The organism is Metapseudomonas otitidis, from assembly GCF_900111835.1.
GTDB lineage: Bacteria > Pseudomonadota > Gammaproteobacteria > Pseudomonadales > Pseudomonadaceae > Metapseudomonas > Metapseudomonas otitidis.
In genome coordinates this window covers 56,324-112,743 of the sequence record NZ_FOJP01000006.1, presented here as the reverse complement: position 1 = coordinate 112,743, position 56,420 = coordinate 56,324, and the positions used below count along the sequence as shown (strand labels likewise).

The window sequence follows — 56,420 nt, the reverse complement described above, 5'->3', positions numbered from 1 at the left end:
GAAGGTCGTCGAAGCCGTGAAGAAGGAGCTGGCCCTGCCGGACCTGAAGGTCCGCTACAACCTGGTCACCTCCCAGACCCGCATCCCGCTGGTGCAGAACGGCACCGTGGACATCGAGTGCGGCTCCACCACCAACAACCTCGAGCGCCAGAAGCAGGTCGACTTCTCCGTCGGCATCTTCGAAGTCGGCACCCGCCTGCTGTCGAAGAAGACCGCCGGCATCAACGACTTCGCCGACCTCAAGGGCAAGAACGTGGTGACCACCGCCGGCACCACCTCCGAGCGCCTGCTCAAGTCCATGAATGCCGAGAAGCAGATGGGCATGAACATCATCTCCGCCAAGGACCACGGCGAGTCCTTCCTGATGCTCGAGTCCGGCCGCGCCGTCGCCTTCATGATGGACGACGCCCTGCTCTACGGTGAGATGGCCAAGGCCAAGAAGCCCGACGACTGGGTCGTCACCGGCCAGCCGCAGTCCTACGAGATATACGGCTGCATGGTTCGCAAGGGCGACGAAGCCTTCAAGAAGGTGGTCGACAAGGCCATCGCCGACGTCTTCGCCTCCGGCGAGATCAACGGCATCTACGACAAGTGGTTCACCCAGCCCATCCCGCCGAAGAACCTGAACCTGAACTTCCCCATGAGCGACGAGCTGAAGAAGCTGATCGCCACCCCCACCGACAAGTCGGCCGAAGAAATCTGACCTGTTGCGCCCGCCTCCCACAAGGAGGCGGGCCGGGCGTGAGGGCGAACGGGCGTACCACGCCGCCTTCGTCCCGTCCCCCTGCCAGCGGCAGGGGGCGCCCCCTTCCGCTGCCGTCAACCGCAGACCGACAAAGACCCTGAGGGGACCACCCTGATGAATTACAACTGGGACTGGGGCGTATTCTTCAAGTCCACCGGCATCGGCGATGAAATCTACCTGGACTGGTTCGTCACCGGCCTGGGCTGGACCATCGCCATCGCCCTGGTGGCCTGGATCGTCGCCTTGCTGCTGGGCTCGCTGCTCGGCGTGATGCGCACCGTGCCGAACCGCCTGGTGTCCGGCATTGCCACCACCTACGTGGAGATCTTCCGCAACGTACCGCTGCTGGTGCAGCTGTTCCTCTGGTACTTCCTGGTACCGGACCTTCTGCCCGAACCGCTGGAAATCTGGTTCAAGCAGGACCTCAACCCGGCCACCTCCGCCTACCTCAGCGTGGTCGTGTGCCTCGGCCTGTTCACCGCTGCCCGCGTCTGCGAGCAGGTGCGCACCGGTATCCAGGCCCTGCCCAAGGGCCAGCTCGGCGCCGCCCGTGCCCTGGGCTTCGGCCTGCCGGCCATCTACCGCTACGTGCTGCTGCCGCAGGCCTTCCGCATCATCATTCCGCCGCTGACCAGCGAGTTCCTCAACATCTTCAAGAACTCCTCGGTGGCCTCGCTGATCGGCCTGATGGAGCTGCTGGCGCAGACCAAGCAGACCGCCGAGTTCTCCGCCAACCTGTTCGAAGCCTTCACCCTGGCCACCCTCATCTACTTCACCCTGAACATGAGCCTGATGCTGCTCATGCGTCTGGTGGAGCGGAAGGTCGCCGTGCCCGGCCTGATCGCCGTATGGGGTAAATGATGGATTTCTCCGCGATCATCCCCGCCCTTCCCGGCCTCGCCGACGGACTGCTGATGACCCTGCAGCTGATGGTGCTGGGCGTGCTGGGCGGCGTCGCCCTGGGCACCCTGCTGGCCCTGATGCGCCTGTCCCACAACCCGCTGCTGTCGAAGATCGCCGGGCTGTACGTGAACTACTTCCGCTCGATCCCGCTGCTGCTGGTGATCACCTGGTTCTACTTCGCGGTGCCCTTCATCCTGCGCTGGATCACCGGCGAGGACACCCCGGTCGGCGCGTTCACCTCGTGCCTGGTGGCCTTCATGATGTTCGAGGCCGCCTACTTCTGCGAGATCGTCCGTGCCGGCATCCAGGCCATCCCCAAGGGCCAGATGGGCGCGGCACAGGCCCTGGGCATGACCTACGGCCAGTGCATGCGGCTGATCATCCTGCCCCAGGCCTTCCGCAAGATGACCCCGCTGCTGCTGCAGCAGAGCATCATCCTGTTCCAGGACACCTCGCTGGTGTACACCGTCGGCCTGATGGACTTCCTCAATGCCGCCCGTTCCCGTGGCGACATCATCGGCCAGCCCCATGAGTTCCTCATCTTCGCCGGCCTGGTCTACTTCAGCATCAGCTTCATCGCCTCCCAGCTGGTCAAACTCCTGCAGAAAAGGTTAGCCGTATGATTTCCATCAAGAACGTCAACAAGTGGTACGGGGACTTCCAGGTGCTGACCGACTGCAGCACCGAGGTGAAGAAGGGCGAAGTGGTCGTGGTCTGCGGCCCGTCCGGCTCCGGCAAGTCCACCCTGATCAAGTGCGTCAACGCCCTGGAACCCTTCCAGAAGGGCGACATCATCGTCGACGGCACCTCCATCGCCGACAAGAACACCGACCTGCCCAAGCTGCGCTCCCGCGTCGGCATGGTGTTCCAGCACTTCGAGCTGTTCCCGCACCTGTCCATCACCGAGAACCTCACCATCGCCCAGGTCAAGGTCCTCGGCCGGGGCAAGGCCGAAGCGCTGGACAAGGGCCTCAAGCTGCTCGACCGCGTCGGCCTCAAGGCCCACGCCCACAAGCACCCCGGCCAGCTCTCCGGCGGCCAGCAGCAGCGCGTCGCCATCGCCCGCGCCCTGGCCATGGACCCGGTGGTGATGCTGTTCGACGAACCCACCTCCGCGCTGGACCCGGAGATGGTCAACGAAGTGCTCGACGTGATGGTCGAGCTGGCCCAAGAAGGCATGACCATGATGTGCGTGACCCACGAGATGGGCTTCGCCCGCAAGGTCGCCGACCGGGTCATCTTCATGGACCGCGGGCAGATCGTCGAAGACTGCGCCAAGGACGAGTTCTTCGGCGACGTCAGCCAGCGCTCCGACCGCGCCCAGCAGTTCCTCGCCAAGATCCTGCAACACTGACGCCTCACCGCCCCCGGCCTGCCGGGGGCCTTTCCCCTCTTCACAACAACAACAGGGAACCCGTCATGCACTCGAAGCGCCTCAGCCCCCTCGCCCTCGGCCTGCTCCTGGCCGCCGCCCACGGCAGCGTCCTCGCCGCGCCCCTTGAAGGCGGCGCCGTCGCCGCACCGGACAGCTACGGCGCCCAGGTCGCCGCCGACGTCCTCAAGGCCGGCGGCAACGCCGTGGACGCTGCCGTCGCCACCGCCTTCACCCTCGCCGTCACCTACCCCGAGGCCGGCAACATCGGCGGCGGCGGCTTCATGACGCTGTACATGGACGGCAAGCCCTACTTCCTCGACTACCGCGAGATCGCCCCCAAGGCCGCCAGCAAGACCATGTACCTGGACGACAAGGGCGAAGTGATCGAGAACCTCAGCCTGGTCGGCGCCCGTGCCGCCGGCGTACCCGGCACCGTGATGGGCCTGTGGGAGGCCCACCAGCGCTTCGGCAGCAAGCCCTGGAGCGAGCTGATCACCCCCGCCATCGGCTACGCCCGCAACGGCTTCAAGGTCGCCCAGCAGCAGTACCAGTATCGCGAGGACGCCCTCGCCCTGTTCAACGGCAAGACCAACTTCAACGACTACTTCGGCACCCTCAAGCCCGGCCAGACCTTCAAGCAGCCGGAGCTGGCCAGCACCCTCGAACGCATCGCCGCCAACGGCCCGGACGAGTTCTACAAGGGCAAGACCGCCCAGCTGCTGGTCGCCCAGATGAAACAGGACAACGGCCTGATCAGCGCCGAAGACCTGGCCGGCTACCGCGCCAAGTGGCGCGAGCCCATGCGCATCGACTGGCAGGGCAACACCCTCTACACCGCCCCGCTGCCCAGCTCCGGCGGCATCGCCCTGGCCCAGCTGATCGGCATCAAGGAAGCCCGCGCCGCCGACTTCAAAGGCGTCGAGCTGAACTCCGCGCGCTACATCCACCTGCTCGCCGAGATCGAGAAGCGCGTGTTCGCCGACCGCGCCGACTACCTGGGCGACCCGGACTTCTCCAAGGTGCCGGTGCAGCAGCTGACCGACCCGGCCTACATCGCCCAGCGCGCCCGCGAGGTGAACCCCGGCGCCATCTCCGCCACCGAGAAGGTCCGCCCCGGCCTGGAACCGCACCAGACCACCCACTTCTCCATCGTCGATGCCCAGGGCAACGCCGTCAGCAACACCTACACCCTCAACTGGGACTTCGGCAGCGGCGTGGTGGTCAAGGGCGCCGGCTTCCTGCTCAACGACGAGATGGACGACTTCAGCGCCAAGCCCGGCGTGGCCAACGCCTTTGGCGTGGTCGGCAGCGACGCCAACGCCATCGAACCCGGCAAGCGCATGCTCTCCTCCATGAGCCCGAGCATCGTCACCCGCGACGGCAAGGTCAGCCTGGTGCTCGGCACCCCCGGCGGCTCGCGCATCTTCACCTCGATCTTCCAGGTGCTGAACAACGTCTACGACTTCAAGCTGCCCCTGGAGAAGGCCGTGGCCGCCCAGCGCGTGCATCACCAGCTGCTGCCCAAGGACACGATCTACTACGACGCCCACGCCCCGCTCACCGGGCCGGTGGCCGAGCAGCTCAAGGCCATGGGCTACACCCTGGAGGACCAGGGCTGGAACATGGGCGACATCCAGGCCATCCGCGTCGATGGCAGCACCCTGGAAACCGCTTCCGACCCTCGCGGCCGTGGTGTCGGCCGGGTGGTGAAACACTGACCCAGGCGGCCCGCCGCCGACCGGGCGGCGGGCTGGCACGGCCCGGATGACTATGATGCAATGCCCCACCACCAGCCTCCGTGCCGTCCCGCCCGCCCTCACCGTGAAGCCGCGCCTGCTCCGCCACCTCTCGCTGACCCTCCTGCTGCTCCTGGCCATGCTGGGCGCCGGCTGGGTGGTCTATCACCTCAGCGAACAGGCCGGCATCCGCGCCCTGGCCAGCAACGGCGAACGCCAGCTGGAACTCCACGCCCGCGCCGTTGAGAGCGAGATCAACCGCTACACCTACCTGCCCAGCCTGCTGGAGCTGGAGTCCAGCGTCAGCCACCTGCTGCTCAACCCCACGCCCTACCGGCGCAACCTCGTCAACGACTACCTCGAAGGGCTCAACCGCCGCAGCGGCAGCCGCGCCACCTTCCTGCTCGACACCGAAGGCCGTGTGCTGGCCACCAGCAACTGGCGCGATGCCGACAGCTTCCTCGGTGAAGACCTGGCCTTCCGCGCCTACTACCAGGACGCCATGAAAGGCCTGCCGGGCCGCTTCTACGGCATCGGCAGCACCACCGGCGAAGCCGGCTACTACCTGGCCCACGGCCTGCGCTACCAGCAGCGGATCATCGGCGTCGCCGTGGTCAAGGTGAAGCTGGAGGCCCTGCAGGAGCGCTGGGAAAAGGCCCGCCTGCACGCCTTCGTCAGCGACGAGAACGGCATCATCATCCTCTCCAGCGACCCGGCCCTGCGCATGAAGGCGGTCCGCCCGCTGTCCGCCGACGACCGGGAGCGCCTGGCCCGCAGCCTGCAATACCACTGGTCGGCCCTCGACGAATGGCAGCCCAGCGCCCGCCAGGACCTGGGCGAAGGCCTGGAGATCATCAGCTTCCCCAACGGCGAAGGTACCGGCAGCGTCGCCTACCTCTCGCAGGCGCGCCTCCTCAACGACACCCGCTGGCACTTCACCCTGCTCTCGCCCCTGGCCGACCTGCGCCGCGAAGCGGTGATCCACGGCCTGCTCGCCGCCGCCGGGCTGGCCCTGCTGGCCTTCCTCGGCATCGCCTGGAACGAACGGCGCAAGGTCCTCGCCACCCGCCTCGCCGCCCGCGAAGCCCTGCTGGCCGCCAACAACGAACTGGAACGCAAGATCGGCGAGCGCACCCAGGACCTCATCGCCAGCAACCAGCGCCTGATGGACGAGATCCGCGAGCGCAAGCAGACCGAGGAAAATCTGCGCAAGGCCCAGGACGGCCTGGTGCAGGCCGGCAAGCTGGCGGTCATCGGGCAGATGTCCACCAGCATCGCCCACGAACTCAACCAGCCCCTCGCCGCCCTGCGCACCCTCTCCGGCAACACCGTGCGCTTCCTCGCCCGGGGCGCCCTCGACGTGGCCAGCACCAACCTCACCGCCATCAACGAACTGGTGGACCGCATGGGCCGCATCACCGCCAGCCTGCGCGCCTTCGCCCGCCGCGCCGACGACCATGGCCAGGCCTCCCTCGGCAAGGCCGTGGACGCCGCGCTGTTCATCCTCCACACCCGACTGGAGAAGAGCCCCATCACCCTGCACCGCACCTGCGCCGAAGCCGAACTGGCCATCGACCAGACGCGCCTGGAGCAGATCCTGGTCAACCTCATCGCCAACGCCCTGGACGCCCTTGCCGGCCACGACGACGGCCAGATCTGGCTGGAAGGCCGCGACGAACAGGGCCGCTACCGCCTGGAAGTACGCGACAACGGCCCCGGCATCGCCCCCGACGCCCGCGTGCACCTGTTCGAGCCCTTCTTCACCACCAAGCCCGGCGAGCACGGCCTCGGCCTGGGGCTGACCCTCTCCGCCAGCCTGGCCACCGCTGCCGGCGGCAGCCTCGGCGTGCGCCACCCGGAAGCCGGCGGCACCGCCTTCGAACTGCTCCTGCCCTACGCCGCTCACCGCGAGCCCGCGCCGAGGACCCCGACATGACCGAGCCCCTCACCGTCCTCATCGTCGAAGACGATCCCCACGTGCTGCTGGGCTGCCAGCAGGCGCTGATCCTCGAGGACATCCCCTGCATCGGCGTCGGCAGTGCCGAGGACGCGCTGGCCCAGGTCGGCGCCGACTTCGCCGGCATCGTCATCACCGACATCCGCCTGCCGGGCATCGACGGCCTGGAGCTGCTCAGCCGCCTCAAGGCGCGCGACCGCAGCCTGCCGGTGGTGCTGATCACCGGCCACGGCGACATCAGCATGGCGGTCAACGCCATGCGCGACGGCGCCTACGACTTCATGGAGAAACCCTTTTCCCCCGAGCGCCTGGTGGAGGTCGCCCGCCGTGCCCTGGAAAAACGCAGCCTCGACCGCGAGGTCAGCGCCCTGCGCCGCCAACTGGCCGGGCGCCAGTCCCTGGAGCAGCGCATCATCGGCCGCTCCCCGGCAATCCAGGCCCTGCGCGAGCTGATCGCCAACGTCGCCGACACCGCCGCCAACGTACTGATCGAAGGCGAGACCGGCACCGGCAAGGAGCTGGTCGCCCGCTGCCTGCACGACTACAGCCGCCGCCGCGACCACGAGTTCGTCGCCCTCAACTGCGGCGGCCTGCCGGAAAACCTGTTCGACAGCGAGATCTTCGGCCACGAGGCCCACGCCTTCACCGGCGCCGGCAAGCGCCGCATCGGCAAGATCGAGCACGCCAACAAGGGCACCCTGTTCCTCGACGAGATCGAGAGCATGCCCATCAACCTGCAGATCAAGTTCCTCCGCGTGCTGCAGGAGCAGACCCTGGAGCGCCTCGGCTCGAACCAGCCGATCCCGGTGGACTGCCGGGTGATCGCCGCCACCAAGACCGACCTGGACGACGCAGGCAAGGCCGGCACCTTCCGCAGCGACCTGTACTACCGCCTCAACGTGGTGACCCTGGAACTGCCGCCCCTGCGCGAGCGGCGCGAAGACATCCTCATGCTCTTCGAGCATTTCCTGCAGCTCGCCTCCCTGCGCTTCGACCGCCCCGCGCCCACCCTGGACAACGCCACCGCCTCCAGCCTCATGGCCCACGACTGGCCGGGCAACGTGCGCGAGCTGCGCAACGTCGCCGAGCGCTACGCCCTCGGCCTGCCGGCGCTGAAAAAGAGCGGCCAGGCGCCCGACGGCAATGCCCCGTCCTTCGCCGAAGCGGTGGAAGTCTTCGAGCGCAACCTCATCGGCCAGGCCCTGGAGCGCCACGCCGGCAACATCAGCCAGGCCGCCCTCAGCCTCGGCATGGCCAAGACCACCCTGTTCGACAAGGTCAAGAAGTACGGCCTCTGAATCCGCCGGGCGGATCGGGTGTGAACCCGATGGCGGCAGGGCCGAACCGTTTTGTGGTCCAATGCCGCCCCTCGTCAGACAAGGACGCACGATGACCACACGGATACTCGCCCTGCCCCTGCTCGCCACCACGCTCCTGCTGGGGGGCTGCGACAGTGATTTCGCCACCCTCACCTTCGAGCGCTCGGTGCGCAAGGCACCGTTCGGCGACGAGCTCCTGCCGGTCTACCGCGAGCAGCTGGAGGCGCTGATGCAGGCACAAGGCATCGACCCGACCCGCATCACCCCACGCATCAAGAACAGCCTGGGCACGGAGCTGGTGCTCAGCGAACCGATCTTCGGCGGCCTGGAACCGGCCCAGAAGAGCGCCCTGCAGGCCGCCCTCAAGGCCATCGTCGATGCCCGCCAAGCACCGCTGGACATGCACCTGACCCTGCACCCCGACGACATGCCCCCGAGCCTCCCCCGCGCACGGGAAAAAGCCCTCGAACTGCCCCGCGAGTACGACGCCCACTTCACCCTCGACGCGGTGTCCCTCAGCGTGGCGTTCGGCATGACCGACCTGGTCAACGCAGCCCTGAAGGGCTCGCTGAACATGCAGAGCGAGGTGATGTGCAACGTCACCGCGCAGTTCGAACCCGCCCTGCCCTTCATCGGCATGAAGGTGCCGGAAGAGGAAGGCCCCTACCGCACCCTGATGGTGAAGGACCTCGCCAGCGCTTACTCCTACGACGAGATCCCGGTGGAAGTGCGTTTCGCCGACCCGGACCTGCAGGCCCTGGTGAGCCAGCAGAAGGTGCAGGTCACCTCGGCCATTACCGACCGCTCGACCCCCTTCCGCAACAAACGCGGCCTGAAGCAGTTCGAGTTCATCATCGGCCCCGTCGGCACCGTCAATCACGAGAACGCCAAGGTGGATTTCTATTCCCACACCGACCTGGCGGTGAAATGCGAGCACCTGGCCGGCGCCCTTGGCCGCCCCTTCAGCTACAAGCTGGGCGACTCGCTGGATCGGCTGGCCTCGGTGGTCTTCTACTGAGGCACGGCGGGGTGGCGGCACGGGCCACCCCACTGATCGAAATCCGGTTGGGCGCCGGCGCGGATAGCTGTATAAATAGCCAGCCATCCGCCCACCCTGTTCCGCCATGCCCAGCGCCCTCGACGACCCGTTCTATTACCTGAACAACTTCCGCACCGTGCTCGACTGGATCGGCTCGCGCTACGACGACCTGCTGCTGGACGAGGAACGCGCCTTCCTCGCCGCCTTCGCCGGGCTGCCGCGCGAAGCCCAGGCGCTGCTGGTGCGCATGGTGATGCGCAAGGGCGAGCGCTTTCGCGAGAGCAAGCTGGTGTACGCCGAGATCGGCCCCACCCGCGAAGCGGTGCGCCCGCTGCTGGCGCTGGGCTGGGTGGATGCAGCGCCCGCGCTGGACCTGGAGCAGCTGTTCGCCCTGCTGCGCAAACCGGAGATCGCCGCCTGCTTCGGCGCCCAGCTGGGCCGGGGTGACGCACGCAAGGCCGAGCAACTGGCGCGGCTGCAGCCCCTGTACCCCGAACCGCGCCCCTTCGATGCCTGGTGCCCGACGCTGGACGACCGCGTCTACGCGCTGCGCCTGATGCCCCTGTGCGACCGGCTGCGGCTGATGTTCTTCGGCAACCTGACCCAGGACTGGTCCGAGTTCGTGCTCGCCGACCTGGGCATCCACCAGTACGAGCAGGTGGCGCTGGAAGCCGATGCCCGCGGCTTCCGCCACCGCGACGACGTGGACCTGTACCTGCACCTGCACCAGTGCCGCGAGCGGCTGGAAGCCGGCGACGCCTGCCCGGCCACGCTGCTGGCGGACATCCCCCCGGCCAACGACAACCCCTGGCTGCAAGGCCGGCGCGCGCGGCTGCTGTTCCAGCTCGGCCAGCACTGCGAACGCCTTGGCGAGCTGGACCTGGCCCTGGCCGTCTACCGCGACTGCCCCTGGCCCGGCGCACGCATCCGCCAGCTGCGGGTACTGGAGCGCCTGGAAGCCTTCGAGCAGGCCCACGCGCTCGCCCTGGCCCTGGCCGAAGCCCCCGGCGACGAGGAAGAGCGCCAGCACCTGGCGCGCATCCTCCCACGCCTGCAGCGCAAGCTCGGCCTGCCCCGCGCCGGCGCCCGCAAGCCGGCACCGGTAGAGCGGCTGGACCTTCACCTGCCGCGCCCCGAGCCGTTCGTCTCGGTGGAGCACAGCGTGCTGGCTCACCTCAGCGACGACGACGGGCCGGTGCACTACGTCGAGAACACGCTGATCAACTCGCTGTTCGGCCTGCTGTGCTGGGAGGCCATCTTCCACCCGCTGCCCGGGGCCTTCTTCCACCCCTTCCATGCCGGCCCGGCCGACCTGCTGGCCCCGGACTTCCATGCCCGGCGCGCCGAGCGCTTCGCCGCCTGCCTGGCCCGGCTGGACGACGGCAGCTGGCGCGACGCCATGCGCCACACCTACCGCACCAAGCACGGCCTGCAATCGCCCTTCGTCTACTGGGGCGTGTTGGACGAGCCCTTGCTGGAGCAGGCCCTGCATTGCCTGCCGGCCGACCACCTGAAGCACTGGTTCCGCCGCCTGCTGCAGAACATCAAGGCCAACCGTGCCGGGCTGCCGGACCTGATCCGCTTCTGGCCCGGCCAGGGGCGCTACCAGATGATCGAAGTGAAGGGCCCCGGCGACCGCCTGCAGGACAACCAGCTGCGCTGGCTGGACTTCTGCGTCGAGCACGGCATGCCGGTGAGCGTGTGCTACGTGCAATGGGCCGACACCGAGGCCCTCACGGCATGACCTACCGCGTGGCGGTGCGGGCCCTGTGCGAGTTCACCGCCAAGCGCGGCGACCTCGACCTGCGCTTCACCCCCTCCCCCACAGCCCAGGAGGGCATCGCCGGCCACGCCCTGGTGGCGGCCCGGCGGGGCGACGGCTACCAGCGCGAAGTCCCCCTGGCCGGCGCGTTCGGACCGCTGCAGGTGCGCGGCCGCGCCGACGGCTACGACCCGGCAGGCAACCGCCTGGAAGAGGTGAAGACCCACCGCGGCGACCTGGCCCGCCAGCCCGACAACCACCGTCACCTGCACTGGGCTCAGGTGCGCGTCTACGGCTGGCTGCTGTGCGCCGAACGCGGGCTGGACGAGGTGGAGCTGGCCTTGGTCTACCTCGATGTCGCCAGCCAGAAGGAAACCACCTTCACCACCCGCGCCAGCGCCGCCGAACTGCGGGCCTTCTTCGAGGCCCAGTGCCAGGCCTTCCTCGCCTGGGCCGAACAGGAGCTGGCCCACCAGGCCCGGCGCGACGGTGCCCTGCAGGCCCTGCGCTTTCCCCATGCCAGCTTCCGCCTCGGCCAGCGGGAACTGGCCGAGGCGGTGTACAAGGCCGCCAGCACCGGCTGCTGCCTGATGGCCCAGGCGCCTACCGGCATCGGCAAGACCCTGGCCACCCTGTTCCCCCAGCTAAAGGCCCTGGGCGGCGGGCGCCTGGAGCGCCTGTTCTTCCTCGCCGCCAAGACCCCCGGCCGGCAACTGGCCCTGCACAGCCTGGCGACCCTGCGCGACAGCGTGGACGCGTTGCCCGTGCGGGTGCTGGAGCTGAGCGCCCGCGACAAGGCCTGCGAACACCCCGGCAGCGCCTGCCACGGCGACGCCTGCCCCCTGGCACGGGGCTTCTACGACCGCCTGCCGGCTGCCCGCGAGGCAGCTGCGGAACGGCGCTGGCTGGACCGCGCCGCCCTGCGCGAGGTGGCCCTGGCCCACAACGTCTGTCCCTATTACCTGGGCCAGGAGATGGCGCGCTGGAGCGACGTCGTGGTGGGGGACTACAACTACTACTTCGACCTCGGCGCCCTGCTCTTCGGCCTTGCCCAGCTCAACCAGTGGCAGGTGGGCGTGCTGGTGGACGAAGCCCACAACCTGGTGGAGCGCGCCCGCGCCATGTACAGCGCCGAGTTGCGCCAGGGCGCGCTGAAGGCCCTGGTCCGCAGCGTGCCCGGCCCGCTGAGGAAGCCCCTGGAGCGGGTGCAGCGCAGCTGGAGCGAGCTGAACAAGGCCCAGTTGACGGATTACCAGGCCTACGACGAACCCCCGCAGAAGCTGCTGAGCGCGCTGCAGAACGCGGTCACCGCCATCACCGACCACCTGGCGGAACAACCCGGCGCGCCGCTGGACCCGGCGCTGATGACGTTCTACTTCGACGCCCTGCACTTCACCCGCATGGCCGAACTCTTCGACACCCATTCGCTGTTCGACCTGAACGCCTACGGCAGCGGCCGCAACCGCCAGTCCACCCTGTGCCTGCGCAACCTGGTGCCGGCCCCCTTCATCGGCCCGCGCCTGGAAGCCAGTCGCTCCACCGTGCTGTTCTCCGCCACCCTCAACCCGCGCCGCTACTACAGCGACCTGCTGGGGGTGCCAGGCAACACGCCGTGGCTGGAGGTGCAATCCCCCTTCACCGCCGAGCAGCTGCAGGTGCGGGTGGCCCAGCGCCTCTCCACCCGCTACCAGCACCGGACGCAATCACTGGAGCCCATCGTCGAACTGATGGCCGACCAGTTCTACCAGCGCCCCGGCCATTACCTGGCGTTCTTCAGCAGCTACCAGTACCTGGAACAGGTGGCCACGCTGTTCGCCGAGCGCCACCCCTTCATCCCGGCCTGGAGCCAGTCGCGGAGCATGGGCGAGGCCGAGCGCCTGGCCTTTCTCGAACGCTTCACCGAGGGCGGGCGCGGCATCGGCTTCGCCGTGCTCGGCGGGGCCTTCGGCGAAGGCATCGACCTGCCCGGCGAGCGCCTCATCGGTGCCTTCATCGCCACCCTCGGCCTGCCCCAGGTGAACCCGGTGAACGAGCAGTTGAAGCAGCGCATGGGCGCAATCTTCCAGGCCGGCTACGACTACACCTACCTCTACCCGGGCCTGCAGAAAGTGGTGCAGGCCGCCGGCCGGGTGATCCGCACCCAGGGTGACCGGGGCGTGGTGCACCTGATGGACGAGCGCTTCGCCCAACCCGAGATCCGCCGGCTGCTCCCCAGCTGGTGGCGGGTGGAGATGGGTTGAGACCGCACAGGCTATGAGGCTTCGCCCTCGGCGAGTAGCCAGCGGCTGAAGGTCACGAGTGCAGGCGGTGACTCGGCCAGGGGACGGGTCACCAGCACATAACGCTCGCAGAGTTGCGCCAGAGTCGGCCAGGGCGCACTCAGCCTCCCTTCATCCAGGTCACCCTCGACGTAGCGTCTCGGCACCAGCGCCATGCCGAAACCCACCTTGGCAGCCTCGATGAGCAAGGCGTAGCGGTCATAGACCGGCCCCGTAGTCGCGCTGGACAGGGCCATGCCGGTCAACTCGGCATAGCGCGGCCAGCCATTGGGGCTCCCATGTTTGTGCAAGAGGGGCATGCGGGCGGGCGCCTCGCCCGCCAAGTGCGGGTGGCAGACCGCGACCATTGGCTCCTCGAACAACGGCTGCACCTGCATGGAGCGCCAGATGGGATGGTCGTAGTTGATCGCCGCATGCAGGTCGCTGTCCTCCAGAGTGAAGGGCTGCGTACGCTCGCGCAGGTTGATCTCGATATCGGGATGGCGTTGACGGAAGCGCGCGAGCCGAGGAATCAACCAGCGGCTGGCCAAGGTGGGGATGACCCCGATCTCCAAGGCAACGCCAGTGGTTGTCTCACTCATCGCCTGGCGGGTATGCCGCTCCATATCCGCTAACACCGTGCGCATCTGCGCCGCGTAGCGAACACCGGCGCTCGAGAGCTCGACTCGGTTGCCCGCACGGAGGAACAGGTGCACCCCGAGGAACTGCTCCAGCTTGGCGATCTGCCGGCTGATAGCCCCCTCGCTCAATGAGAGTTCATGTGCGGCCCTGGCGAAGCTCTGGTGGCGCGCGGCGGCTTCCAGGGCGAGCAAGGCAGAGGTGCTGGGCAGGCGTCTGGTCATCGGTGGCCATCCGTGGATCGATGGGGCGACAGGATGACGCATGCGCAAGCTGCCTTGCAAAAAAAACGGTAACCCATTGCATGGGGGTCCCCTAGCATGGGGCCGCGATTCTGCAAGAGCCGGAACGCAATCCATGATGATTGGGAGTGCTGCCGTGAAGACGATTGACCGGGCCCTGCTGGGGCTGGGCGTGCTGATTCCGTTCTGGCTGTTCGCGGGTGTCGCACTGACCGCGCTCGCCTATCCGGGCTATAGCCATCTCGACCAGGCGATGAGCCAGTTGGGGGCCACAGGCGCCCCAACACAAGGCTTCTCCGCCTGGGTGAACAACCTTCCGTTGGGGGTGCTGTTCGTGCTCTTCGCGGTGGGTGTGGCGAGGCGCTTTCAGGCATCGCGTCTCGCGCTGGTGAGTGCCTCCCTGATCCTCCTCCACGGTCTGGCCAGTTTCGCCACGGGTTACTTTGCCTGCGACCAGGGTTGCGCGCCGACGCAGCCGTCCGTATCGCAGCAGGTGCACAACCTGGCGGGGCTGTTGATGTTCGCCTCGCTGACCCTGGCCAGCGCCCTGTGGGTGTTCCTCGGCAGACGTCTACTCGATGCCCCCGGCTTCGGGGTATTTTCAGCGCTCTGCGTGGTGCTGGCCCTGGTGACGGTAGTGCTGATGGGCAGGGCCCTCGCCGATGGCCAGCTGTTCGGCCTCTACCAGCGGCTCAACTACGGAGTCTCGGTCACCTGGGTAGCATCCTTGGCGCTACTCGCCTTACGGCGCCAGGCGAAGACCGATGGCGTTGGCAACCTCGGTACTACCAGCTGTTGATGCCCTGGGCGGGCGGCAAGTCCACCTGGCTCGGCGGACCTTCCCTCAACGAATCGCCTCGACTACGATCCGCCGAGGCTGATGCAGCCTGCCGCTCGCATCCTTCGGGAATGGTGAATGCATCGCTCCACCGTCTCCCGTTCAGCACCCTCTTGAATGTCGAAGACCGGCAACGCGAGCCCCATAAGCTTCGACATCTGGAGGCAACATGCAAACCATCCAAAACGCCAAAGTCATGGCCAAGCGGCTGCGGGCCCTGCTAGCCACAAGCAGTCACGACATCAGCCACTCCGCCGCCCTCGAACTGGTCGCCCAACAGCTCGGCTACCGCGACTGGAACACCGCCTCGGCCCAGCTTCGCGACGACACCCAGGGCATCGTGTTCGAGCGCAGCATTCCCATCCTGCGGATGTTCGATGAAGGCAAGGCGCGCGAGTTCTACTGCGACTTCCTCGGCTTCTCGGTCGAATTCGAGCATCGCTTCGAGGCGAATCTACCGCTGTACCTGGGTCTGGACCGCGCCGGGCTCAAGCTGCACCTGTCCGAACACCATGGCGACGCCAGCCCAGGCGCCACGATCTTCGTGCCCATGCGCAACATCGCTGCCCTGCATGACGAACTGATCGGCAAGCACTACAGCTACGGCCGGCCAAACATTGTCGAGCAGGACTGGGGGCAGGAGATGCAGGTCCACGACCCGTTCGGCAATCGCATCCGCTTCTGCCAGTACTGAATCGCACTTCGGTCGGGTGGTGGATCCGCCCGGCCATCTGTGTCCGGCCTCAACCGGCGGCTATCGCCTCGTCACGGCTGGCCGAGGGGCTCTGTCCGGTCCAGCGTTTGAAGGCCCGGCGAAAGCCACGCACGTCGCTGTAGCCGAGCGCTTCGGCGATGCGCTCGATGGGCATATCCGGGTTACTTAACAAGCTCATGGCCCGCGCCCGGCGCACCTGTTCCAGCAGGGTTTCGAAGGTGATGCCGTGCTCGCTCAGGCGCCGGCGCAGGGTCCGGCTGCTCATGTTCAGCCCGTGGGCCACGGCGTCTATGGGGCTGCCCTGGGGCAGGTCGCGGGCGATGGCGCGCTCCACGGTCTGCAGGAGGCTGGCCTTCTGCTGCACCTGGGCGCTTTCCAGCTCCAGCAATTGCAGGGCCTGCCGCAGGGCCACCGGCTGGTGGCCGGGCAGCGTCCTGTCCAGCCAGTGGCTGGCGAACACCATGCGGTTGTGCAGGCAACCGAAGTGCAGGTTCGGCCCCAGCAGACGCTGGTACTGCTCGACGTAGGGCGGCGCGCCATGGGTGAACTCGAAGCTCAGGGGCTGGAATTCGGCGCTGGCCAGGGCGCGGTTGTAGACCATCAGGCTGGCGAAGAACTCTTCCACCGCAAACACCTGCACATCGGCGTAGGGCAGCCGGCACACCACCTCCACGAAGCTCTCGGCGGCCCCCTCGTGCAGGCTGTAGACGGCCATGCTGCCAGCGGTGTGCTGGAAACGCAGGCCCACCTCGAAGGCGTCGCGCAGGGTCTTGCACAGCGACAGCACGTGGCCGAGCAGGCCGAGAGTACCGAGCACGTTGCGGTGCCCCACCCACAGCCCCAGCCCCCCTTCCGGGAAGGCCGCGAGGGCGCGCTGGATCAGGGTCGCCGCCTGGCGGTAGGAGATGCGCTGGGCCGGGTCCTGGAGGTCATCGGGGGTGAAGCCCAGGCCACGGCACAGGCGTTCGCTGCTGATGCCCCGGTCGCTCACCACCTCCGCCAGGGTCTGCAGCAGGAAGGGTGAAACCTGGGCCAGATCGTACTGGGCGTCGAGGGGCGTGAGGGTCATGGCAGGCACATCCGAATCCGGCGCCTGAGGGTTCTTGTTGTGGGGCCAGGCGCGCAGGGTGGCCATCATAACGCGTTCGGGATCGACCCAAGAGGGGTTGTAACAGCGTATTGCAGCCTGGCCTTCAATGCCCCCTGCCTGTCCGGCAATGCCCTGCTCCGCCAGGCCGCCAGCGCTTATTCCTATGGCGCCGCCCGAGGGGCCCTCCGGCGGCGTCCACACACAATAACAATGAGCCCCCCCATGAACCCGAACCGTGCCACTTGGCTGCTTCCCTCTGCAGCCGCCCTCGCCATCGCCCTGCCACTGGCCGCCCAGGCCACCGAGAACGGTGTCGACAACATCGGCCCCGGCACCGATGGCTTCTTCGTCCTGCCGCTGGACGTGAACAGCCTTCCGGACCACATGTTCGCCTTCAACCTCTACTACAACCACTACGAGTCTAAGAAGCTGGACATCAGCTCCCTGGGCGGCAAGGTGCCGGAGGTGAAGATCACCTCCGACGCGATCATCCCGCGCCTGGACTACCTCAGTCCGCTGCGGCTGCTGGGCGGCCGGGTCGGTGGCTACGTGGCGCAGCCGTACATGCGCCAGCAGGTGGCGCTGTTCGGCCAGCAGAGCCGCCGCGAAGCCCAGGGCGACACCACCATCGCGCCGCTGATTCTCTGGGACATGGGCAAGGACCTGACCCTGGGCGCCGCCCTGGAGATCACCCTGCCCACCGGCAGCTACGATGCCGCGCGGCCGGCCAACACCGGCAACAACTTCGTCACCTACAAGCCGCTGCTCTCGGCCACCTGGCAGCCCAGCGAGCGCACCGAGCTGTCGGTCAAGGCCACCTACAGCTTCAACAAGGAGAACCCGGACACCGACTACCAGTCCGGCCAGCTGTTCCACTTCGACTACTCCACCAGCTACCGGGTGACCGACAACCTGCGCCTGGGCCTGAACGGCTACTACGTGAAACAGACCACCGACGACAAGCAGTTCGGCCGCACGGTGACCTTCATGGGCGAGGACGTGGACGACGGCGTGCGCGGGCAGGTCTTCGCCATCGGCCCGGCGGTGCACCTGACCTTCCTCAAGTACGCCAGCGTGGAGATGCGCTGGGCCAAGGAGTTCGCCGTGGAGAACCGCCCGGAAGGCGAGATGCTCTGGGCCAAGCTGAACCTGCCGTTCAGCCTCTGAACCTTCCCGGAACGCAGAACCCCAGGCAATGGCCTGGGGTTCTCTCAGTCAGTTGGCGTCGACCGCAGGAGCGAGCGCTGCTCGCAAAGCGCTTCACCCAGGGGTGGCTGACCCTGCGCTCAGCTGTACACCGGCCACTGCTCGACGATGCGCCCGTCACGCACCGCCAGCAGGTCGCCGAACTGCAGGAGGATGGATTCGGACTGGGTCGGCCGCAGGAACACCTGGTCATCCACGGACAGGCCGACAGCGTGGGAGCCATTGATCATTTCCTGGTTGGAACTGCGCCCGTAGAGGCCGTTGAACTGCAGGCCCTTGGGCGACTCCGGCTCGGCCATCCAGTTGCCGCCGTAGATGAAGAAGGTCTCGCGCTGGTTCGGGTCCCACCAGGAGAACAGCGCCGACTTGCCGTCCAGCGCCGGAATGCGCACCGCGCCGGTGCTCTTGAGCACCGGGGTGGCGATGTAGGCCGCCGGCTGGTGCTCCTCCAGGGAGGGCAGGTCGTAGTGGGTGGGCTTGAGCAGTGCCGAGCCCACCGAGACCTCGCTGCTGGTGCGCTCGCGCTCGTGCATGCGGTAGCTGGGGCTGCCGGCGGTGTTCAGGGTCAGGTCCGGGCGCCACAGCGTTGGGTGCCGGGTGCGGGCGTAGTCGACGAAGCCGTCGTACAGCGTCATCACCTTGGCGAAGAGCGCCTCGGGTGAGCCGAGGATGCCGGGCACGCCCATGCCGACGAAGGGGTCGTAGCCCATGAAGCCCGCGAACTCCAGGTGCTGCGGGTTGGCACCGATCAGCTCGAGCATCCGCCCGAGGCCGGCCGTGTCCTGCACGCCGCCCCGGTGCAGCCCCACGTCCAGTTCGATGTTGATGCGCATGCGGATGTTCAGGGCCTTGGCCAGCGCCAGGTACTGCGCCAGTCGCTCGGGGGTGTCGAGCAGCCACTGCAGCTGCCGGGCCGGGTCGAACGGGCCGCGATGAGCCTCGTAGAACAGCTGCGCCGCACGCACCGGCAGGGGCTTGCCGAGCAGGATGTCCGACTCGGGGAAGCGCTCGGCGTCGTGGTTGAGGAAGGGCTGGTGGAACGACATCAGCCGCTGGGTGCCGGCACGCTTGGCGATGTAGTCCAGCAGTTGCGGCGACGGCAGGGACTTCTCCACCAGGCGAAGCGACTTGCCGGCACGACGCACCGACTGCATCACCACGTCGATGTTGTGGTCCAGCCGGTCGAGGTCGATCAGCATCACCGGGTGCATCGGCCCCTGGGCCTTCAGCTCGCGGTTCAGGCGGGCGAAGTAATCGCTGTACGGGGCGCCCTTGTCGGCCGGCCGCAGCCAGGCGCCGACACCGGCGAGCAATACGCCGGCACCGGCCGTGCCGACGAGGAATTTGCGACGGTTCATGGCTTCTCCTTGTTATCCGGCCACGCCGAGGATCGAGGACAGGTGCGCATTGAGGAACTTGCCGCTCGGGTCCAGCGCCTGGCGCACCTCGGTGAATTCCTTCCAGCGCGGGTAGAGCGCCTGCAGGGTGCGCGCGTTGAGCGTGTGCAGCTTGCCCCAGTGCGGCCGGCCGGCGTACTTCCAGAAGATCGGTTCGACGGCGGCGAAGAAGTTGTGGTGGTCCATGCTGTAGTGCTGGTGCACGGAGATGGAGCAGCTGTCGCGGCCCTCGAACATGCTCAGGGGGATGTCGTCGGCCTTCACGTAGCGGTACTCGATGGGGAACCAGGTGCGCAGGTCCTTGTCGCGGATCAGCGCGAGGATCTCCCGCAGGCAGGCTGGGCCATGCTCGGCGGGCACCGAGTACTCCATCTCGTTGAAGCGCACGTTGCGCACGTTGGCGTAGATCTCGTGGGAGTCGCCGACCCGGTCGTCGAAGCTGGCGATGTGGCGCAGGCTGTTGAGCAGCGCGCGGCGTGCGGCGGGGAAGTCGCTGCCGTACTTGTCGAGGTTCTCGATGATCTTCACGAAGCCGTTGCCGCCCTCCTCCTCCGGGTCCAGCGGTGGCGTGGCCGGGTCGGTGGTCTCGTTGAGGGCGACGGACAGCGCGTAGTCGGAATGGGTGATCACCAGCATCTCCCAGTGCTGGTTGTCGCGGGTGAGGTTGCCCACGTCCTCCAGCAGTTCCTCGGTGCTGGCGATCCACTGCTTCTCGCGCAGGCGATAGGCCTCGCGGTTCTGCAGGCGCACCCGCGTCGCCACGCCCAGGGCCCCCAGGGACACCCGCGCGGCGTTGAACACCTCGGGGTGGCGCTGGGCGTCGCAGTCCAGCACCTCGCCGCTGGCGGTCACCAGTTGCAGGCCGGTGACCTGTGAGGAATAGGAGCCGAAGCCGACGCCGGTGCCGTGGGTCGAGGTGGCGATCGCCCCGGCCAGGGTCTGGTAGTCGATGTCGGCCATGTTCGGCAGCGCCTGGCCGACCGTCTGCAGCGCCGGCCCCATCAGGGACATCGGCGTGCCGGCGGCGAACTCCGCCTGCAGGGTGGCCGGGTCATGGGCGAGCAGGCCGTTGAAGTAGGCCAGCGACACCAGGGTGCCGTCGGTGGGCACCAGGGCGCTGAAGGAGTGGGCCGAGCCCACCGGGCGGACCTTGCCTTCGGCCTGGCGGATGACCTGGACCAGCTCGTCCAGGCTCTGCGGGGCGAGGCGTGCCTGGGGCAGGCAGCTCTGCCCACCGGACCAGTTGCGCCAGGGGATCAGCCGGGGCGCGCGGGCCAGTTCCGCCAGCGCCGGGGTGCAGGCCAGCGCGGTGAAGGCGCCGGCGACGCCGGCCCGTTGCAGCAGCTGGCGTCGGGTGAGGTTCATAGCCATGGGGGACGCCTTATTCGAGGTGCTGACCGGACATGAAGGAAATCAGCGCCAGGAACTGTTCTTCCGAGCACTGCATGCACATGCCCATCGGTGGCATGCCCTTGAAGCCGTTGATGCTGTGGTCCAGCAGGCTGTCGGTGCCTTGGGCGACACGCGGCGCCCAGGCGGCGGCGTCACCGCTCTGCGGCGCCCCGGAGGCGGGGTTGGCGTGGCACAGCTTGCAGCTGGTGTCATAGACCTTGGCCAGGGCCGGGTCGGCCGGTGCCAGGGTGGCGGCGTTCTGCGGCGCGGCCGGCTTGGCCTCTTCGCCACAGCCGCCGAGCAGCCCGGCCAGGGCCAGCAGGGCGGGAATCAGCAGGTTCGCGGGTTTCGGCATCGCACTCCCCTCTTCTACCGTGCCAGGCGGCACGGCGCTTGTTGTGGTGGGTAGCGCGCCACGTTACGCCAGGTGCCTCCGGGCGCTGAGGGCATTGGCGGACAGCGAGGGGGCTTGGCAGGACAGCGCGATGATCGCGCCGGAAACCACAGGGTGCGGAAGTGCCTCAGCCGAGGGTCTTGGTCATCTCGCGGGTGGCTGCCCAGCCGAGGGCCTGGTACACCGGGCGGCCGACCTCGGTGGCGTGCAGCACGGCGAAGCCCAGGCCGCGCCGGGCGAACTCGGCTTCCGCCAGCTTCATCAGCGCCGTCGCCAGCCCCCGACGCCGGTAGGCCGGCTCGACGTAAACGTTGAGCACGTAGCCGCGCTGCTCCTGGGTCGGGTGGGCCGGGTGCGGTGGCCAGTCGATGCTCATCAGGCCGATGCCAGCCGCCGGGCTGCCCTCGTCCATCACCATGAAGCCGTAGTAGCGGCCGTCCTCCAGGCGCACCCGCAGCCAGGGGCGGAAGTGCTCGGTCATCACCCGCAGCGCAGCCGGATCACCTCCGGCTTCGAGGAACATCGCCTCGCGGTGCCTGCAGATCAGTTCCAGGTCGTCCGGTACCAGCTGCCGTACCTGCAGCCCACCGAAATCGCTTGCCTCGATACCCTCTTCCATCGCCCTATCCTCCCTGGTTGAGCGCCGATCCTAGGGGCATCGCGTGCCATGGCATAGGCACAGATCGAGGTGGGAAAGGCCATACACCCGACGGGATGGAACCTGCCGGGGACAAGGACGGGTCGAACCCAGGTGGACTGATGAAACAGGAGGGTAGGAGATGGAACGATTCACCGGAGGCTGCCTGTGTGGCGACCTGCGCCTGGTGGCGGAGGGTCGGCCGTACCGGGTCGGGCTGTGCCACTGCCTGGACTGCCGCAAGCATCACGGGGCGCTGTTCCATGCCTCGGCGATCTTCCCCGAGGCGGCGGTGACCCTCGAAGGGACCGCCCACGCCTACGCAGGCCGGCATTTCTGCCCCCGGTGCGGGTCATCGGTGTTCAACCGTTCGGGCGATGAGGTGGAGGTCAACCTGGGGGCGCTGGACGCGCCCGACCAATTGATGCCGACCTACGAGAGCTGGGTGATCCGACGCGAGTCCTGGCTGCCGGCCTTCCCACTGGCCAGGCACTACTCCCAGGATCGCGACCCGACCAGCCGCTACGAGGACTGACGGCACGCACCGCCACATCTCCGCACGGCTGGCGTACGGCAGCGGCTAGAAGGTGTAGGCGATGCCGGCCTGTACGGTGCGCGGCGCGCCGGGGTAGGCATAGAGGTTGAAGGCGCCCTCCTCGTACTCCTCGTTGAGCAGGTTCTTCACGTCCAGGTTCAGACGTACCTGCGGCGTCAGTTGGTAGAAGCTGAGCAGGTCGACGACGGTATAGCCCTTCATCACATAGGTGCTGGAGGAGGTCTGCCCGGCGCGGTCGTCCACGTAGCGCACGCCGGCACCCAGGCCCAGGCCCTTGGCGGCGCCGTCCTGGAACTCGTAGACGTTGAGCAGGCTGAAGCTGTTGCGCGGGATATTGGCCAGGCGGGTACCCTTCTTCAGGCTGTTGTCGCGGGTCACCTCGGCATCGACAAAGGCGTAGCCGCCGGTCATGCGCCACTCAGGGGTGAGGTTGCCGGCGATGTTGAGGTCGAAGCCACGGCTGCGTACTTCGCCGGCGGCAACGCTGAAGGCAGAATCCAGGGGATCGAGGGTGAGCACGTTCTGCTTGACGATGTGGTAGATGGCCGCGTCGACGCTGAGCTGCTGGTCCGGCGACTCCCACTTCAGGCCCACCTCGTAGGCCTTGCCTTCCTCAGGATTGAAGCCATCGCCCTGGCGACTCGCACCGGTGTTGGGCTTGAAGGACTTCGACGCGTTGGCATACAGCGCCAGGCTATCGGTGAGGTCGTAGATCACCCCCAGGCGCGGGGTGGTGGCGGTGTCCGCCGTGCTCCAGTCGCGGCTGCCTGGCAGACGGTTGTCGTAATCGTGCTCGTAGCGCTCCACACGTACGCCCGCCAGCACCTTGAAGCGTTCGGTGAGGGCGACCTGGTCCTGGACGAACGCCGCCCAGGTGGTGAGGTTTTCCTTGTCGTGGGTGGTCACGCGGGTCAGTGCCGGACGTGCCTGGCCGGTGGCGGGGTTGAAGATGTCCACGGTGTAGTCGCCGGTCGAACCGCCGGAGCGGCGGATGATGGACCTGTAGTGGTAGTCCTCGTATTCCACGCCAGTCAGCAGGGTGTGTGCCAGGCCGAAGGTGTCGAAGTGGCCAGTGAGGTTGAGCTGGTAGTCGCGGTCGCTCCAGTCCAGCTTGCGGTAGTTGAAGTTGCGCCCCAGGGTGCGCCCGTCAGCCTGCAGCCCGTTGGCTTCGATGGCGTTGCCCTGCAGGGTGCCGTTGAGGTCCTGCACGCCGCCAGCGAGGGTCCAGTCGGCGTTGAGGGCATGCTCGAAGCGCAGTTGCAGCATGTCGTTGTCGTTGTGCAGCCGGTTGTCACTGCCCGAGCCCCAGGCATTGGTGTCGCGAGAGGGGTTACCGGCCTGGTTGGGGTAGCGGGTCAGGCCCCGGTCGAGGGGATGGTTGTTGCGCATCAGGTCGGCTTCGAGGGTGATGCGCGTGTCGTCGGTGGCCTGCCAGCTGATGACCGGCGCCACGTCGTAGCGCTCGCTCTCGACGTTGTCGCGGAAGCTGTCGCCCCCCTCCCCCAGCAGGTTCAGGCGGTAGGTCACGCGGCCTTCCTCGTCGAATGCGCCAGTGGTGTCCAGGGTGCTGCGGTACAGGCCCTGGTCGGTAACCTGCGCGCCGAGCGTGGTCTTGCGCTCGGCCTGGGGCTGCTTGGTCACCACGTTGAAGGTGCCGCCCGGATCGCCACGGCCATAGAGGCTCGACGCCGGCCCGCGCAGGACTTCAAGGCGCTCGATGGTGTTGGCGTCCGGCGCATTGGGATAACCCCGGTTGATGGGGAAGCCATTGCGATAGAACTCGCCGGTGGTGAAGCCGCGCACGGTAAAGGTGGTCAGCCCCTGGCCCCCGAAGTTATTGGCGCGACCGACGCCACCGGCGTAGTCCAGCGCCTCCTGCAGGCGCGTTGCCCCGGTGTCCTCGACCACGTCGCGGGGGACCACGGTCACCGACTGCGGGGTTTCATGCAAGGCCGTATCGGTGCGCGTGGCGCTGGCTGACCGGGTCGCCTTGTAGCCCTTCACCGGCCCATCCGCGCGCTCCCATGCTTCAGCCTGGGCATCGATGTTCAGGGCATTGAGTTCCAGCGAACCGGTGCCGTCGGCGGAGAGTGGTGGTTCGGCACTGAAAGCGGGGGCGGCAGCCTGGAGCAGGCAGAGGGACAGAAGGGTACGGCGCATCGAAAGGCGGTTCCTTGCAAGACGAGGTGAAGGTAGTTGTAGGAATGCGCCGCACGCTATCACAAATGACAAGCTTTATCATTCGCAAACAATACCTTGTCCTACAAAATCTTCTTGCCCGGGCGCTACCAGCGAGCCGCCCAACCCTTCAAGGGTGGCTCGCTGACAAAGACCAGCGCGCCCTCACTTGCACGCCTTCAAATTCACCGCCCCCACGAAGTGGTTGCCGTGTCCCATCACACAGGCCACGCGCTGGTTGCGGTTCCGCTCCCAGGCTTCCACCGGGTACTGCTTGTTCCAGGCGGTGTAGAGCTGGCGGTCCTGCTTGGACAGGCGCAGGCCGTAGCGTTCGCTCATGTAGAAGTAGGTGCGCGCGATCATCCCGCGGATCTGCTGGCGCGGCATGGCCTTGCGTGCCTTGAAGTCCACCACCATCGGGCAGGCGCCGTACTGGCTGGGCGCCTGGGGCAGCCAGCCGAAACCGTAGTTGCTGCGGTCGCCGTTCACCTCGCCGATGCTCGGCACCAGGTTGTGCAGGTCGGCTTCGGCCCGGCGGTAGGCGTCATCGTGACGGGCGCAGTTCTCGCGGCCGCCGTTCTGCCAGCACTTGCGCTGGTGGCCGATGACCCAGGCCGGGACGATGTGCTCCCACTCGATGCGGCTGGCGCGTTTGGCATTGGTCCGCGGGACGTAGCCACAGCTCTTGAGGTCCACCTTGTTGCCGCTGTAGCGGCAGCCGCAATAGAACTCGACAGGGTGGGAAGCGTAGAGCTTCCAGGCGGCTTTCTTGGCTTCCTGGAAGGTGCGCGGCGCGGTGGCCTGGGCGGTACCGGCCAGCAGGAGGGAGAGCAGCAGGACGAAACGGATCATGGATCAGGGGATTCCCGTACAGCGTGGAGAGGCACTCACTGACAGCGGTTCTTCATCGGAGTTTTGTTGCCAGGGGATGAGTTCAACGAGTATATGTATATTCATACAGTATTCAATGAGAATCGTCCGATGATGCCTTCAGCCCCCATGCCCTTGCCAAAACCGCTGTCACAAATCCCTGGGATGATCCGTTCCCGGAAACACCCGCTGCCGCTGCGCGTTGCCGGCGGTCCGGACAACCCTGCACCACGCCGGCCGGCTGGAAGCCGCCATGGGGCGCGGTGCCTGCACTGATGAGGAGAACAGGGATGGTCGACGTGATGCAGTTGAAGTACACGGTCAACCGCATGGCGGTGTCCGAAGTACGCGAAGCGGTGGACGAACTGCTGCTGGAGGGGCTGGTGACCGACGGCAAGACGCCCTTCACCCGGGTGCACTTCAACACCTGCCTGGCGGAGATCGAGGCGCTGTTCCAGCGGGCGGGCTACCACCGGCCGCTGGACGTGGTGGGCTACCAGGGGCTGGTGTATGCGCTGTTCGACCCGACCCGCTGGGAGCCGGTGGAGGTGCTGCGCTGGCTGAAGGACTACGTGGAGAACGCCCAGGCCTGCCGCTCCCTGGCACGCACCGCCGACGAGCTCAGCGCCGCTGGGCGTACGCCGTGAACAGGCCGCTGCCGACGATGATGGCGATGCCAACCACGCCGATGGCATCCGGCGCGTGGTCGAAGAGCAGGTAGCCGAGCAACCCGGCGAAGACGATCTGCCCGTAGCTGAACGGTGCCAGCAAGGCCGGCGAGGCATACCGGAACGCCTGGGTCAGCAGCATGTGCCCGCCCATGCCGCAGGCGCCCAGGGCCAGCATCAGCAGGCCGTGGCCGGTGGTGGTGGGCAGGCTCCAGAAGAACGGCACCAGGGTGCTCATGATCAGGGTGTTGGTGAGGCCGGTTATGAAGTTGGTGGTGGCCGGGCTGTCGTAGCGCGAGAGGATGCGCGTCAGCAACTGGTAGAAGGCGAAGCACACCGCAGCCGAAACCGGCAGGAGCACCGCCGGGGTGAACAGCGCGCCCCCGGGCCGCACGATCAGCAGCACCCCACCCAGCCCCAGCAGGACCGCCACCCATTGCCCGCGGGTGACGCGCTCCTTCAGCAGTGGCACCGACAACGCCGTGACCAGCAGCGGCGCCAGGAAGATCACCGAGGTCGCCTCCGCCAGGGGGATGTAGCGCAACCCGGTGGTGAACAGCAGGCTCACCCCGATCAGGCACAACGCCCGCGCCACCTGCAGCCCGGGGCGCTTCGCCCGCAGCACCCGCAAGCCCTGCTGCGGCAGCAGGTAGCCGGCCAACAGCAGCGTGTGCACCAGGTAGCGCACCCACACCACCATGATGATCGGGTAGAAGGCCGACAGGTATTTGGAGATGGCGTCGTGGCTGGAGAACAGGAAGATCGCCACGCAGATCAGCAGGATGCCCTTCAAGGGCTCCTCGCGGCGCAGCGATGGGGTACTGGGGCTCATGCGGGGTTCCGGGCAGTCTGCGGCCGATATGTTTAGCAGACTAATGATGAGGCGGCTCAGAAAATAGCGACTTGAGCGACCGACCTCAACTCAGCGCGACCGGTCTGGGGTTATCCTAGCCGCCCCTCCCCGACCCCGCCCGGCCCGATGAACCCCGAAGACCTCCTGCTGCTGGTGACCCGCGAGATGCCCTACGGCAAGTACAAGGGCCGCCTGATCGCCGACCTGCCCGGCCACTACCTCAACTGGTTCGCCCGCGAGGGCTTCCCCAAGGGCGAGATCGGCCGCCTGCTGGCCCTGATGCAGGAGATCGACCACAACGGCCTCAAGCCGCTGCTGGAGCCCCTGCGCCAGAAACGGCGCCGACCCCAGGCAGGTGCAACCAACTCGGACTAGTATGGAAACGCGCCCCTCGCCGCGTTTTCCCGACGACCGGTTGCACCTCCACAGGCATCGCGCAACCCCGCGCGCACCGAGGCGGTGCGGGGTTTCCCAGGCTTGCTGGAGACAGCGAAATATCAAGGTTGCACCTGGTTGCACCCCGACTTCGGCACAGCTACTCTTGGCGCCGCAATCCGCCGTGCCGACCACGGCAGCTGACGAGGACAAGAAATGGCCACCACCACTACCCTTGGCGTGAAACTCGATGAGGCGACCCGCGAGCGTCTCAAGGAAGCCGCCCGCCGCATCGACCGCACGCCCCACTGGCTGATCAAGCAAGCGATCTACAGCTACCTCGAGACCCTCGAGAGCGGCACCACCCTGCCGGAGCTGCAAAGCATCGCCGCGCGCCTGGCCGAGGGCGACAGTGAAGCGGTGGAGGCCCTCCTCGACCCGGTCTACCAGCCCTTCCTCGAATTCGCCGAGAGCATCCTCCCGCAGTCGGTCCTGCGCGCCGCGATCACCGCCGCCTACCGCCGCCCCGAGGAAGAAGTGGTGCCCATGCTGCTGGAGCAGGCCCGCCTGCCCGCCGAGATGGCCGAAGCCACCTACAAGCTCGCCTACGGCATCGCCGAGAAGCTGCGCAACCAGAAGAGCGCCGGCGGCCGTGCCGGCCTGGTGCAGGGCCTGCTGCAGGAGTTCTCCCTGTCCTCCCAGGAAGGCGTGGCGCTGATGTGCCTGGCCGAAGCCCTGCTGCGCATCCCGGACAAGGGCACCCGTGATGCCCTGATCCGCGACAAGATCAGCAACGGCAACTGGCAGCAGCACCTGGGCCAGAGCCCGTCGATGTTCGTCAACGCCGCCTCCTGGGGCCTGCTGATCACCGGCAAGCTGGTGTCCACCCACAACGAAGCCGGCCTCTCCAGCTCGCTGAACCGCATCATCGGCAAGAGCGGCGAACCGCTGATCCGCAAGGGCGTGGACATGGCCATGCGCCTGATGGGCGAGCAGTTCGTCACCGGCGAAACCATCGCCGAGGCCCTGGCCAACGCCAACAAGTTCGAATCCAAGGGCTTCCGCTACTCCTACGACATGCTCGGCGAAGCCGCGCTGACCGAAGAGGACGCCCAGCGCTACTACGCCTCCTACGAGCAGGCCATCCACTCCATCGGCAAGGCCTCCCACGGTCGCGGCATCTACGAAGGCCCGGGCATCTCCATCAAGCTCTCCGCCCTGCACCCGCGCTACAGCCGCGCCCAGTACGAGCGCGTGATGGACGAGCTGTACCCGCGCGTGCTGGCCCTGACCCTGCTGGCCAAGCAGTACGACATCGGCCTGAACATCGACGCCGAGGAAGCCGACCGCCTGGAAATCTCCCTCGACCTGCTGGAGCGCATGTGCTTCGAGCCGGGCCTGAAGGGCTGGAACGGCATCGGTTTCGTCATCCAGGCGTACCAGAAGCGCTGCCCGTACGTGATCGACTACGTCATCGACCTGGCCCGCCGCAGCCGTCACCGCCTGATGATTCGCCTGGTCAAGGGCGCCTACTGGGACAGCGAGATCAAGCGCGCCCAGGTCGACGGCCTGGAAGGCTTCCCGGTCTACACCCGCAAGGTCTACACCGACGTGTCCTACGTGGCCTGCGCGCGCAAGCTGCTGGCCGTGCCGGACGCCATCTACCCGCAGTTCGCCACCCACAACGCCCACACCCTCTCGGCCATCTACCACATCGCCGGGCAGAACTATTACCCGGGCCAGTACGAGTTCCAGTGCCTGCACGGCATGGGCGAACCGCTGTACGAGCAAGTGGTGGGCAAGATCGCCGACGGCAAGCTGAACCGCCCCTGCCGCATCTACGCCCCGGTGGGCACCCATGAAACGCTGCTGGCCTACCTGGTGCGTCGCCTGCTGGAAAACGGCGCCAACACCTCGTTCGTCAACCGCATCGCCGACAGCTCCATCTCCATCAAACAACTGGTGGAAGACCCGGTTGCCAGTATCGAAGCCATGGCCGCTGCCGAAGGCACCCTCGGCAAACCGCACCCGCGCATCCCCCTGCCCCGTGACCTGTACGGCGCCGGCCGGGTGAACTCCAGCGGCATCGACCTGGCCAACGAGCACCGCCTGGGCTCCCTCTCCAGCGCCCTGCTCGGCAGTGGCCATGCCGACTGGCGCGCCCGCCCGATGCTGGGCTGCCCGGTCTCCGAAGGCGAGAGCCTGCCGGTGCTCAACCCGGCCGACCGCCGCGACGTCGTCGGCCACGTGCAGAACGCCAGCCTCGAAGACGTCGGCAACGCCGTGCTCGCCTCGCTGACCGCCGCCCCCATCTGGCAGGCCACCCCGCCGGTGGAGCGCGCCGCCGCCCTGGACCGCGCCGCCGACCTGATGGAGGCCGAGATCCAGCCGCTGATGGGCCTGCTGTGCCGCGAGGCCGGCAAGACCTTCGCCAACGCCATCGCCGAAGTGCGCGAGGCCGTGGACTTCCTGCGCTACTACGCCGCCCAGGCCCGCCACGACTTCGCCAACGACAGCCACCGCCCGCTGGGCCCGGTGGTCTGCATCAGCCCGTGGAACTTCCCCCTGGCGATCTTCACCGGCCAGGTGGTCGCCGCGCTGGCTGCCGGCAACACCGTGCTGGCCAAGCCCGCCGAGCAGACCCCGCTGGTGGCCGCCCAGGCCGTGCGCATCCTGCTGCAGGCCGGCATCCCCGAAGGCGCCGTGCAGCTGCTGCCGGGTGAAGGCCACACCGTGGGCGCCGCCCTGGTGAACGACGAGCGCGTCAAAGGCGTGATGTTCACCGGCTCCACCGAAGTCGCCGGCATCCTCGCCCGCAACGTCGCCGGCCGCCTGGACGCCCAGGGTCGCCCGATCCCGCTGATCGCCGAGACCGGCGGCCAGAACGCCATGATCGTCGACTCCTCCGCCCTGCTGGAGCAGGTGGTCAACGACGTGGTCGCCTCCGCCTTCGACAGCGCCGGCCAGCGCTGCTCCGCCCTGCGCGTGCTGTGCCTGCAGGAAGACGTGGCCGACCGCGCACTGGAGATGCTCAAGGGCGCCATGGCCGAATGCCGCCTGGGCAACCCGGACAACATCATCGTCGACATCGGCCCGGTGATCGACGCCGAAGCCAAGGCCGGTATCGACCGCCACATCGAAGCCATGCGCAAGAAAGGCCGCCACGTCTACCAGGTCGCCCGCACCGAAGGCGACGTGATGAGCCGCGGCACCTTCGTCATGCCGACCCTGATCGAACTGGAAGGCCTGGATGAGCTGGAGCGCGAAGTGTTCGGCCCGGTGCTGCACGTGCTGCGCTACAAGCGCGAGAACCTGGACCAGCTGCTGGACCAGATCAACGCCACCGGCTACGGCCTGACCCTGGGCGTGCACACCCGCATCGACGAAACCATCGCCAAGGTGGTGGACAAGGCCCACGCCGGCAACCTCTACGTCAACCGCAACATGGTCGGCGCCGTGGTCGGCGTGCAGCCCTTCGGCGGTGAAGGCCTCTCCGGCACCGGCCCGAAAGCCGGCGGCCCGCTGTACATGTACCGCCTGCTCGCCACCCGCCCGGACGATGCGGTCACCCGCACCTTCCAGCGCCTCGACGAGCAACAGGCCGACGCCGGTCTGCGCACGCTCCAGGAAGAGCGCCAGGGCAAACCGCTGGCCGCCCTCAAGGAGTGGGCCGCGAAGGAAGGCCGTGGCGAGCTGGCCAGCCTCTGCGACCGCTTCGCCGAGCTGTCCCAGAGCGGCCTGAGCCGCACCCTCCCCGGCCCGACCGGCGAGCGCAACACTTACCTGCTGCTGCCCCGCGAGAACGTGCTGGGCCTGGCCGACGACGAAGCCGACCTGCTGGTCCAGCTGGCGGGCGCGCTGTCGGTGGGCAACCGCGTGGTCTGGCAGGACGGCGAAGTGACCAAGGCCCTGCGCGCGAAACTGCCGAAGGCGGTTCAGTCGCGCATCCAGCTGGTCGCCGATTGGAAGAGCGAGGACGTGGCGTTCGACGCCGTGCTGCACCACGGTGATTCCGATCAGCTGCGCGAGATCTGCCAGCAGGTCGCCGCCCGCAAGGGCGCGATCATCGGCGTCCAGGGCCTGTCCCGTGGGGAAACCGCCGTACCGCTGGAGCGCCTGCTGATCGAACGCTCCCTCAGCGTCAACACCGCCGCCGCCGGCGGCAACGCCAGCCTGATGACCATCGGCTGACGCCCCGGGCCGCCTCGCGGCCCAACGGCCCGCGCTTCCACAAGAAGCCGGGCCGTCCGGTTCCCGGCCTTGCGCCGGGCACCTTCCCAGCCGGCGGCCCGTCCCGCCACCCGCCCCCAGGGCACGAGAGCGACGCCACAAGCGTCGCTCTTTTTTTGCCTGGGATTCTTGGCGTGCTACCGAGTTCCGAAGCAATGATGGCCCGTCAGGATCGACGCACGGTGCGTGATCAGACGTTGTAGTCCGCCGGCGGCGGTGGCAGTTGGCTGAGGAGTTCGTGCAGGCCGGCGGCCCAGTCGCGGCGGATGCCCTGGTAGTACTCGTCGTCTTCGGTGACGCGGTAGCCCACCGGGTGGATGAGGCTGTCGGTGTGGTAGACCAAGAGGTCCAGTGGCATGCCGACGGAGAGGTTGCTTCGGATGGTGGAGTCGAACGACACCAGGGCGCAGCGCAGGGCCTCTTCCAGGCCGGTGCGGTAGGTGAGGTTGCGGTCGAGGATGGGCTTGCCGTACTTGCTCTCGCCCAGTTGCAGGAAGGGGGTGTCTTCGGTGGCCTGAATGAAGTTGCCCTGGGGGTAGATGCTGTACAGCGCCGGCGGCTGGCCGGCGATCTGCCCGCCGACGAGAAAGGAGCAGGTCAGGTCGGTGTTGCCCGCCAGCGGTGCGCCGTCCCGGGCCACCACCTCGCGGATGGTCTCGGCGACCAAGGCGGTGGCGTCGTACAGGGTCGGCACGCTGTCGAGGTTCACCAGGGTGCTGCCCAGGCGCTGCTTGAGCAGGTTGACCACCGACTGCGAGGTGGCCAGGTTGCCGGCGCTCTGCAGCACGATCAGCCGCTCGCCCGGCACGCCGAAGGTGAACAGCTTGCGGAAGGTGGCGATGTGGTCGATGCCCGCGTTGGTGCGGGAATCGGAGACGAACACCAGGCCATCGGCGAGGTGCATGGCGACGCAGTAGGTCATGTCAGGCTCCTGTTGTTGTAGGCGCCCCGCCCTGCCCATGTTCGGGCGGCATTCCCGGCTGGTGGCCTGCCGGGTGGCAGGCGGGCAGTCAAACGCCGGGGTGCGGCGGAGCGTCGGGGGACCGCGTTACTGCTGTTCCTGGACCATCAGCAGCGGCGGCGGGTCGAGGTCGACCCGCGCGTGCATCTGCTCCCCGCCGCCCCGGCGCATCCCGCGCACGGGGCAGGCGTCGAGGTAGTCCAGCCCCACCGCCAGCTTCAGGTGGCGTTCGGGGCGGGACAACCGGTTGGTGACGTCGAAGCTGTACCAAGCCCCCTCCAGCCAGGCCTCCGCCCAGGCATGGCTGACCAGTTGGCTGTCGCCGTCGCGGTACAGGTAGCCGGAGACGAAGCGCGCCGGCACACCGAGGGTGCGGGCGCAGGCGAGGAAGGCGTGGGTGTGGTCCTGGCAGACGCCGGCACGCCCGGCGAAGGCTTCGGCAGCGGTGCTGTCGACGGCGGTGACGCCGGCCTTGTAGGGCATGTGTTCGTGCAGGGCCTCCATCAGGGTGATGAGCCCGTCGCGCCCGGTGTTGGCCGGGCAGCACTGGTGGGCGAAGGCACGCAGGGCCTCGTCCGCTGCGGTCAGCCGGGTGCTGCGCAGGAACGGCAGCGCGGACTGGGGGTCGTGCTCGGCTTCGCGGCTCTCGTCGATCTCCACCTGGCCACGGGCACCGATGACGATGGCTTCATGGGGCTCGTCCAGGGTCAGCACGTGGAGGATGTTGCCGTACGGGTCCAGCTGCGCGCGCACCGGGCGCGGCAGGTCCAGCTCCCAGCTCAGCACGTGCTGTCGCTCGCTGTCGTGGGGGGTCAGGCGCAGGTACTGGATGCTCGCGCGAACCTGGTCGTCGTAGCGATAGGTGGTTTCGTGGCGGATGGACAGTTTCATACGGCCTCCAGGTAGGAACTGTGGATGGCTCTGGCCAGCTGGCGAACCAGCAGGATGAAGTCGGTGAGCCAGCCGTGCAGGCCCTCACCGAGGATTTCGTCGATGCTCGTGTAGCGCAGGCGGGCGTCCAGCTCGGCGGCGAGCCGCTGGGCCGGGCGGCCGTTCTCGCCGGGCAGCCCGGAGAGGATCAGGTTCAGCTCCTCCATGCAGGCCCGCAGCGAGCGCGGCACGTCGGGGCGCAGCAGCAGCAGCTCGGAGACCTGGCGGGTGCCCGGGGAGCCCCGGTAGACCTCGTTGTAGGCCTCGAAGGAGGACAGCGCCCGCAGCAGCGCACTCCACTGGTAGTAGCCGCGGGCGGAGGTGTCGCTGACCTGTTCGGCGTCCTCGCCGAGCATTTCGTAGCGGGCATCGAGCAGGCGCAGGGTGTTGTCGGCCCGTTCGATGAAGGTGCCCAGGCGAATGAAGCGGTAGGCGTCGTGACGCATGATGGTGCCGAAGGTGGCCCCCCGGAACAGGTGGGAACGCTCCTTCACCCAGTCGCAGAAACGCTTGATGCCGTAGCGGCCGAGGCCTTCGGCGGCGATGCCGCGCATCTCCAGCCAGGTGGCGTTGATGTTCTCCCACATGTCGGCGGTGATGCGCCCGCGCACGGCGTGGGCGTTGGTCCGCGCGGCACGCAGGCAGCTGTAGATGCTGGCCGGGTTGTCGGCATCGAGGGCGAAGAAGTGCAGCATGCGCTCGGCGTGCAGCTGCCCGTGGCGGGTCAGGTAGGCGTCCAGCGTGCCGGTGATCAGCAGCGGCATGGCCAGTTCTTCCAGCCCGTCGCCACGGCCATCCTGGGGCATCAGCGACAGCGAGTAGCTGACGTCCAGCATGCGGGCGAGGTTCTCGGCGCGCTCCAGGTAGCGCGACATCCAGTACAGGTCGGAGGCAGTACGGCTCAGCACGGTCAGTCCTCCACGATCCAGGTGTCCTTGGTACCACCGCCCTGTGACGAGTTGACGACCAGGGAGCCCTCGCGCAGCGCCACCCGGGTCAGCCCGCCGGGCACCAGCCGGGTTTCACGGCCGGAGAGCACGAAGGGGCGCAGGTCGATGTGGCGCGGGGCGATGCCCTTCTCGACGAAGGTCGGGCAGGTGGACAGGCACAGAGTGGGCTGGGCGATGTAGGCGTCGGGACGGGCCTTGAGGCGCTCGCGGAACGCCTCGATCTCGGCCGCCGTGGCGGCCGGCCCGACGAGCATGCCGTAGCCGCCGGAGCCCTGGGTTTCCTTGATCACCAGTTCGGGGAGGTGGGCGAGGACGTGGGACAGTTCCTCCGGCTTGCGGCATTGCCAGGTGGGCACGTTGCGCAGGATGGGCTCCTCGTCGAGGTAGAAGCGGATCATGTCGCCGACATAGGGGTACACCGACTTGTCGTCGGCGACGCCGGTGCCGATGGCGTTGGCCAGCACCACGTTGCCCGAACGGTACGCCGCCAGCAGGCCGGGCACGCCGAGCATGGACTCGGGGTTGAAGGCCAGGGGATCGAGGAAGGCGTCGTCCAGGCGGCGGTAGATCACGTCCACCGGCTGCGGGCCGGAGGTGGTGCGCATGAACACGCGGTCGTCACGCACGAACAGGTCGGCGCCTTCCACCAGCTCGACGCCCATCTCGCGCGCCAGGAAGGCGTGCTCGAAGTAGGCGCTGTTGAAGCGACCGGGGGTCAGCACCACCACGCTGGGGTTGTCCAGCGGGCTGGAGCTCTTGAGCGTTTCCAGCAGCAGGTTCGGGTAGTGGTCGATGGGGGCGACGCGCTGGGCGGCGAACAGCTCGGGGAACAGCCGCATCATCATCTTGCGGTCTTCGAGCATGTAGCTGACGCCGCTGGGGGTGCGCAGGTTGTCCTCCAGCACGTAGTAGGTGCCGTCGCCGTCGCGCACCAGGTCGACCCCGGCGATGTGGGCGTAGATGTCGCGGTGCAGGTCCAGGCCCTGCATGGCGATCTGGTAGCCCTCGTTGGCCAGCACCTGCTCGGCGGGGATGATCCCGGCCTTGATGATGCGTTGCTCGTGGTAGAGGTCGGCGAGGAACAGGTTCAGCGCCTTGACGCGCTGGATGCAACCCCGCTCGACCACACGCCATTCGCTCATGGGGATGGCGCGGGGGATGGTGTCGAAGGGAATCAGGCGCTCGGTGCCCTGCTCGTCCCCGTAGAGGGTGAAGGTGATACCGGCCCGGTGGAACAGCAGGTCGGCTTCGCGCCGCCGCTGGGCAAGCAGTTCTTCGGGGGTTTCGGCCAACCAGCGGGCGAACTCCCGGTAGTGCGGACGGCAATTGCCGCTCGCGTCGTACATCTCGTCATAAAAGGTGCGGGCCATGCCGGACTCCTTGTCGCTACCGACCACCGAGCCGTCGCAAGCGCCGTGCCAGCGACGAAAATCCTTCCCGATCAAGCAGTTGCAACCAGGCCAGAAATTCCCTGCACCACAGCGGTGCAGCCCTGGGAGCGGATCGGGACGCCGCGCCCCGTTTGGCGGCGGCTTGAAGCTAGGACGGTGGGGATCGCCGCTGCGTTCCGTCTTTTTGCGCGGCAGAAAGGAGTCTAGGTCACGCACGCCGGGCTGCCCGGGGAGAGGACGGAAGGTGGCTGCGCCACCCTGTCGCAGGGAGCGGGGCGGCGAGCCGCCCCGTGGGCATCAGGCGCGTTCGGGGAAGGCCAGGTCGAGCCAGTGGCGGTAGAAGCCCTCGGCCACCTGGTTCAGCTCGGCGACGCGCCGGGGCAGGTCATCCAGCATCACCTGGCGGGGTTGCTGGCTGGGCTGGGTCTCGTCCAGCAGGTGGGCCCAGTCGGTGAGCCAGAGGCGTACCAGCTCCTCGGTCATCTCCGGGTGCCCCTGCAGGGCGAGGATCTTGTCCCCCCAGGAGAACCCCTGGTTGGGGCACCAGGGGCTGTCGAACAGCCAGCGCGCGCCTTCGGGCAGGTCGAAGGTGTCGCTGTGCCACTGGTAGACCGGGAACTCCGCCGGCAGGTGCGCCGTCCAGGGGCTGCCCTGGGCATCGGCGCGTTGCTCCAACGGCTGCCAGCCGATCTCGGTGTAGGGCATGCGGTGCACGGCGGCGCCCAGGGCACGGGCCAGCAACTGGCCGCCCAGGCAGTGGCCGATGATGGGGATGTCGCGGGCGATGAAATGGCGCAGGGCGGCCAGCTCGGTGTCGATCCAGGGCAGCGGGTCGTTGACGCTCATCGGGCCGCCCATCACCGCGACGGCCCGGGGCCGGTCGAGGTCGATGCCGTCCAGCTCGCCATGGTCGGCACGCAGGACGCTGTAGGCGATGCCTTCGCGCTCCAGCACGGTGGCCAGGTGGCCGGGGGAACAGAAATCAGCGTGGGTGAGGATCAGGATATCGGTCATGGGGTTGCCTCCGTCGGCGGAGTCTGAGGCAAAGCCCCCGGCCCGGTCGAGGGGACGGAGGGCGTCACGGCCCTCCGCCCTGCCCGCTCACTCCCGGCTCAACACCTTCATGACCCAGCGGTTGACCCAGGCCGGCGAGAGCTGCCCGGCCAGGTACAGCAGGCGGAAGGCGACGCTGATGGGACGGTGCACGGCCGCGCCCTGGGCCTGTTGCCAGCAGGCTTCGGCCACGTCCTCGGCCTGGAGGTTGACGCCGAGGCGACGCAGGGCCGGCGGCTCGAAGGTCTGCCGGCTGACCATGGGCGTGCGCACGAACGGTGGCATCAGGTCGCCGACGCGGATGCCATGGCGCCGCCACTCCAGTTCCAGCGCCTCGGTGAAGCCGCGCACGGCGAACTTGGAGGCGGAGTAGCTGGCCATGTGCGGCGTGCCGTAGACCCCCGACGCCGACCCCATGTTGATGACCTGCGCGCCCGGCGTGGCCTTGAGATAGGGAAAGGCGGCGTGGGTCATCTGCACCACGCCCTGCACGTTGATGGCGAGGATGCGCGCGTGCTCGGCCACGTCGATCTGCTCGAAATAGCCGAAGCGCAGGATGCCGGCGCAGTTGAACAGCAGGCGCAGCTGCCCGCCGTGCTGCCCGCAGAAGTCGGCCAGGGCCTGCTGCACGGCGCCCAGGTCGGTCACGTCCAGCGCGCGGTGCCAGACATTGCCAAGGGCCGCGGCCTGGGTGGCGAGGGCCTCGGCATCGCGGTCCAGCAGGCCCACCTGCCAGCCGCGCTCGTGGAACAGCCGGGCGGTGGCGGCGCCGATGCCGGAGGCTGCGCCGGTGATGAGGAGGGTGGTCATCTCAGCCCTCCTGCGGGTGGTCGAGCCAGTGGCGGATGAACCCGGCGGTGCTCGCCAGGGCCTCATCGGCGCTGCGCAGCAGGCCGGCGTGGGCCTGGAACACGTGCCAGAGCCCGGGGTAGCGCTCCAGGCGGACCCAGCCACCCGCCTCGCGGAGCCTGGCCACCAGGCGCAGGCTGTCGTCGCGCAGCAGTTCATCCTCTGCCACCTGCACCAGCAGCGGCGGCAGGTGCCCGAGATCATCGAACAGCGGCGACAGGGCCGGGTCCCGGCGCTCCATGCCCGGTGGGCAATAGAGGTCGGCGGCCAGCTCCATCCACTTCGGGTGGATCAGCGGGTCGCCGGCCGGTGGCTGGTGCAGGGCGTTGCCGCTGAGGTCGGTGACCGGCGAGTAGCACACCAGGGCGGCCGGTGCCGGCAGGCCGAGCTGGCGCAGGCGCAGGGCGGTGACCAGGGTGAGGTTGCCGCCGGCGGAGTCGCCGCCGATGACGATGCGCGAGGCGGCATGGCCGCTCTCCAGCAGGGCCTGGTAGGCCGCCACGGCGTCATCCCGGCCGGCGGGGAACGGGTGTTCCGGTGCCAGGCGGTAGTCCAGCGCGCAGACGTCGATACCGGCGCGCTTGGCCAGGTTGCCGGCGATGGCACGGTGGGTGGCGGGCGAGCCGGTGATGAAGGCGCCGCCGTGCAGGTACAGCAGCACGGCATCGCCACCGCCCGGTGGGCGGTGCCATTCGCAGGGTCGGCCGGCGAGCTGCGCCGCCTCGCGGGTGACGCCGCGGGGCGCCAGGGTGCTGGCGGTGAGCCCGCGCAGAATGGCGCGCTGCAGCGGGACCGGCAGCGGCGGGCGCATCAACCCGCGGAACAGCAGCGTCAGGGCACCCCGCAGGATGCCGCGCAGGGCCGCCTGACCGGGCGCGGGGGCGGTGAAGTCAACGGACGCAGTCATAGTGTTCCAGCTCCAGGCGGCGGGTTTGCCGGCGGTAGGTGAAGGTGAAACCGGGCCAGTTGTTGGTGTTGCGCCCGTCGGCGGTCTTGTACCAACTCTGGCAACCCTGCTCCCACACGGTGTGGCGCACGGCCTGCTGCAGGCGCTGGTTGAAGCGGTGCTGCACGTCGGGCTTGAGGTCCAGGTAGCGCAGGCCATCGAGGGCGCGGATGCCGTCGAGCACATAGCGGAACTGGCTTTCCAGCATGTAGAGGATGGAGTTGTGCCCGAGGTTGGTGTTCGGCCCGTAGAGCATGAAGAGGTTGGGGAAGCCGCTGACGCTGATGCCGAGGAAGGCCTCGGCGCCGTCGCGCCAGGCTTCGTTAAGGTCGCGTCCGCCACGCCCACGCAGGGTCATCGGGGCGAGGAAGTCGGTGGCGGTGAAGCCGGTGCCGAGGATGATGGCGTCCACCTCGATGCGCCGGCCGTCACGGGCGATCACGGCTTCCTCGGTGACTTCGCTGATGCCACAATCCACCACCTCGACGTTGTCGCGATCCAGCGCCGGGTAGAAGTCGTTGGAGATGAGGATGCGTTTGCAGCCCAGGGGGTAGTCCGGCACCAGGCGCTGGCGCAGCACGGGGTCGGCGATGCCGCGCGCGAGGTGCCGGTGGAAGCGCGCCCGCATCAGTTTCATCAGCGGCGGGAACACCGAGAAGGCCAGCACCCGTGACTCGTGCTGCACGTACTTGAGCAGCCGGTCGACCTTCTGCAACGCCGGCAGGCGACGCATCAGCGCCAGCTCCCAGGGCCGGTAGGCGCGGTCGGGCTTGTGGATCACATAGGCCGCCGAGCGCTGGAACAGGCTCAGCCGGGCGACCTTGGGGGCGATCTGCGGGACGAACTGGATGGCACTGGCGCCGGTGCCGATCACCGCTACCCGCTTGCCTTCCAGGGAGTAGCCGTGGTCCCAGCGGGCGGAGTGGAATAACGCACCCCGGAAGCGTTCCAGCCCCGGCACCTTGGGCCAGGCCGGACGATTCAGCTGGCCGCAGGCACTCACCAGGGCGCGGGCACGGAAGGTCTCGCCAGCGGTGCTGCGTACCTGCCAGGTGCCGTCGCCTTCGTCGAACGTCGCCTCGGCTACTTCACAGCCGAAGCGGATGTGGGGTCGCAGGCCGTACTTGTCGGCGCAGTGGCGCTGGTAGGCGAAGATCTCGGCCTGGGGCGCGAACTTGCGCGACCAGTCGGCCTTGGGCTCGAAGGAGTAGGAATACAGGTGCGAAGGCACGTCGCAGGCGGCGCCGGGGTAGCTGTTGTCGCGCCAGGTGCCGCCGACGTCATCGCCTTTTTCCAGGATCTGGAAATCGCGGATGCCCGCCTTCAACAGCTGGATCGCCAGGCCGATGCCACCGAAACCGGCGCCAATGATGAGCACGCGCAGGGGCGCGCCACTCGGGGAAGTGTTGGTCATTGTTATCTCCCGTTGGCTGGAACCGCGCGGCAGGTCCTGTCCGCGAGGCTGCATGCATCCTAGTTCCGCCACCGGGTTCGGGTTATGGCATAGTCGGACACCTGATTGTGAGTTCCGGACAACCTGCTCAAGCCACCATGACCTGCCCTGCTCCCACATCCCACCGTCGCAGCGCCACCAGCGTGCAGCTGATGATCCAGTTCGGCCTCGACCACGGCCTGAGCCTGGAGCACTGCCTGGCCGGTACCGGGCTCGACTGGCAGCTGCTGGGCGACCCCGGCTCGGAGGTGAACGCGGCCCAGGAACTGAGCCTGCTGCGCAACATCGCCCGGGGGCTGGGGGATCGTCCGGGCATCGGCCTCGAAGCCGGCCGGCGCTACCGCCTGAACACCTACGGCATCTGGGGCTATGCGCTGCTCAGCAGCAGCACCTACCGCAGCGCGGTGGAGCTGGGCCTGCGCTACCAGGACCTGACCTATGCCTTCCACGGCCTGCGTCTCGATGAGGTGGGGGACGCGGCGCAGCTGCACCTGATCCCCTCGTCGCTTCCCGAGGACCTGCGCGGCTTCGTACTGGAACGCGACGTATCCGGCGCGCTCAGCGTGCACCGTGACCTGGCCGGCGGCGGCCTGCCGGTGCGCCGGGCCTGCTTCGCCCTCCCCGCTCCGGCCGATACCACGCCCTGGCGTGCGCTGCTGGGCGTAGAGCCGACCTTCGGCGCGGCGCACAACTGCATCACCTTCGACCGCACCCTGCTGGACCTGCCCCTGCCCGGTGCCAACCCCCAGGCGGCCGCCTACTGCGAGGCCCAGTGCCGCGCCCTGCTGGACCGCCGTCGCCAACGCGACGGTTTTGCCAGCCGCATCCGCGACCTGCTGCTGGGCCGACCGGGCCAGCGGGTGGACATGGAAAGCCTGGCCGCCCAGCTGCACATGACTTCGCGCACCCTCAGGCGCCGCCTGGACGCCGAAGGCACCAGCTTCCGCCAGTTGCAGGACGAAGTGCTGGGCACTCTGGCCGAGGAGCTGCTGCACTCCACCGCCCTGCGCCTGGAGGAGATCGCCGAGCGCCTGGGCTACGGCGAGGTGTCCAACTTCATCCACGCCTTCAAGCGCTGGAAGGGCGTCTCGCCCGGGCAGTTCCGCCGCGACGAACGCTGACCCGCCGCCTCCCAGAACGAAACCGGCCAACCCGAAGGTTGGCCGGCATGGGCAAGGAAACAGGGCTCAGCGCGGCTGCGCCGGCACCTCCTGGGTGACCCCCCAGCCATCGAGTACACCGCCCAGGGGAACCACCAGCTCCTCCAGGTCATGCTCGAAGTCGCCGATGCCGGCGTGGGTGGCGTACATCACCTTGCTCACTTGCAGGTGCCAGGCCCCGTCATCCCGTGGGGAGACCTGGGCGTTGAGCGATTCACCACGGAAATTGCGTGCGGCCATCCGGGCCCGGTCCTCATCGGGGAAGATGGCGTAGAACTCGATGGGGTGAACGCGGGCGAAATCGAAACCGCCCTCTTTCATACGGCGCAAGACATTGCTGCTGACGTCATCGTGGAAGGTGGTGCTCATGTTCAAGACCTCCTCTCTGGCGATGGATGAGTGTGACGCTGGGGTCGAGGGACTCGACCTGCGGCGCCTGGCGGCGCCGCCCCACCCGTGCCCACGGACGCGGGCTCCGGGTGTGACCGGGCCCGAGGGGCCGGCCACGGCTTGGCTTGTACACAACGATCGACTGCATCGGTTTTCAGGGTAGCGCGCAGCGCGCAGCTCTGCCGGGGAGTATGGATGGAAGCCACCGGTCGGACGACGGGCGGCATCCCTGCAGCACTGAATGGGGGGCGGCTCAGCGTACGCTCGACGCCGATATGCTGACCATCCGGAGCCTATAACAAAGTGCGCCCAAAAACGCTGAAACCCCAACAAGCTGGACAGGATCACCATCCTCCACCCGGCGGATAACACCCAGAAGGACTACCCGATCAACTCGACCGAGTACTCGATCCTCTCCGTCAGCGACCAGGACGGCCAGCCGGGCGCCGAGATCATCCTGATCGACAAGAGCAACCGCACCTACGTCATCAACGACCGCCTCGGCACCATCAAACCGCTCTGACCCCCTCAGCTCCCGGCTCCTGCAGGGAGCACCCTTCCCTAGTACGGATGTACTAGCCCACCGCCAAGCGTGAGCCGGTTGGCGTACCGTGACGGGCACCGTCGCTATGCTCGGCGACCTCGATCCCTGCCCGCCCAGCCCGGCGGGCTTCCAGGCCCGCCTCCCGAAGGAACGCCCATGAAGAACGGACTCCCCTGCCTCAGTCTCCTTGCCCTCTCGCTCGCCCTGCTCGGCGGCTGCGTGGCGCCGCCGTCGCTGATGGACCAGCAGCGCCAGTACGAGCAGGAAGTGGTCAGCCAGGCCCGCCAGCTGCACGCCGCCACCGACGACCTGTTCGAGGCGGCGCTGGCCTCCGGCATGGCGGTGGTGGTGACCACCACCATCAACCTCGACAGCCAGCAGTACGACTTCGAGAACAATGACGACACGGTGCGCTTCGAGAAGCTGCGCACCGGCACCGCCGTATGGCGCAACCGCGCCAACCCCAAGCGGGTGCTCCATGTTGGCAACAACATGAAGGCCGAGAAGATCGGCGTGCACGGCTCTCACTACCAGACCGTGTTCGGCCGCACCCTGTACCAGGTCTACATCGTCGAACCCGGCCAGTACGACCTGATGGGCAGCGTCTACAACTCTCCGCGCACCACCGCGCCCAACCCCCAGGCCAATCGCGACATCACCCCCTCCCCCCTGGGCCTGGTGACGCTGGTGGAGAAGGCGTTCAGCGAGTTCGACCGGGGCCAACGCTGGCAGGACCCGCAGTACCAGACCGAGACGGTGAACCAGAGCTATTGCGCAGCCGTACGAGTGGTCAGCGGCGAATGCGTGAGCTGGGGCAACAACGCCTACGACGTCACCCGGCAGACCTCGGCGGGTGGCTGGGTGGCGGACATCAAGGAACGCAAGGTGGCCAGCATCGAGGCCTACAGCGACCTGAAGAAGCCCTTCGCCACCTTCGAGGTGGCCCCAGGCGAGGCGGTGCTGGTGGACGGCTTCTACCCGGAGGCCCCCAACGTCGGCTTCGAGCAGAGCGACTGCCGGCGCGTGGCCAATGACAAGCTCGACTGCCAGCTCTCGGCGCTCTACATGGTGCGCATCCCCACCGGCCTGCAGGAGTTCCGCAGCGCCAGCGATCCGTCCAAGTACGGCTACATGAAGATGAGCAAGGCCCTGGCGAACCTGCAGTACCGCCCGGTCAAGCTCAACGCCAAGCCGGTCAAGGACGACTCCATCTGGGGCGAAACCTACGTGCTCGAGCGCTGAGCCGCTCCCGCGCCAGACAACACCCCCTGGAGTCCACGACTCCAGGGGGTGTTGCGTTCAGGGCCCCGGCCCATCGCATTGCGCACTGGCGCACAGTCCGCCAACAAGCACCCTGCCACTAGTCCATGCGCCCTATTCATGCCGCCCAGGGGGCTCGCTACCGTTCGCCCAGCGCCGCAGACCGGCATACCAGGGAAGACCGCATGAACACTAGGAACAGACTGATCGGGGCCGCCACGCTGGCCCTGCTGGCCCAGACCCCGCAATCGGCCCTCGCCGCGGACTGGTGGGTGATATTCGGCACGGGCGATTCACCGGAGCGCGACATGTTCTACGCCGACGCCCTGTCGGTGGCCGAGCAGCGCCGGGTCTCAGGCGAAACGGAGGCCCCGCGCAGCGTCGGGGTCGTGCAGGTGCTCGAATCCGCCGAGGCGCCGAACTTCGTGCACTACAGCATGCAGTTCCAGTGCCGCCAGCGCCTGGTGAAGTTCGACGGCATCACCGCCTACATGCGCTCCAACACCCCCTCCAACCTGGCCTCGCCGCAGGGCTGGAAACCGGTGCCACAGAGCTGGGTCGACCGCGCCTACACCTTCGCCTGCGACGCGCAGAACCGCGAAGGCAACGCCATGCTGCGGATCGGCAACACCACGGCGGACGTGCTGGCCCAGGTCACCCGTACGCAGATCTGGGGCCTCACGACCCCAGCAGCCTATGACCAGGCACCCGGCGCGGTGCGCAACGGCACCGACGGGGTGATGCGCGACCTCGACATCCTGCTCGGCAACCCGCCCAAGCGCTGAGGAGACGGCCCCCATGACCCTACGCGCCCTGCTCGCCCTGTTCGCCCTGCCCGCCGCCCTGTCCGGCTGCATCCAGATGGACACGCTCCCCGAGATACTGGCCCGCAACCAATGGATGGGGCGCCCTGCCGAAGACGCCATCAGCTACTTCGGCCGCCCCGACGAGATGACGCCCCTCGCCGATGGCCAGGTGGTGATGCGCTGGACCACCGACACCTCCTACTACCGCAGCGAAGTGGTGGGCAGCTCGACGGAGCAGCAGGGCAATGCCCTGGTCACCACCCACTACTGGGACAACGTGCACCACCCCAACCGCTGCATCATCTCCGTGACCGTCGACAAGACCCGGACCATCACCGCGTTCGAGGCCGATGACGGCGAATTACTGCTGTCCAGCGGGTGCGCCAGCATCCAATACGGGCCACCCTGATCCCCCGGATCGTCACTCCTGGGCCATGCGCGCGCGGTAGCGGGCAATGGCCTCGTCGCTGACGTCCTCGCGAAAGCACAAGGGCGCCTCGCCGCCCGGCCGGTCATGGGCACTGCGCCGCCCGCAGCGGCTGCCGTTGCGGGCGGTGCTGTAGGGACAGGGGCAGCTCCCCGCATAGCGGGCGATGGACGCCTCGATCAGCCGGCGAGCGATCTCGTCGTCATCGGGAGAGGGAGTGGTGGGTTGTGCCAGGGCCAGCGTGGCCAGGAAGGCCAGCGGCGCCAGCAAAAGGGAAGACTTCATGTCGGCAGCACTCATCATCCAGGTGATGAGGCAGATTTACCCAAAGGCAACATGCCATCAAGGAATTTTCTTACAAAGAAAATAGGGTTATATCTATTGCCACAGAAGACAGGACACGAATGCAAACCCATTCGACGATCCGTCCGGCAGCGGCATGGGGCATCGGGTACAGCGACCGGGGCATCGCGCTGGCATCCGGAACCTTCATGACCGCGGGCCACTGGTGTGCCCGCCATACGACCACCTGAACAGGGACGTCACCATGCGGCTGACCACCACCGCCTTTCCGCTCCGTCGCCTTGCCCAACACATCGCCCAGGCTTCGCTTCTGCTCGGCGCCTCTTCCGCCTTCGCCCTGCCAACGCCGCTGACCGGCTGTACCACGTCCGGCAACGTGGCCTCGCTGCAATGCGGCCCGACCGACATCCAGATGCAGGGCAACGCGGGAGCCTCCTCGCTGACCGTCACCGACGTGACGGCCAACTCGGTGGCGGTGCTGAGCAACCCCTCGGCCACCGGCCACTTCACCCAGACCCTGACCATCGACGGCACCACCGTGCTGAACCGCAGCGACTACCCGGCGGTGTACATGTACTCCAGCCAGGCGGACTGGAACGCCAACCTGCTGATCGGCTCCGGCGTCAGCATCACCTCGGCCGGCCCGTTCGGCGCGGTCTGGCTGCGCTCGGAGAGCAACGACACGTCCACCCGCAATGAAATCCGCGTGGACAGCGCCGCCACCGTCACCAGCTACGGCACCAACTCGGACGGCATCACTGCCACCTCCAACAATGGCCCGGTATCGGTGATCAACCGTGGGCAGGTGACGGTCGCCAACGGCCGCGGCCTGTACGCCGATGGCGGCTCGGCCAGCCTTGCACCGGTGGATGTGGGCATCACCAACCTGGGCACGGTCCATGCGTTCCAGGCCGGCGCCCGGGCCATCAACTACCAGGGCACCGCACGCATCGACAACCAGGGCAGCGTGCGCTCCACCACCCGGCAGGGCCTGATCGCCTGGTCCGCCAACGGCGGTGCGGAAATCACCAACAGCGGCACCGTGGTAGCCGACCACTACGACGCGGTGGTGGCAGCCGGCACCGACGGCAATGTGAGGGTGACCAACAGCGGCAGCATCACCGCCAACCGCAACCCCAACCTGGCCCAGGTCAGCCCGGACTTCCACGGCATCAGCGCCTACACCAACGGCACCGGCACCGTGACCCTCACCAACACCGCCAGCGGCCTCATCAATGCCGCCCATGACGCGGGCATGGCGGCCGCCAGCGCCCAGGGCACGATCAGCCTGTTCAACGCCGGGCGCATCAACGCCCTCACCGGCCTGCTGGCCGAATCCAACAGCGGGCCGGTGGACATCAGCAACAGCGGCATCCTCACCACCACCGGCGCGGGCATCCGCGTGACCTCGGCCAGCGGCGGCAGCGTGATGAACACCGGCACCGTCGCCAGCGCCGCCACGGCCGTGCAGGTGGACAACGGCGTTGCGCTGAACGTGGACAACCGGGCCGGGGGCACCCTCCTGGGGGGCGTTTCCCTCGGCAGCCTGGCCAACCTGAACAACGCCGGCAGCCTGTACCTGAAACAAGGCGCGACGGTCGCCAACCCGCTCGCCACCGGTTCGGCCGTTGCCAGCAGCGTGGGCGGCAACTTCACCCAGACCGCCAGCGGCACCCTGGGGCTGGCCGCGGCCGGCGGCAGCTACAGCACCCTGGCAGTGGGCGGCAGCGCCAACCTCGGCGGCACCTTCGCGGTGGACGTGAAGCCCACCTTCGCCGGCGGCGACCTGACCAACGTGCTGACGGCCAACGGCGGCGTCACCAACAACGGCCTGCAGGTCACCGACAACTCGTTGCGCTATGCCTTCTCCGCGTTGTTCCGCAACAACGCGGTGGACCTGGTGGTGCGCGACACGGGCATGACCAGCATCAGCGCGGCCGTCTCCCCCAGCCAGCCCGGCGCACGGGGTGCCGCTTCGATCTGGGACGCCCTGCTGGCCAGTGGCACCGACTCGCCCGATCTGGCCCAGGCGCTGAACAGCATCCTCGGCAGCGGCGATGCCGGTGAGGTGAATGACCGGGTCGAGCAAACCCTGCCACTGCTGACCGGCAACTCCCTGTCCCTGGCCCGCGACACCCTCGGCAGCGTCAACGCCGTGGTGCAGTCGCGCATCGACACCGCTCGCGGCCTGTCGTCAGGCGATGCCTTCCTGGGCGACCGCCACCTCTGGCTGAAGCCCTTCGCCACCCATTCCCGCCAGGACAGCCGCAACGGGGTGAACGGCTACAGCGCCGACACCCAGGGGCTGGTGGCCGGCCTCGACGGCAGCCTCTCGACGGACACCGACCTGGGCGTGGCCTTCGCCTACGCCAAGACCGACGTCTCCAGCCACTCCGGCGGCCCCAAGCAGAGCGCCGATGTGGATAGCTACCAGCTCATCCTCTACGGCCGCCACGCGCTGGATGCCCAGAGCGATCTGTCGTTCCAGCTCGACGGGGGTCGCATGAACAATGACGGGCGCCGGCAGATCGACCTGGCAGGCCTCAGCGCGAAGTCCGACTACACCAGCAAGACCGCTCACGCCGGAGTGGCAGTGGACCGCCGCTTCGCCCTGGCGCCGAGCACCACCTTCGCCCCGTCCATCCGCCTGGATTACACCTGGATCGAGGACGAGGCCTATCGCGAGAAAGGTGCCGGCGGCCTGGACCTGCAGGTGAAGTCCCGCAGCACCGACGCCCTGGTGCTCGGCGTGGACGGCACCCTGACCCACGCCCTGAGCGACCAGCTCAAGGTGAGCGCCAACCTCGGCGCCGGCTACGACCTGTACAACCGCGACGCCAGCATCACCTCGACCTATGCCGGCGCACCGGACGCGGCGTTCGTCACCTACGGCACCCATCAGCCGGCCTGGAGCCAGCGGGCCGGCGCCGGACTGACCTACACCACCGCCTCTGGTACCGAGATCACCGGCCGCTACGACGCCACCCACAAGGAAGGCTTCCTCGGGCAGACCGCCTCGGTGCAACTGCGCTGGATGTTCTGACCAGGCCTGCGCCATGAACGCCCGGGCGCACCTGGCCCTGATGGTGCTGCTGGCCACCCTCGCCGGCTGCGCCACGGTGCCCTCCCCGGCCGAGCGCACCCAGCACGCCGATGCGCTGGCGCAGGCGCACGGCTGGGTGGCCGAGGACCTGGACGCAGGGCGCTTCGTGCTGCGCAGCTACCACCCACGGCAAAGCAGCGCTGGCGGGGTGCTGACCGTTTACCTGGAAGGCGACGGGCTGGCCTGGCTCGCCCCTGCCCTGCCCTCGCCCAACCCGACTCCGCTCACCCCGCTCGCCCTGCAACTGGCCCTGGCGCAGCCGGACGGCAGCGCCGCCTACCTGGCCCGCCCCTGCCAGTTCGTGGGCACCCGCCACTGCACGACCCAGGACTGGACGGGGGCACGCTTCGCCCCGGACGTGGTGACCGGCACCAGCCACGCCGTGGACCGCCTCAAGGCACGCCTGGGGGCCAGGGAACTGGTGCTGGTGGGCTACTCCGGCGGGGCCGCCATCGCCCTGCTGGTGGCGGCGCGACGCAAGGATGTGCGCCAGGTCATCACCGTCGCCGGCAACCTCGACCCGGACGCCTGGGCAGATTGGCACCGCGTCCCGCGCCTCACCGCCTCGGACAACCCGGCCCAGCACCACGACGAACTGCGGGCGCTGCCCCAGGTCCACCTGGTCGGCGACCGCGACCCGGTCACGCCCGCCGAACTGGCGCAACGCTTCCAGGCGGCCACCCCCACCGGGACGCCGTCACAGGTGATCGAGATGCCCGGCTTCGACCATGGCTGCTGCTGGGCGCAGGACTGGGTAGCCCTATGGAAACGCCATGCCTATAAAGGCAGCCCAACGCGCCGCTGAGGGTCAGTCGCCGCGCGATGAAGCCAGCAACGCTCGCCCTGCCGGATCGGTGGCCAGCAGGCTGTACTGGTGCAGGCTGAGGAAGCGGCCATCCTTGCACTCCACGTCCCGCAGGGTGCCCTCGAGCACGAAGCCGAGACGCTCCAGCAAACGGGCGCTGGCGGGGTTCTCGGGCTCCACATCGGCGTGAATGCGGTGCACGCCAAGGGTGGCCAGGGCGAAGCGGAGGATGCTAGGCAGGCAGGCCTGCATCAGGCCCTGGCCCCAGTGCTCCGGCATCAGCCAGTAGCCGATGTCGAGGCTGCGGTCGGCGTGGGACCAGTCGTTGAAACCGCAGGCGCCCACCAACTCGTCCTGCCCCGGCAAGGCGATGCCCCACCAGATACCTCGGCGCTCCTCAAGGAGCGAGTCGTACCAGCGCATCTGCTCGTCCGTCGCCTCCAGGCTGTCGTAGGACACGCCGTAGTGGGCGATCACCTGGGGGTGGGACAACCCGGCGAAGATCGCCCCGACGTCACGGGGATGGATCCGTCGCAGCGTGCAGCGGGGCAGCAGGAATTCGGGAAACTGGGCAGGCAAGTCCGCCATGGTCCAACTCTCAGGGCTTGATCAGGGCACGCATGCTCGCAACAAAGGACCAGGGAGCACAGGGACAGTAAGGGCCGGGATGAGCGGAACAGCAGAGCGCCGATCTGGAATGGACAAGAGCGCAGGGCAATACGGGCGGCGCCAGGTACGTATAGGTGCGGACGCTGAAAAGCAAAAACCCCTGACTTCACTAGGAATATCAGGGGTTTGCTTGTATCGGAAAGTGGCGGTGAGGGAGGGATTCGAACCCTCGATACGGTTTCCCGTATACACACTTTCCAGGCGTGCTCCTTCAACCGCTCGGACACCTCACCGGAATCTCTCTGAGGCGTTGGCCCCGTCGAGGTGCGCTAATTTAGTGGAGTGTTTTCCGGAATGCAAATATTTTTTTGAGAATTTTCATGCGCTTATGGCCGACGCCCGGATTCGGCATCGGCACGGTGCGGGGCGTCGTCGAATTTGAGGCTGCCGAAGAACACGAAGCCGAACGAGACCACGACGCCGAGCACGAACAGCAGCAGCACGCCCATTGGGCTTTTCAGGGTGGCGCTCTGGGCGAGCAGCACGGAACCACCGAGCAGGATGAGCGCGAGGATGATGGCAGCGCGATTGATCCACTTGTCCATAAGACCTCCTGGAATGGGGAACGCTGCCACCCTAGGGAGCGGTCGCGCCAGGGGCCAATTGGTCTTGGGTATCGGCCTGATAGAAAACCTCGCGGATGCGCTGAAGCCCGCATGGTGGCTGACTTGCCAGTCAGCCAAAGCGCTTTACCTGCCCACCGCCCGTGGGTAACGTCTGCCGCATTCCACAACAAGGACTCCCGCCATGAGTGAGCTGATCTCCTACCAACTCGAAGACGGCATCGCCACCCTGACCCTGTCCAACGGCAAGGTGAACGCCATCTCCCCGGATGTGATCGCCGCCTTCAATGCCGCGCTGGACCGCGCCGAGCAGGACCGCGCCATCGTCATCCTCACCGGCCAGCCGGGCATCCTCTCCGGCGGCTATGACCTGAAGGTGATGACCTCCGGCCCGCAGAACGCGGTGAACCTGGTCGCCGCCGGCTCCACCCTGGCCCGCCGCATGCTGGCCCACCCCTACCCCATCATCGTTGCCTGCCCTGGTCATGCCGTGGCCAAGGGTGCCTTCCTGCTGCTGTCGGCCGACTACCGGATCGGCGTCGAAGGGCCGTTCAACATCGGCCTGAACGAGGTGCAGATCGGCATGACCATGCACCACGTGGGCATCGAACTGGCCCGTGACCGCCTGCGCAAGTCCGCCTTCCACCGCTCGGTGATCAACGGCGAGATGTTCGACCCGCAAGGCGCGCTGGACGCCGGCTTCCTCGACAAGGTGGTTCCGGCCGAAGCATTGCTGCCGACCGCCCTGGCGGCCGCACAGCAGTTGAAGAAGATCAACATGACCGCCCATCGCAACACCAAGCTGAAGGTGCGCAAGGCACTGCTGGAAACCCTCGACCAGGCCATCGAGCTGGACAAGCAGCACCTGGGCTAAGCGCCCCCGGCAAGCCCCCGAAGCCCGGCCCAGCGCCGGGCTTTTTCATGCTGGCGGGTCGCGCTCGCTCAGCGGAGCGGTTGTGGAGCGCCGCTCATTTTCCGACGGGTGATGGCACGTTGACAGGTGAGCTTGGCAAACCTGTATTACTTTTAATGCGTGGGGCAGTCAGGGACGGTAGCCGCCAGCCTTCCATCCGCTTGGGGAGTCCCGAATGAGAATCGTCCACAAGGTCAGCCTCGCCGCAGCCGCCGTGCTGTTCCTGACCACCGCGCTGTTGTCCCTCTCCCAGGTGAGCCAGGTCCGCGAGACGCTGCGCGCCCAGACCGAGTCCAGCATTTCCGAAAGCAGCAACGCACTGGCCCGGCAGATCGAGAACTGGCTCAACGCCAAGCTCCGCCTGATGGACCTCATGGCGCAGAACGTCGACAGCCAATACAGCCCCGAGCAGACCCAACGGGTGTTCGATTCGCCCATGCTGCGCAACGAATTCATCCTGGTATTCGGTGCACTGGAGGCAGACGGCAAGCCGATCAAGAACGATGCGTCCTGGCAGCCCAAGCCGGACTGGGACGGTCGCCAGCGCCCCTGGTACGCAGTCGGCAAGAACGGCAGCCAGGCCGTGCTCACCGAGCCCTACACCGACTCCACCACAGGCGAGATCCTCATTTCTGCCGTTGCGCGCATCACCGATGCCGGCAAATTCCTCGGTGTGATGGGCGGTGACATCCGCCTGAAGACCGTGGCCGATGCCGTCAACACCCTGGATTTCAACGGCGCCGGCTATGCCTTCCTGCTGAGCCGCGACGGCAACATCATTTCCCACCCGGACACCAAGCTGAACGGCAAGTCCTACAGCGAGCTGTTCGACGGCAAGAGCCCGGCGCTGCGCAAGGAGCTGCAGGAGGTGGAAGCCGGAGGCAAGAAGCTGCTCGTCTCCTTCACCCCGCTGCCCAACCTCAAGGGGATGGACTGGTACATCGGCGTGGTCCTCGACCAGGACAAGGTGATGGCCGAGGCCAATGCCCTGAGCTGGCGCGCCGTGATCGGCACTGTGCTGGGCGTGGTGATCAGCCTGGTGGTGCTCAGCCTGCTGGTGAAGAGCCTGCTGCGCCCGCTGGACGGCCTGGCCGCCTCGCTGCGCGAGATCAACAGCGGCGAGGGCGACCTGACCCGGCGCCTGCCGGCCGAGGGCAATGACGAGATTTCCGTGCTGTCCCGCGAGTTCAACGGCTTCCTGCAGAACCTGCAGACGCTGATCGCCGACGTGATGAGCAGCTCCCGCCAGGTTCGCGGCAGTACCCAGCTCACCTCCCACGAAGCCGAGCAGGCCGCCAGCCGCCTGCAGGTGCAGCTGCAGGAGCTGGACCAGTTGGCCACCGCCATGCAGGAGATGGCCTCCACTGCCGAGGAGGTGGCGCGCAACGCCCAGGCCGCAGCCCAGGCTGCCTTGGCGGCCAACGAGGAGACCGAGAATGGCGTGGGGGTGGTTTCCAACTCCACCCAGGCGATCAAGCAGCTGGCCGACGAGATGGAGGACACCGGCCAGGCCATCAACGAGCTGGCCAAGCTGAGCCAGAACATCGAGTCGATCCTCTCGGTGATCACCAGCATCGCCGACCAGACCAACCTGCTGGCCCTCAACGCGGCCATCGAGGCGGCGCGGGCGGGCGAATCAGGGCGGGGCTTCGCCGTGGTGGCGGACGAGGTGCGCTCCCTGGCCTCCCGCACCCAGCAGTCGACCCAGGAAATCCGCCAGATGATCGACCAGTTGCAGACCGGTGTACGCCAGGCCGAGCAACGCATGCAGCAGAGCCGCGACACCGCGAGCCGCACGGCAGAGGACGCCGGCGCGGCCAACGACATGCTCGGGCGCATCCGCGAGGCCATCAACCGCATCAACGACATGAACCTGCAGATCGCCACGGCGGCCGAGGAACAGAGCGCCACCACCGAAGAGATCAACCGCAACACCACCAACATCCGCGACATCAGCCACGAGGTGGCCGGCGGCGCCGAGCAGCAGGTGCGCCAATGCGCGGTGATGGTGGATCAGGTCGGCCAGCAGGATCGCCTGCTCAGCCGCTTCAGGATCTGACCACGCGCCGCGCCTGGCGCGGCATTCCCGGAGGCCGCCATGCGTATGCTCCTGCGCCTCGCCTTCGTCTGCGCCCTGTTGCTGGGGCGCGCGGAGGCCGATCCCATCGAGGTCACCATCCTTTGCGATTCCGGCTACCCGCCCTATAGCTACGAGGAGAACGGCGAGGCCCGGGGCCTGTACACCGACATCCTGCGCAGCGTGTTCAAGCGCATGCCGGAGTACCACGTGTCCATCCGTCCCCTCCCCTGGCCCCGTGGCCTGGCGGAGATCGCCAAGGGCAGCGCCTTCGCCCTCTATCCGCCCTACTACCGGCCTGAAGAGCGGCCGTGGATGGAATATTCCCGGCCGATCCTGGAGGAGCGCCTGGCGGTGTTCATCCGCCCGGGCCTGGCGGGCAAGCGCCACTTCGAGGACTTCCCCAGGGCCTATGCCGGGTTGCGGGTGGGCCTGAACAGCGGCTTCGTCACGGTGGACGACGTGCGCTACCGCGACATGGTGGAGTCCGGGGTGATCGACCAGTCCTACGCCCGCGACAACCGCACCAACCTGCTGAAACTGCTGCACCAGCGCACCGACGTGTACATCAACGACCGGCTGTCGATCCTCTGGGAGCTGCAGCGCATGGTCCGCGACGGCAGTCTGAGCCATGACGAGGCCAGCCGCCTGGTGGAGGGCCCGACGCTGTCCACCGAGCATGGCCACCTGGGGTTCTCCCGCCTGAACACCGAGGCCTATCCGTACCGGGCCGATTTCATCCAGCACTTCAATACCGCGCTGGGCGAAGTGATGGACGACGGCACGGTGGCTCGGCTGGTGCGGGAATACAGCGCACTGGAGCCCGAGCTGCCCACGCCGGGGCGCGGCCATTGACCCCGGTGGCCTGCGATTGCAGGCAAAAGTGCACACCCGTACACTGCGCGCCTTTTACCTGATCGAGCGAGCCCGATGCTTTTTCTCCTGCGCATGGTCCTGATGGGCGTGCATTTCATCATCGCCGGCGTCGCCGGTCTGCTGCTGGGCCTGTGCCGCCCGTTCAACCCCGACAACAGCCGCCTGTGTGCTCGTCTCTACGGGCTGCCAGGCCTGTGCATCATGCGCTTGAAGCTCAAGGCCGAGGTCAGTACGCTGACCCGGGACCACCCCTGCGTGATCATCGCCAACCACCAGTCCAACTTCGATCTCTACGTGCTGGGCCGGGTGGTACCGCCACGTACCGTCAGCATCGGCAAGAAGAGCCTGAAATGGATTCCCTTCTTCGGCCAGCTCTATTGGCTGGCCGGCAATGTGCTGATCGACCGGGGCAACGCCCGCCGCGCCCGCGACGCGATGGTCACCACCACCGAAACGCTGCGCAATCGCGACACCTCCATCTGGGTCTTCCCCGAAGGCACCCGCAACCAGGGCAAACGCCTGCTGCCGTTCAAGCGCGGGGCTTTCCAGATGGCCATCAACGCGGGAGTGCCGATCATTCCCGTGTGCGTCAGCAACTACGTCCGTCAACTGCGGCTGAACAGTTGGAACAGTGGCCGGGTGCTGATCCGTGCGCTGCCGGCCATCCCCACGGCCGGCCTGACACTCGACGACATGCCCGCGCTGATGGAGGAGTGCCGCCAGCGCATGCTCGACTGCATCGAGGGCATGGACCGCGAACTGGCCACCGACTGATAGCGCCCACGTGGCCCTGGGCAACGTGGCGCCCCGCTGATGCGCCGGGCGGGTTAAGCTCGCCCCACTCTCCAGTCGCACAGGGAACACTTACATGGGTCATGTGGTCGCTGCCGCCGTCTACTCCAAAGGCAAGCGCGTTGCCAACATCAGCCTCGACGAGGGGCTCGAATGGGCGAGAAAGCCCGGCCACTTCGTCTGGATCGGCCTGCATGACCCGGGCCCCGAGGAACTGACCACGCTCCAGCGGCAGTTCGGCCTGCACGAACTGGCGCTGGAAGACGCCCTGCAGCGCCACACCCGCCCCAAGCTGGAAACCTTCGGCGATGCGCTGTTCCTGGTGCTCTATTCCCCCGTGAAGGAAAACGGCCAGCTGGTGTTCATCGAAACCCAGCTGTTCGCCGGCAACGGCTATGTGATCAGCGCGCGTTATGGCGAGTCGGCGCCCTACTCCCAGGTCCGCCAGCGTTGCGAGGCCCGTCCGCTGCTGCTGGAGCACGGCGAGGACTTCGTCCTCTACGCGCTGCTGGCCTTCGTGATCGAGAACTACCGGCCGCTGATCGACACCTACCACGCCGACCTGGAAGCGCTGGAACTGCGGGTGCTGGAATGCCCGCTGACCCAGGCCGATGTGGTGCACATCCAGGGACTGCGCCGCGACCTGCTGCGCCTGCGCCGCTACATCGGTCCGCTGGCGGAAATCTGCCAGGAGCTGCAGCGCCTGGACTTCCCTTTCATCGACAAGAACATGCGCCCCTACTTCCGCGACATCGCCATCCACGTGAGTCGCCTGCTGGAAGACCTTACCGGTCTGCGGGAGATGGCGGACCACGCCATCGAGATCGGCTTGCTGCTGGAGTCCTCGCGCCAGAGCGTGGTGCAGCGCAAGTTCGCCGCCTGGGCAGCAATCCTGGCGTTCCCCACCGCCGTGGCGGGCATCTACGGGATGAACTTCCAGAACATGCCGGAGTTGACCTGGCACTACGGCTACTTCGGCGTACTGGGCTTCATCGCCGCGGGCTGCACGGCCCTGTTCGCCAGCTTCAAGCGCTCCGGCTGGCTCTAGCCCTTTCCCAGGCCTGAAAAAAACGATGCCTGCTGATGCGGGCATCGGTTCGTGTGCGTGCGCGAGAGGAGACTCAGGCGGCGCTGCGGCCTTTGGCCACGAAGCGCATCATCCACTCGGCCACTGCCGTGCCCTGGTGGTCGCGATCGAGGCTGGCGATGCCCTGGCCATACACCTGGTCGCCCAGGGCCTGCTGGCGGATGTTGAGCAAGGCACGGGAGTAGTCGTGAACGAACTCCGGGTGCCCCTGGAAGCACAGCACCTGCTCGCCAATGGCGTAGGCGGCATTGGGGCAGAACTCGCTGGAGGCGATGAGGGTGGCGTTCTCGGGCAGGCGGGTGACCTGGTCCTGGTGGCTGATCAGCAGGGTCAGCTCGTCCAGCGCCGGACTCATCCACTCCGGCTGTTTCTCGACGCGATAAGCATGGGTACCAACGCCCCAGCCCTGGGTGGCGCGCTCGGTCTTGCCGCCCAGCAGCAGGGCCAGCAACTGGTGGCCGAAGCAGATACCGAGCAGTTTATCGCCAGCCTTGTAGCGCTCCAGCAGGTAGGTGCGCAGGGTCTGGATCCAGGGATCGTCGCCGAAGGAGTCGGCCTTGCTGCCGGTGACCAGGTAGGCATCGAAGCGCTCGCCGGCAGCCGGGTAATGGCCTTCCACCACGTTGTAGGTGACAAACTCGGCCTCTATGGGCTGCTTGGCGAAGAGCTGTTCGAACATCTTGCCGTAGCCCTTGTACTCGTCGACGAGCTCAGGGCGAAGGATATCGGTTTCCAGAA

The 56,420-nt window shown here is 67.7% G+C and carries 49 protein-coding genes, 1 tRNA gene and 1 pseudogene (2 of these 51 running past the window's edge); 28 read left to right on the top strand and 23 right to left on the bottom strand.

All coding sequences use genetic code 11. The features are described 5' to 3' along the window. The 10 genes and pseudogenes from BM198_RS09140 to BM198_RS09095 all read left to right on the top strand — a co-directional run. On the top strand, positions 1-703 hold the 3' portion of the coding sequence (locus BM198_RS09140; RefSeq protein ID WP_074969385.1) for a glutamate/aspartate ABC transporter substrate-binding protein. It extends 206 nt beyond the left edge of the window; the window shows 703 of its 909 coding nt (coding positions 207-909); its start codon lies off the left edge, out of view; the stop codon is at positions 701-703. A 156-nt stretch (positions 704-859) separates the two neighbouring features. Next, complete coding sequence (locus BM198_RS09135) at positions 860-1,606, top strand: amino acid ABC transporter permease (RefSeq protein ID WP_074969383.1); 747 nt, start codon at positions 860-862, stop codon at positions 1,604-1,606. After that, positions 1,603-2,271: an amino acid ABC transporter permease gene (locus BM198_RS09130; protein ID WP_164707494.1), complete on the top strand. Its 669-nt coding sequence runs from the start codon at positions 1,603-1,605 to the stop codon at positions 2,269-2,271. The genes BM198_RS09135 and BM198_RS09130 overlap by 4 nt, the downstream gene beginning before the upstream one ends. After that, positions 2,268-3,002, top strand: a complete 735-nt coding sequence (locus BM198_RS09125) for an amino acid ABC transporter ATP-binding protein (RefSeq protein WP_044412655.1) — start codon at positions 2,268-2,270, stop codon at positions 3,000-3,002. Before BM198_RS09130 ends, BM198_RS09125 begins: the two co-directional genes overlap by 4 nt. A 65-nt stretch (positions 3,003-3,067) precedes the next feature. Continuing rightward, positions 3,068-4,741 (top strand): gamma-glutamyltransferase, encoded by a 1,674-nt coding sequence (gene ggt / locus BM198_RS09120; RefSeq protein WP_074969381.1) that lies wholly within the window; start codon positions 3,068-3,070, stop codon positions 4,739-4,741. A 60-nt stretch (positions 4,742-4,801) separates the two neighbouring features. Further along, positions 4,802-6,695, top strand: a pseudogene (locus BM198_RS09115) (sensor histidine kinase). Continuing rightward, positions 6,692-8,014, top strand: coding sequence for a two-component response regulator AauR (gene aauR, locus BM198_RS09110; protein WP_044412663.1), 1,323 nt, complete (start codon positions 6,692-6,694; stop codon positions 8,012-8,014). Before BM198_RS09115 ends, aauR begins: the two are co-directional and overlap by 4 nt. A gap of 91 nt (positions 8,015-8,105) precedes the next feature. Then, complete coding sequence (locus BM198_RS09105) at positions 8,106-9,053, top strand: hypothetical protein (protein ID WP_074969379.1); 948 nt, start codon at positions 8,106-8,108, stop codon at positions 9,051-9,053. Positions 9,054-9,159: 106 nt separating this feature from the next. Beyond that, on the top strand, positions 9,160-10,818 hold the full coding sequence (locus BM198_RS09100; protein WP_074969377.1) for a VRR-NUC domain-containing protein: 1,659 nt from the start codon (positions 9,160-9,162) through the stop codon (positions 10,816-10,818). Further along, positions 10,815-13,076 (top strand): ATP-dependent DNA helicase, encoded by a 2,262-nt coding sequence (locus BM198_RS09095; protein ID WP_074969375.1) that lies wholly within the window; start codon positions 10,815-10,817, stop codon positions 13,074-13,076. Before BM198_RS09100 ends, BM198_RS09095 begins: the two co-directional genes overlap by 4 nt. Before the next feature lie 11 nt (positions 13,077-13,087). Here BM198_RS09095 and BM198_RS09090 read toward each other — a convergent pair whose 3' ends face one another. After that, the gene (locus BM198_RS09090) at positions 13,088-13,957 is read right to left on the bottom strand and encodes a LysR substrate-binding domain-containing protein (protein ID WP_074969373.1); all 870 of its coding nucleotides are present in this window, start codon (positions 13,955-13,957) and stop codon (positions 13,088-13,090) included. A gap of 154 nt (positions 13,958-14,111) precedes the next feature. Here BM198_RS09090 and BM198_RS09085 point away from each other — a divergent pair, with 154 nt between their 5' ends. Both BM198_RS09085 and BM198_RS09080 read left to right on the top strand, forming a co-directional pair. After that, positions 14,112-14,774, top strand: a complete 663-nt coding sequence (locus tag BM198_RS09085; RefSeq protein WP_074969634.1) for a DUF998 domain-containing protein — start codon at positions 14,112-14,114, stop codon at positions 14,772-14,774. A gap of 208 nt (positions 14,775-14,982) precedes the next feature. Continuing rightward, entirely contained in the window at positions 14,983-15,507 is a 525-nt protein-coding gene (locus tag BM198_RS09080) for a glyoxalase superfamily protein (protein ID WP_044412673.1), read from the top strand. Positions 15,508-15,556: 49 nt separating this feature from the next. Here BM198_RS09080 and BM198_RS09075 read toward each other — a convergent pair whose 3' ends face one another. Beyond that, positions 15,557-16,597: an AraC family transcriptional regulator gene (locus BM198_RS09075; RefSeq protein ID WP_074969632.1), complete on the bottom strand. Its 1,041-nt coding sequence runs from the start codon at positions 16,595-16,597 to the stop codon at positions 15,557-15,559. Positions 16,598-16,840: 243 nt separating this feature from the next. Here BM198_RS09075 and BM198_RS09070 point away from each other — a divergent pair, with 243 nt between their 5' ends. Beyond that, positions 16,841-17,785, top strand: a complete 945-nt coding sequence (locus BM198_RS09070) for a SphA family protein (protein WP_074969370.1) — start codon at positions 16,841-16,843, stop codon at positions 17,783-17,785. A gap of 119 nt (positions 17,786-17,904) precedes the next feature. On the opposite strand, the gene BM198_RS09065 is transcribed toward BM198_RS09070, so the two are convergent. From BM198_RS09065 to BM198_RS09050, 4 genes are all read right to left on the bottom strand, one after another. Then, the gene (locus BM198_RS09065) at positions 17,905-19,182 is read right to left on the bottom strand and encodes a DSD1 family PLP-dependent enzyme (protein WP_074969367.1); all 1,278 of its coding nucleotides are present in this window, start codon (positions 19,180-19,182) and stop codon (positions 17,905-17,907) included. Positions 19,183-19,194: 12 nt separating this feature from the next. Further along, on the bottom strand, positions 19,195-20,592 hold the full coding sequence (locus BM198_RS09060) for a D-arabinono-1,4-lactone oxidase (protein ID WP_074969365.1): 1,398 nt from the start codon (positions 20,590-20,592) through the stop codon (positions 19,195-19,197). Positions 20,593-20,602: 10 nt separating this feature from the next. Next, positions 20,603-20,968, bottom strand: coding sequence for a c-type cytochrome (locus BM198_RS09055; RefSeq protein ID WP_044412685.1), 366 nt, complete (start codon positions 20,966-20,968; stop codon positions 20,603-20,605). A 166-nt stretch (positions 20,969-21,134) separates the two neighbouring features. Beyond that, positions 21,135-21,626, bottom strand: coding sequence for a GNAT family N-acetyltransferase (locus BM198_RS09050; RefSeq protein WP_074969362.1), 492 nt, complete (start codon positions 21,624-21,626; stop codon positions 21,135-21,137). A gap of 160 nt (positions 21,627-21,786) precedes the next feature. On the opposite strand from BM198_RS09050, the gene BM198_RS09045 reads away from it, so the two are divergent. Beyond that, complete coding sequence (locus tag BM198_RS09045) at positions 21,787-22,179, top strand: GFA family protein (protein ID WP_074969360.1); 393 nt, start codon at positions 21,787-21,789, stop codon at positions 22,177-22,179. Between the two features lie 45 nt (positions 22,180-22,224). Here BM198_RS09045 and BM198_RS09040 read toward each other — a convergent pair whose 3' ends face one another. Both BM198_RS09040 and BM198_RS09035 read right to left on the bottom strand, forming a co-directional pair. Beyond that, positions 22,225-24,360, bottom strand: coding sequence for a TonB-dependent siderophore receptor (locus BM198_RS09040; RefSeq protein ID WP_074969358.1), 2,136 nt, complete (start codon positions 24,358-24,360; stop codon positions 22,225-22,227). A 183-nt stretch (positions 24,361-24,543) separates the two neighbouring features. Further along, positions 24,544-25,230, bottom strand: a complete 687-nt coding sequence (locus BM198_RS09035; protein WP_074969356.1) for an endonuclease — start codon at positions 25,228-25,230, stop codon at positions 24,544-24,546. A gap of 308 nt (positions 25,231-25,538) precedes the next feature. Here BM198_RS09035 and BM198_RS09030 point away from each other — a divergent pair, with 308 nt between their 5' ends. Further along, positions 25,539-25,895: a hypothetical protein gene (locus tag BM198_RS09030; RefSeq protein ID WP_044412697.1), complete on the top strand. Its 357-nt coding sequence runs from the start codon at positions 25,539-25,541 to the stop codon at positions 25,893-25,895. Here BM198_RS09030 and BM198_RS09025 read toward each other — a convergent pair. Further along, entirely contained in the window at positions 25,870-26,748 is an 879-nt protein-coding gene (locus BM198_RS09025) for a DMT family transporter (protein WP_044412698.1), read from the bottom strand. The two genes, BM198_RS09030 and BM198_RS09025, sit on opposite strands and share 26 nt — an antisense overlap. A gap of 147 nt (positions 26,749-26,895) precedes the next feature. Between BM198_RS09025 and BM198_RS09020 the strand changes: the two genes are divergently transcribed. Together BM198_RS09020 and putA are read left to right on the top strand one after the other, a co-directional pair. Continuing rightward, entirely contained in the window at positions 26,896-27,144 is a 249-nt protein-coding gene (locus BM198_RS09020) for a DUF3820 family protein (RefSeq protein ID WP_044412700.1), read from the top strand. Between the two features lie 216 nt (positions 27,145-27,360). Further along, positions 27,361-31,335: a trifunctional transcriptional regulator/proline dehydrogenase/L-glutamate gamma-semialdehyde dehydrogenase gene (putA, locus tag BM198_RS09015; protein WP_044412702.1), complete on the top strand. Its 3,975-nt coding sequence runs from the start codon at positions 27,361-27,363 to the stop codon at positions 31,333-31,335. A 229-nt stretch (positions 31,336-31,564) separates the two neighbouring features. Here putA and BM198_RS09010 read toward each other — a convergent pair whose 3' ends face one another. The 8 genes from BM198_RS09010 to BM198_RS08975 form a co-directional block, all read right to left on the bottom strand. Next, positions 31,565-32,296: a proteasome-type protease gene (locus tag BM198_RS09010; RefSeq protein WP_044400296.1), complete on the bottom strand. Its 732-nt coding sequence runs from the start codon at positions 32,294-32,296 to the stop codon at positions 31,565-31,567. A 126-nt stretch (positions 32,297-32,422) separates the two neighbouring features. Further along, on the bottom strand, positions 32,423-33,226 hold the full coding sequence (locus BM198_RS09005) for a transglutaminase family protein (protein WP_074969354.1): 804 nt from the start codon (positions 33,224-33,226) through the stop codon (positions 32,423-32,425). Next, positions 33,223-34,173 carry an alpha-E domain-containing protein gene (locus BM198_RS09000; RefSeq protein WP_044400290.1) on the bottom strand — a complete coding sequence of 317 codons (951 nt, stop codon included), beginning with the start codon at positions 34,171-34,173 and terminating at the stop codon, positions 33,223-33,225. The genes BM198_RS09005 and BM198_RS09000 overlap by 4 nt, the downstream gene beginning before the upstream one ends. A 2-nt stretch (positions 34,174-34,175) precedes the next feature. Further along, a complete protein-coding gene (locus BM198_RS08995; RefSeq protein WP_074969351.1) occupies positions 34,176-35,585 on the bottom strand; it encodes a circularly permuted type 2 ATP-grasp protein in 1,410 nt (469 codons plus the stop codon). A gap of 318 nt (positions 35,586-35,903) precedes the next feature. Continuing rightward, on the bottom strand, positions 35,904-36,620 hold the full coding sequence (locus tag BM198_RS08990; protein ID WP_074969349.1) for a type 1 glutamine amidotransferase: 717 nt from the start codon (positions 36,618-36,620) through the stop codon (positions 35,904-35,906). Between the two features lie 87 nt (positions 36,621-36,707). Further along, on the bottom strand, positions 36,708-37,469 hold the full coding sequence (locus BM198_RS08985; RefSeq protein WP_044400278.1) for an SDR family oxidoreductase: 762 nt from the start codon (positions 37,467-37,469) through the stop codon (positions 36,708-36,710). 1 nt (position 37,470) lies between these two features. After that, complete coding sequence (locus BM198_RS08980) at positions 37,471-38,415, bottom strand: alpha/beta hydrolase (protein ID WP_074969347.1); 945 nt, start codon at positions 38,413-38,415, stop codon at positions 37,471-37,473. Beyond that, a complete protein-coding gene (locus BM198_RS08975; protein ID WP_074969345.1) occupies positions 38,399-39,868 on the bottom strand; it encodes a flavin-containing monooxygenase in 1,470 nt (489 codons plus the stop codon). Before BM198_RS08975 ends, BM198_RS08980 begins: the two co-directional genes overlap by 17 nt. Positions 39,869-40,005: 137 nt before the next feature. Between BM198_RS08975 and BM198_RS08970 the strand changes: the two genes are divergently transcribed. After that, on the top strand, positions 40,006-41,028 hold the full coding sequence (locus tag BM198_RS08970; RefSeq protein WP_074969343.1) for an AraC family transcriptional regulator: 1,023 nt from the start codon (positions 40,006-40,008) through the stop codon (positions 41,026-41,028). Positions 41,029-41,094: 66 nt separating this feature from the next. Here the strand turns inward: BM198_RS08970 and BM198_RS08965 are convergent, their stop codons facing one another. Further along, on the bottom strand, positions 41,095-41,436 hold the full coding sequence (locus BM198_RS08965; protein ID WP_069561933.1) for a ribonuclease E inhibitor RraB: 342 nt from the start codon (positions 41,434-41,436) through the stop codon (positions 41,095-41,097). Between the two features lie 721 nt (positions 41,437-42,157). Between BM198_RS08965 and BM198_RS08960 the strand changes: the two genes are divergently transcribed. The 3 genes from BM198_RS08960 (at position 42,158) to BM198_RS08950 (ending at position 44,476) form a co-directional block, all read left to right on the top strand. Then, positions 42,158-43,243 (top strand): hypothetical protein, encoded by a 1,086-nt coding sequence (locus tag BM198_RS08960; RefSeq protein WP_083422359.1) that lies wholly within the window; start codon positions 42,158-42,160, stop codon positions 43,241-43,243. 203 nt (positions 43,244-43,446) lie between these two features. Further along, positions 43,447-44,046: a hypothetical protein gene (locus tag BM198_RS08955; protein WP_074969341.1), complete on the top strand. Its 600-nt coding sequence runs from the start codon at positions 43,447-43,449 to the stop codon at positions 44,044-44,046. A 13-nt stretch (positions 44,047-44,059) separates the two neighbouring features. Continuing rightward, a complete protein-coding gene (locus BM198_RS08950) occupies positions 44,060-44,476 on the top strand; it encodes a hypothetical protein (protein WP_044400257.1) in 417 nt (138 codons plus the stop codon). Positions 44,477-44,488: 12 nt separating this feature from the next. Here the strand turns inward: BM198_RS08950 and BM198_RS08945 are convergent, their stop codons facing one another. Further along, positions 44,489-44,779 carry a hypothetical protein gene (locus tag BM198_RS08945; protein WP_074969339.1) on the bottom strand — a complete coding sequence of 97 codons (291 nt, stop codon included), beginning with the start codon at positions 44,777-44,779 and terminating at the stop codon, positions 44,489-44,491. A 262-nt stretch (positions 44,780-45,041) separates the two neighbouring features. Here BM198_RS08945 and BM198_RS08940 point away from each other — a divergent pair, with 262 nt between their 5' ends. Continuing rightward, positions 45,042-47,840: an autotransporter outer membrane beta-barrel domain-containing protein gene (locus BM198_RS08940; RefSeq protein ID WP_074969337.1), complete on the top strand. Its 2,799-nt coding sequence runs from the start codon at positions 45,042-45,044 to the stop codon at positions 47,838-47,840. A 13-nt stretch (positions 47,841-47,853) separates the two neighbouring features. Then, entirely contained in the window at positions 47,854-48,705 is an 852-nt protein-coding gene (locus tag BM198_RS08935) for an alpha/beta hydrolase family protein (RefSeq protein WP_244165687.1), read from the top strand. A 3-nt stretch (positions 48,706-48,708) separates the two neighbouring features. Here BM198_RS08935 and BM198_RS08930 read toward each other — a convergent pair whose 3' ends face one another. The 3 genes from BM198_RS08930 to BM198_RS08920 all read right to left on the bottom strand — a co-directional run bounded on the left by BM198_RS08930 (position 48,709) and on the right by BM198_RS08920 (position 49,919). Beyond that, a complete protein-coding gene (locus BM198_RS08930) occupies positions 48,709-49,293 on the bottom strand; it encodes a GNAT family N-acetyltransferase (RefSeq protein WP_074969335.1) in 585 nt (194 codons plus the stop codon). A gap of 224 nt (positions 49,294-49,517) precedes the next feature. After that, positions 49,518-49,607 (bottom strand) — tRNA-Ser (locus tag BM198_RS08925). Between the two features lie 93 nt (positions 49,608-49,700). Next, positions 49,701-49,919 carry a hypothetical protein gene (locus BM198_RS08920; RefSeq protein ID WP_074969333.1) on the bottom strand — a complete coding sequence of 73 codons (219 nt, stop codon included), beginning with the start codon at positions 49,917-49,919 and terminating at the stop codon, positions 49,701-49,703. 202 nt (positions 49,920-50,121) lie between these two features. Between BM198_RS08920 and BM198_RS08915 the strand changes: the two genes are divergently transcribed. The 5 genes from BM198_RS08915 to BM198_RS08895 all read left to right on the top strand — a co-directional run bounded on the left by BM198_RS08915 (position 50,122) and on the right by BM198_RS08895 (position 55,643). Next, positions 50,122-50,811 carry a crotonase/enoyl-CoA hydratase family protein gene (locus BM198_RS08915; RefSeq protein ID WP_044400244.1) on the top strand — a complete coding sequence of 230 codons (690 nt, stop codon included), beginning with the start codon at positions 50,122-50,124 and terminating at the stop codon, positions 50,809-50,811. 214 nt (positions 50,812-51,025) lie between these two features. Then, positions 51,026-52,909 carry a methyl-accepting chemotaxis protein gene (locus BM198_RS08910; protein ID WP_044400241.1) on the top strand — a complete coding sequence of 628 codons (1,884 nt, stop codon included), beginning with the start codon at positions 51,026-51,028 and terminating at the stop codon, positions 52,907-52,909. A gap of 39 nt (positions 52,910-52,948) precedes the next feature. Next, complete coding sequence (locus tag BM198_RS08905) at positions 52,949-53,782, top strand: substrate-binding periplasmic protein (RefSeq protein WP_074969331.1); 834 nt, start codon at positions 52,949-52,951, stop codon at positions 53,780-53,782. A gap of 75 nt (positions 53,783-53,857) precedes the next feature. Next, positions 53,858-54,577 (top strand): 1-acylglycerol-3-phosphate O-acyltransferase, encoded by a 720-nt coding sequence (locus BM198_RS08900; RefSeq protein ID WP_074969329.1) that lies wholly within the window; start codon positions 53,858-53,860, stop codon positions 54,575-54,577. Between the two features lie 94 nt (positions 54,578-54,671). Continuing rightward, positions 54,672-55,643 carry a magnesium and cobalt transport protein CorA gene (locus tag BM198_RS08895; protein WP_074969327.1) on the top strand — a complete coding sequence of 324 codons (972 nt, stop codon included), beginning with the start codon at positions 54,672-54,674 and terminating at the stop codon, positions 55,641-55,643. A 73-nt stretch (positions 55,644-55,716) separates the two neighbouring features. Here BM198_RS08895 and BM198_RS08890 read toward each other — a convergent pair whose 3' ends face one another. Continuing rightward, on the bottom strand, positions 55,717-56,420 hold the 3' portion of the coding sequence (locus tag BM198_RS08890) for an amidotransferase (protein WP_044400225.1). The gene runs 19 nt beyond the window's last position; only the last 704 of its 723 coding nucleotides appear in the window; its start codon lies off the right edge, out of view — the gene reads right to left on this strand; the stop codon is at positions 55,717-55,719.

Excerpts from the sequence above, each read along its gene's own strand:
- BM198_RS09135 (WP_074969383.1), top strand. The coding sequence starts at position 860 with ATGAATTACAACTGGGACTGGGGCGTATTCTTCAAGTCCACCGGCATC.
- BM198_RS09130 (WP_164707494.1), top strand. The coding sequence starts at position 1,603 with ATGATGGATTTCTCCGCGATCATCCCCGCCCTTCCCGGCCTCGCCGAC.
- BM198_RS09125 (WP_044412655.1), top strand. The coding sequence starts at position 2,268 with ATGATTTCCATCAAGAACGTCAACAAGTGGTACGGGGACTTCCAGGTG.
- ggt (WP_074969381.1), top strand. The coding sequence starts at position 3,068 with ATGCACTCGAAGCGCCTCAGCCCCCTCGCCCTCGGCCTGCTCCTGGCC.
- aauR (WP_044412663.1), top strand. The coding sequence starts at position 6,692 with ATGACCGAGCCCCTCACCGTCCTCATCGTCGAAGACGATCCCCACGTG.
- BM198_RS09105 (WP_074969379.1), top strand. The coding sequence starts at position 8,106 with ATGACCACACGGATACTCGCCCTGCCCCTGCTCGCCACCACGCTCCTG.
- BM198_RS09100 (WP_074969377.1), top strand. The coding sequence starts at position 9,160 with ATGCCCAGCGCCCTCGACGACCCGTTCTATTACCTGAACAACTTCCGC.
- BM198_RS09095 (WP_074969375.1), top strand. The coding sequence starts at position 10,815 with ATGACCTACCGCGTGGCGGTGCGGGCCCTGTGCGAGTTCACCGCCAAG.
- BM198_RS09090 (WP_074969373.1), bottom strand. The coding sequence starts at position 13,957 with ATGACCAGACGCCTGCCCAGCACCTCTGCCTTGCTCGCCCTGGAAGCC.
- BM198_RS09080 (WP_044412673.1), top strand. The coding sequence starts at position 14,983 with ATGCAAACCATCCAAAACGCCAAAGTCATGGCCAAGCGGCTGCGGGCC.
- BM198_RS09075 (WP_074969632.1), bottom strand. The coding sequence starts at position 16,597 with ATGACCCTCACGCCCCTCGACGCCCAGTACGATCTGGCCCAGGTTTCA.
- BM198_RS09070 (WP_074969370.1), top strand. The coding sequence starts at position 16,841 with ATGAACCCGAACCGTGCCACTTGGCTGCTTCCCTCTGCAGCCGCCCTC.
- BM198_RS09065 (WP_074969367.1), bottom strand. The coding sequence starts at position 19,182 with ATGAACCGTCGCAAATTCCTCGTCGGCACGGCCGGTGCCGGCGTATTG.
- BM198_RS09060 (WP_074969365.1), bottom strand. The coding sequence starts at position 20,592 with ATGGCTATGAACCTCACCCGACGCCAGCTGCTGCAACGGGCCGGCGTC.
- BM198_RS09055 (WP_044412685.1), bottom strand. The coding sequence starts at position 20,968 with ATGCCGAAACCCGCGAACCTGCTGATTCCCGCCCTGCTGGCCCTGGCC.
- BM198_RS09050 (WP_074969362.1), bottom strand. The coding sequence starts at position 21,626 with ATGGAAGAGGGTATCGAGGCAAGCGATTTCGGTGGGCTGCAGGTACGG.
- BM198_RS09045 (WP_074969360.1), top strand. The coding sequence starts at position 21,787 with ATGGAACGATTCACCGGAGGCTGCCTGTGTGGCGACCTGCGCCTGGTG.
- BM198_RS09040 (WP_074969358.1), bottom strand. The coding sequence starts at position 24,360 with ATGCGCCGTACCCTTCTGTCCCTCTGCCTGCTCCAGGCTGCCGCCCCC.
- BM198_RS09035 (WP_074969356.1), bottom strand. The coding sequence starts at position 25,230 with ATGATCCGTTTCGTCCTGCTGCTCTCCCTCCTGCTGGCCGGTACCGCC.
- BM198_RS09030 (WP_044412697.1), top strand. The coding sequence starts at position 25,539 with ATGGTCGACGTGATGCAGTTGAAGTACACGGTCAACCGCATGGCGGTG.
- BM198_RS09025 (WP_044412698.1), bottom strand. The coding sequence starts at position 26,748 with ATGAGCCCCAGTACCCCATCGCTGCGCCGCGAGGAGCCCTTGAAGGGC.
- BM198_RS09020 (WP_044412700.1), top strand. The coding sequence starts at position 26,896 with ATGAACCCCGAAGACCTCCTGCTGCTGGTGACCCGCGAGATGCCCTAC.
- putA (WP_044412702.1), top strand. The coding sequence starts at position 27,361 with ATGGCCACCACCACTACCCTTGGCGTGAAACTCGATGAGGCGACCCGC.
- BM198_RS09010 (WP_044400296.1), bottom strand. The coding sequence starts at position 32,296 with ATGACCTACTGCGTCGCCATGCACCTCGCCGATGGCCTGGTGTTCGTC.
- BM198_RS09005 (WP_074969354.1), bottom strand. The coding sequence starts at position 33,226 with ATGAAACTGTCCATCCGCCACGAAACCACCTATCGCTACGACGACCAG.
- BM198_RS08995 (WP_074969351.1), bottom strand. The coding sequence starts at position 35,585 with ATGGCCCGCACCTTTTATGACGAGATGTACGACGCGAGCGGCAATTGC.
- BM198_RS08990 (WP_074969349.1), bottom strand. The coding sequence starts at position 36,620 with ATGACCGATATCCTGATCCTCACCCACGCTGATTTCTGTTCCCCCGGC.
- BM198_RS08985 (WP_044400278.1), bottom strand. The coding sequence starts at position 37,469 with ATGACCACCCTCCTCATCACCGGCGCAGCCTCCGGCATCGGCGCCGCC.
- BM198_RS08980 (WP_074969347.1), bottom strand. The coding sequence starts at position 38,415 with ATGACTGCGTCCGTTGACTTCACCGCCCCCGCGCCCGGTCAGGCGGCC.
- BM198_RS08975 (WP_074969345.1), bottom strand. The coding sequence starts at position 39,868 with ATGACCAACACTTCCCCGAGTGGCGCGCCCCTGCGCGTGCTCATCATT.
- BM198_RS08970 (WP_074969343.1), top strand. The coding sequence starts at position 40,006 with ATGACCTGCCCTGCTCCCACATCCCACCGTCGCAGCGCCACCAGCGTG.
- BM198_RS08965 (WP_069561933.1), bottom strand. The coding sequence starts at position 41,436 with ATGAGCACCACCTTCCACGATGACGTCAGCAGCAATGTCTTGCGCCGT.
- BM198_RS08960 (WP_083422359.1), top strand. The coding sequence starts at position 42,158 with ATGAAGAACGGACTCCCCTGCCTCAGTCTCCTTGCCCTCTCGCTCGCC.
- BM198_RS08955 (WP_074969341.1), top strand. The coding sequence starts at position 43,447 with ATGAACACTAGGAACAGACTGATCGGGGCCGCCACGCTGGCCCTGCTG.
- BM198_RS08950 (WP_044400257.1), top strand. The coding sequence starts at position 44,060 with ATGACCCTACGCGCCCTGCTCGCCCTGTTCGCCCTGCCCGCCGCCCTG.
- BM198_RS08945 (WP_074969339.1), bottom strand. The coding sequence starts at position 44,779 with ATGAAGTCTTCCCTTTTGCTGGCGCCGCTGGCCTTCCTGGCCACGCTG.
- BM198_RS08940 (WP_074969337.1), top strand. The coding sequence starts at position 45,042 with ATGCGGCTGACCACCACCGCCTTTCCGCTCCGTCGCCTTGCCCAACAC.
- BM198_RS08935 (WP_244165687.1), top strand. The coding sequence starts at position 47,854 with ATGAACGCCCGGGCGCACCTGGCCCTGATGGTGCTGCTGGCCACCCTC.
- BM198_RS08930 (WP_074969335.1), bottom strand. The coding sequence starts at position 49,293 with ATGGCGGACTTGCCTGCCCAGTTTCCCGAATTCCTGCTGCCCCGCTGC.
- BM198_RS08920 (WP_074969333.1), bottom strand. The coding sequence starts at position 49,919 with ATGGACAAGTGGATCAATCGCGCTGCCATCATCCTCGCGCTCATCCTG.
- BM198_RS08915 (WP_044400244.1), top strand. The coding sequence starts at position 50,122 with ATGAGTGAGCTGATCTCCTACCAACTCGAAGACGGCATCGCCACCCTG.
- BM198_RS08910 (WP_044400241.1), top strand. The coding sequence starts at position 51,026 with ATGAGAATCGTCCACAAGGTCAGCCTCGCCGCAGCCGCCGTGCTGTTC.
- BM198_RS08905 (WP_074969331.1), top strand. The coding sequence starts at position 52,949 with ATGCGTATGCTCCTGCGCCTCGCCTTCGTCTGCGCCCTGTTGCTGGGG.
- BM198_RS08900 (WP_074969329.1), top strand. The coding sequence starts at position 53,858 with ATGCTTTTTCTCCTGCGCATGGTCCTGATGGGCGTGCATTTCATCATC.
- BM198_RS08895 (WP_074969327.1), top strand. The coding sequence starts at position 54,672 with ATGGGTCATGTGGTCGCTGCCGCCGTCTACTCCAAAGGCAAGCGCGTT.